The sequence below is a fragment of the Kitasatospora sp. NPDC023385 genome, assembly GCF_055664045.1.
Map to the genome: position 1 here is coordinate 113,002 of NZ_JBVOOL010000006.1, position 53,620 is coordinate 166,621.

Consider the following 53,620-nt stretch of genomic DNA (forward strand, 5'->3'; position numbering starts at 1 on the left):
CGGTCGCCCGGCTGACCCGCACCGCCGAGCGGATCGCCGACACCCGGGACGCGGGGCTGCGGATCGATCTGCCGCCCGGGCGACGGGAGGACGAGCTGACCAGACTGGCCGGCAGCTTCAACACCATGCTGGGCGAACTGGAACAGTCCGTCGCCGCCCAGCGCAGGCTCGTCGCCGACGCCTCACACGAACTGCGCACCCCGCTGACCGCGCTGCGCACCAACGCCGAACTGCTCGCCCGGGCAGACCGGTTGACGGACAGTCAGCGCGAACGGGCGGCGGCCGCACTGCACCGCCAGCTGCGCGAGGTGACCGGGCTGGTCAACGACCTCATCGAGCTGGCCCGCGACGAGGAGCCGCAGCCGCTGCTCGAACAGGTCGCCGTCGGCCGGCTCGTCGGGCACTGCGTGGACACCGCGCGCGACCACTGGCCGGCGATCGCCTTCACCCTGGACGACGACGCCGGCGGGCGCACCGTCCCCGGCGTGCCGGCCAGACTGGCCCGCCTGGTCTCCAACCTGCTGGACAACGCGGCCAAGTTCAGCCCGCCGGGCGCCACGGTCGAAGTGCGGCTCACCGCCGGACTGGAACTGACCGTCCGCGACCACGGCCCCGGCATCGCGGCCGAGGACCTGCCGTACGTCTTCGACCGCTTCTACCGGGCCTCGGCCGCGCGCGCCCTGCCCGGCTCCGGACTCGGGCTCGCCATGGCACGGCAGATCGCCCACGCCCACGGCGCCACCCTCACCGCCGAGGCCGCCCCCGGCGGCGGGGCACTGTTCCGCCTGCGGCTGCCGGCCTGAACGGCCGGTGCTGACGTCGCCGAGGAGGTAGTCAGCCCCTGCGGACGCGCCCCGGGCCCGGAACGGCCGGGCTCCGAGGAACCCGTTGGACGGTTCCACGCCCAACGTGGGATCTTGAAGATCACGCAATGGCCCGGAAGCACGACAACAGCCTGCGCGACCGCGGGCCGTGCGTCGACAGGACGGGCCGTCACGATCCTTCGTCGCCGACCGCGATACCGCGACCATGGACATCACCACAACGTTCCGGCTGACCGAGGCCGACTTCCGAGGAGCGATACGCAACAGCCCGGCCGCTTGGGGCATGTCGGTCTTCGGGGCGTCAGCCTCCGGCCCGGTGCGGGCGTCCATCGAGCGCCACCGCCCCTGACGTGTCCTCGATCGGCACCTCGGGCGCGGGATCGCCCGCGCTGCGAGCGGGTTTGACGGTGTCCGGTGCGCCGCCGACCGGTTCGTTCCCGGGCTGGATCCGGCCCGCATGCTCGCCATCGAAGTGCCGCCGGGGCAGGCTACTTCCGTGACCGCGTCAGCACGGGCGCGGCGCGACCGGAAGGACGAACATGACGAGCACGCGCGGCCGCATCGCCGCCCTGCTGGGCACCGTCGCGGTGGTCGCCGGCACCACCCTGGCCGCCCCCGCAGGCTTCGCCGCCACGGCCGGACCGGCCCGCGTCGGCGGCGGGATCACCGGGCAGGCGCCCTGCCCGGACGCGCCCGAGTTCACCTGCGGGACGCTCACCGTCCCGCTCGACCACAGCGGCGCCACCCCCGGCACCCTCGACCTCGAGGTGGCCGTCACCGGCAACACCACGGCGCCCAAGGGCGACCTGCTGTTCCTCACCGGCGGCCCCGGCCAGCCCGGCGTCCCGACGATGAAGCGGATCGCGAGCAAGCTGGAACCCGTCCTCAAGGACTACCGCCTGGTCATGTACGACCAGCGCGGCACCGGCCGGGGCGCACTGCAATGCCCCGGCCTCCAGGAGGACATGGGCTCCTCCGACCTCGCCGTGCCGCGCAAGCAGTCCATCGCCGACTGCGCCGCCGCCCTCGGCCCGAACGCCCGCTACTACGGCACCGCCGACACCGTCGCCGACATCGACCTGCTGCGCCGCGCCCTCGGCGACCGCCGCCTCACCCTGGACGGCGTCTCCTACGGCACCTTCGTCGCCGAGCGGTACGCGCTCGCCCACCCGGCCCACGTGGCCCGGCTGGTGCTCGACTCGGTGGCGCCGCCGCAGGGTTTCGACCCCCTCGACCTCGCCTCGATGTCCGCCACCGCCCGCGTCCTGCGGGCCGCCTGCCAGGCCACCGGCTGCACCACCGACCCGGCCGCCGACCTCGCCGCCACCGTCCGCAGGTACGGCAACGGGGCCCAGATCCTGAGCGCGCTCACCGGCTACGAGTTCATCGACCCGAACTACGGCGGAGTCCCGGAAATCCTGCACGAGGCCGCCGCCGGGCAGCCCGCGAAGCTCCAGGACTTCTTCGAGCTCGTCCGCCAGGAGGTCGACGCCGCCCCGGCCGAGGAGCTCAGCCAGGGGCTGCACTCCGCCGCCCTGTGCGCCGACTCGCACTTCCCGTGGGGCACCACCGACACCCCCGTCGCGGGCCGCGCGGCGGCCCTGGAACGCACCCGGCAACAGCTGACCGCCGAACAGACCTGGCCGTACGACCCGGCGACCGCGACCGGGCTCGGCAGCCTCCTGGTCTGCCTCGACTGGCCGCGCGAGCCGGTGCCGCCGACGCCGTCGGAGCACCGCAAGCTGCCCAACGTGCCCGTACTGCTGCTCGGCGGCGACCGCGACCTGTCCACGCCGTACGAACTGCTCTACCGGCAGGCCGAGTTGGCGCACAACCCGCAGATCGTCATCGTCCCCGGGGCGGCGCACTCGGTGCAGAACCGGGCAGCCAACCCGGCCGGACGGCAGGCGGTGTACGACTTCCTGCTGAAGTAGCGGGCGCCGAGGACACCCACGCCGTACGCAGCGGCGGCCGGCGTGGGTGGCTCATCGCAGGGCCTGGTGGCGAGCCGGGGCCGATGGCCGGTCAGCCGCTGACATGGGCGGTGCTGTCGAGCCAGTGCCGGACGAGGTCGGTGTCGCCATCGACGCGGACGTTGGCGGCTTCGAGGTCGGTGAGCGGGAGTCGCCGGGTCAAGGTCAGCAGCAGCGATCGCGCCGGGCCGGTCACCGTCACATCGGCCTGCCGGGCCCCGGCCTGCCACCTCACCCCGTCGGGCCGCCGTTCGACGAACCAGGCGCCCGCGTCGTCAGCCCTGTCGGTGGCCAGCCACTGCAGGGTCTGCCCCGCGCCCCGGATCGCGTGCGCGGACTCGGACCGCCGCATCTCCCACGTCGGGGAGGTGAGCATCGCGAGGTGGTTGCCGATGAGCGCGGCGGCGATGTCGGCGTCGACGTCGGCCGGCCGGTCCGCCGCGTTGGCCGCATCGAAGCCGTGGACGACCGCCTCGTTGAGGACGCTGGACATCCAGAATCGCGTCCCCGGCCGCGCGTCCCCCGCGGCGTTGAACACCGGCGCGTCCAGCGCGTCATCGGAGCACGCACGCACGACCCGCTGCGCGGACTCCGACAGCCACGCCTGCCACTCGCCGGGGTCGGCGGGGAGTACGGCCACCTCCGTCGGCAACCGTGTGGGGTCGGTGATGCGCCGGTCGATGATCTCCGCGACCCAGTGCTGGCTCTGGCCCACGTGCTCGACCAGGTCGGTCATGGTCCACCCCGGAGTTGTCGGCACCGCGGCGTCAGGTCCGGCCGCGGCGGCTGATTCCGCCAGGCGCCGGGTGTGTTCGACGATCGCCCGCCGGGCACGTTCCGCGTTCAGCTCGGTCATCTCATCGTCCTTCGGTAGGCGCCGCTCGGGCGGTCACGGGTTGCTGCGAAGTCCTGCTGCGAGGTTCTGCAGCGAAGTCTGTCTTCGCGTTGCATCAGAGAAGACCACGCCCGGGCGTGAAACTCATCGGTCGCCTCCCCCAGAGTTCTCCGCACCGCGCTTGAGCCGGCGCGTGCGGCTTCGCCGGAGTGAGCGACTGGTCGGCACAGCAGGTGATCCGGTGGTCACGTACGGCGCATTCGGGGGCGCATTCGAGGGGTTCTGACGCGTGCTATTTTTGTGAGCAATCGTTCAACTACGGAGGCCGGGATGGGGCGCAGACAGCTCTGGGATCAGGACGAGGTGCTGGCCTCGGCCATGCGGCTCTTCCGGCACCGGGGGTACCTCGGCGCCTCACTGCGGGACATCGAGGAGGCCACCGGGGTGCACCCGGGAAGCCTGTACCGGACCTTCCGCAGCAAGGACGGCCTGTTCCACGCCGCCTTCGACGCCTACAACGAGCGGGTGGTGCAGGACCGGGTCCGGGTCCACCTGCTGGAGCCGGCGGACCCACTGGCCGGCATCCGTTCGTTCTTCACCTCGGCGATCGACACCGGCACCGAGCCCGACCCGGGCTGCCTGCTCACCAACACCGCCGTCGAGTCCTTCGCCCTCCCCCAGGCCGCCGCCGGCGTGCACCACGGCCTGGCAGTGATCGACAGCGGCTTCGCCGACGCGCTGACCCGCACCCGGCACCGCGGCGACACGCCGCCGGACCTCGACGTCGGGGCCACGGCCGCCCACCTGCTCGCGCTCTACCAGGGCCTGCTGGTGCTCGTCCGGGCCGGCCTGCCCCGCGCCACGCTGCACAACGTCACCGACGGCGCCATGGCGTCGATCGGCTCCCTGAGAACCCCACGAAAGCAGGACGACCATGAGTGACACCCAGCGGCTCTGGAACGACTACGCCGCCTGCTGGTCGGCCGAGCCCGCCGACCGGCCCGCCGCCCTCGGCGCGGTCGCGGTGGACCAGGTCGCCTACCGCGACCCCGGCACCGAGGTCGGCAGCCTGACCGAACTCGCCGCCTACATGGCCGGCTTCGCCGGAGCCTTCCCCGGCCACCGGTTCCGCATCGACGAGGTGCTGGAGCACCATGACCGCTCCCTCGCCCGCTGGACCCAGCTCGACGGGAAGGGCGAGACCGCGTCGACCGGCATCAGCACCGCCCGCCACCACGAGGACGGGCGCCTCGCCGACATCACCGGCTTCTTCCTCCCCGCCTGAGGCCGGTCCCAGAAGGCGGGCCAGGGCCCGGGTGGCCGGACGGCACAGTCCGGCCTCCCGTCACAGACCGGACGTGGACACCCTCGTACTGTCTCCGCGGCGACAGCGGCGACAGCGGCGACAGCAGGGGAATGCCAGCAGGGCGTGGAGGCGTGGAAGGGGTACGGGTGTTTTGTCCGTCAGCGTGCGGCATCGCAGTTCATGCTGATCACGGTGTAGGTCTCCCCGTTCCCCGGCGGTCGCGTCCATGAGCGGGTGGTGAACGTGTGCAGCCGCCCGTTCGTGATCGCGTGGCGCGGCAGGTGGACACCGAACTCGCCGGTCACGGCCTCCAGCAGCGAGCGTTCCGCTTCGGTGTCCTCCTCCCTGGGGCCGAAGAACCGGTCCGGGTCCAACGCCCGTGGTATCTGCCCGGTTCGGTGCACCTCTCCGTCCGCGTACGTGAAGGCGTACTGCCCGGCACCGTCCTGCGCGACGGAAAGGTGGAAGAACGGTTCCCCGGCCCAAGTCCTCAGACCGCTCCACACGACCACCGCGCGGGTACCCGCGCTGGCGGCCGCGGCCGGGGAGACGAATCGCTGCGTGTCGAAAGGCGCAGGGTCGCCGTCGAAGGCGAAGCTCCAACGGGCACCGGCCCGACCGACCGCCATGAGGGCCTTGTCGTCGTAGGACGAGAACTCCCTCTGTCCGCAGCGCAACCGGCGGCGTGCTTCGCCGGAGGTCATGGGAATGTCCAGCACCGCCTCGTTCCCGTCCGCGAGGCGTCCGGGCAGGTCCTCCGGCTCCACGCCTTCGACCAGGACGAACCGGTAGGACGTGAGGTTGTCGTGGGCGTCCGGGTCCGCGAGCCACGCCAAGTTGTCCGGGTCGTGGCCGGCCGATCGACCCGGCACCTCACCCGCCTGTCCACCCCTGGGGGTGGACAGCAGCTCGCGGCCCCGTTCCGGGGTCAACAGGGGCCCGAGCAGGGGGTCGGCCACCCACCCCAGAGGCGCCAGGTGGTCGGGGCCCAGCGGCTGCCATACCGGCAGGGCGTCCATCAGCGTCCGCCATGCCCCGTCGGTGTCACCCCACCGCGCCAGCTCACGTGCCCGTTCGACCGCTTCCCCGAACGGTCCGTCCGCCGTGTACCGGTACGTGCCGCTGCGCACCTGCTCCAGCGTCGCGTAGGCCAGCGACACCACGTCGTCACCGGCTCCCCGCAGGTGGAACATCAGCGTGGAGTCGTCCCGGTAGGAGTGCGCCGCATGCTCGGCGACCAGCGCCGGCAGCAGCTCGGCCGCATACCGCAGGTCGGTCACCACGTCCTCGAAGTACACCATGTACGTCTGTCCGAGCAGACGGCGTATCTGGTCACCCAGCCCGGCGGCCCGCGGCCTGCCGTACTCCTTCGCCTCGTCCAGCGCGTGCTCGGCCCGTTCCCACTCACCGCGCAGCGCCTCCAGCCGGGCCCGCTCCACCATGGCGTCCAGCTCCCGCGTCGAGTCGTTGGCGAACTGCGGCCCCCCGTCGGCCCGGCGCGCCCGCAGGCTGTGGAACTCCCGGTGCATGCCGCGCATGAACTCGACGAAGTTCGCGTACCGCTCCGGTGGCGCGGCCCGCCAGCTCGCCCACGTGTAGACGGCCCACTCGCCGTCCTCGTCCACGTCTTCGGGATCCAGTAGGACGTGGGTGATGTCGGACTCGACGTCGAGCTGGAGCCCGCGCCGCCAGAGGTCCGCATCCCGCCGCTCGGCGGGGCCGGCGTCGTCGTCCAGGTACTCCTCGAACATGTCCGCGAGCCCGGACTCATTGTTGTGCCAGCGCGCGTTCGTGGCCCCCGCCAGCAGCCGGATGAACCCGCCGGCGTGCCGCCAACCGTCGCTGACCTTGAGGAACTCCCGGTACGACGGGGGCATCCGTCGACCGAGTCGCTCCTCCATGGCTACGATCCGTTGCTCGGACGCTGGCGGGAACCCCAACCACCGAACCTGCCGGGCAGCTTCATCCTCCGCACTACGTGTCTCGTCATCGGGCAGGGAATCCGACCACTCCCCGCTCCATCTGAGCAGAAACGGCAGCCAGTCGAACGGTGTCGCATTCGTCATGCGCCCGATGCTGCCAGCCGTTACTGACACTGCTCCGTGACGCCGGGGCCAGGTGTGTCCTGGACGTCGCACCGCTGCAGCCAGCGATCGAACGAGCCTGGTGACCGGTCAACTGCCGTCGGCAGAGGAGGTGTTCCCCTCGCCGCCCACCTCGCAGCCCCCCTCAGTCGGCTGCCGCCGTCGCCTGCCACGCGCCCGGGCGCATGCCTGTCGCTTTCCGGAAGAACGCCGAGAAGTTGGACGCGTCGGGGAAGCCGAGCGCGCCGGCGCAGCGGGCGGGGGTGAGGCGGTCGTGGGCGAGGAGGCGTTTGGCTTCCAGGACGGTCCGTTCGACGATGTACGCCTTCGCGGTGCGGCCGGTGGCCTGCTGGACCGCTCGTGAGAGGGTGCGGGGCGCGTATCCCAGTGCCCGGGCGTAGTGGCCGGCGTCGCGGTGTTCCCGGAAGTGCGCTTCGACGCTGGCGCGGAACCGGTGGAAGAGCGGGTTCGTCGACCGCGTTCCGGTGTGCGGCGGCCGGAGGCGGGCGATGAGGGCGGTGAGCAGGATCTCGGGCAGTTGCGTCTCGGTGTCCGCGGGCGGGGCGGAGGTTTCGAGGAGGAGGTGGTGGCGCGCGGTGTCGACGAACGGCCAGTCGGCGTCGGGGATGATCCGGTGCGCGGCCAGGTCGGGGGCCGCGGCGAGTTCCCGGGTGGCGTGGGTGACCGGCGCGGTCGGCACGAACAGCACGAGGTGCCCGGTCAGGTCGGCGATGTCGTCCCACCGGTGCACCGCTCCGGGAGCGACCCACACCGCGGACCGCTCCCGGAGCGGGTGCCGCAGGAAGTCCACCGTGACGGATCCGTGCCCGGCGTCGACGACGGCGAGGACGTGGAAGTCGGCACGCTGTGTCCCGCCGTCGTCGAGCTCGCGGAGGCGGTCGAACGTCATCGTCTCGACAGCGGCGGCACGGCGCCCGGCGGGCTGGTAGGTCATTTGCCGGATCACGGTCATGTGTCCAGTTTCCACCATGGAGTGACCGGTCGTGCCGATGCCCCGTCACCGCCGGAGCGGTTCGATGAAGCACAGGACAACCGCCACGGAACGCCGATCGGAAGAGTCGCGATGAACACGACGCAGCAACTGCCCCTGCCCGCTTACGACCACCGGCCGGGGGCCGGACCGACCCTGGTGTTCCTGCACTACTGGGGTGGTTCGGCCCGCACCTGGGACCTCGTCGTCGACCGCCTCGCGGGCCGCGACGTGCTCACCGTCGACTTCCGGGGGTGGAGCCGCTCGAGCGGCCTGGCCGGCCCCTACACGCTGCGTCAGTTCGCCGACGACACGCTCGCCGTGATCGCCGACGCGGGCGTCACGGACTACCTGCTCGTCGGGCATTCCATGGGGGGCAAGGTCGCGCAGCTCGTCGCGGCGACCCGGCCCGCCGCCCTTCGCGGGCTCGTCCTCGTCGGCTCCGCTCCGGCGAAGCCCCCCGCGCAGATCACTGCCGCGTACCGGCAACGCCTCTCCCACGCCTACGACTCCGACGAGTCCGTCGCCGGCGCACGGGACGGCATCCTCACCGCGACCGACCTGCCCGAGCCGGTCAAGGCGCGGATCGCGGCCGATTCGCGTTCCGGCGCCGACGCCGCCCGCACGGAGTGGCCGCTGCACGGCATCGCGGAGGACGTCTCCGCGGACACCCGGATGATCGGCGTCCCCACCCTCGTCGTCGCCGGGGCGAACGACCGGGTCGAGCCGGTCGACGTGCTCGTCGACAACCTGGCGCCCTACCTGTCCGGAGCCGACTTCACGGTGATCCCGGACACGGGGCACCTGATCCCGCTGGAAGCTCCCGGCGACCTCGTCGAGGCGATCACGGCCTTCGCACCGACGGTTCTGGCCGACGGCCGGATCTGACCGACTGCCGGGCCTGACCGACTGCGCGGCGACCGTCGGCCCAGGAACGCTCGACGCTGTCCCCTGGCCCTCGAGCCGGCCCGGCTACGTGCGGTCGGGGCGCGGCGGGGCGGTGTCGTCCGGGGTCGTCCCGGCTCTGGCGTAGAGGACTTCGCGTCCCTGTTCCGCGGCGCGCAGGAGTCCTTCGCTGACGAAGTCGAGGAAGCGGGCGGCGTTTTCGAGGCGGGTGGCGGCCGGGGTGCCGCGGCCGAGGATGCCGACGCCCTGGCGGGCGGTCTCGATGAACTGGTCGTTGGCGCGGGCGCTGCGGATCATCGACTGGTACCAGAGGTCGTCGTCGACGACGTAGCGCTCGCGCCGGCGTTCGTCGCGTTCCCGGCGGACGAGGTCCAGGCCTTCGAGGTAGGTGATCGCCTTGGAGACGGACGCCGGGCTGACCTGGAGGCGCTGGGCGAGTTCGGCGGCGGTGTGGCTGCCGGTGTCGGTGGTGTAGAGGCAGCCGAGCACCCGGGCCATCATCTTGGGCAGGCCGGAGGTCATGAAGACGGTGGTGAGGGTCTCCTGGTAGTCGCGCAGGGCCTCGGCGTCGCGCCCGTGGGCCTGCGGGGGCGTGTTCGGGTCCTGGGGAGCGGCGGGTGTGCGGCGGCGGGTGCGCTGCTGGGTGGCGCGGTGGGCCAGGTCGGCGCGGTAGCCGGTGGGGCCGCCGTTGCGCATCACCTCGCGCGTGATCGTGGAGGTCGGGCGGTCGAGGCGTCTAGACGACGGTCGAATGCGCCGACGGAGTCCTGCGGATCGACAACCCGGTGAAGAACCAGTACCTCGGCCCTTCCGGGGCCATCGAGGTGACGGTCAAGCTGCCCGCCGGTTCCCGGGTCGAGGCCCGGGCGGCCGGCACCGAACTGCGCGGCGTCGGCCGCCTGGGCGACGTCGCGTTCGACGGCGCGTACCGCCGGATCAAGCTGGACGAGGCCGCCAGCGTCCGCCTCACCGCGGTCGACGGCGACGTCGAGGTCGGCCGGCTCGGCGGGTCCGCGGAGATCAGCACCGCACGGGGCGACATCCGGATCGCCGAAGCCATGGGCGGCACCGTCGTGCTCCGCACCCGGTCCGGCGACATCGCGGTCGGCGCCGCCGCCGGCGTGTCGGCCGCCCTGGACGCCGACACCGGCCACGGCCGGATCAGCAACGCCCTCAAGAACGACGGCACCACCGAACTCGACATCCGCGCCACCACCTCCTACGGCGACATCACCGCCCGCAGCCTCTGACCCGCCACGGCCCTCGGCCGGGCCGGCCGCGGCTCGGCATCGCGCCCCGGCTCGTCTAGGTCAGCGCGCCGAGGGCGTGGACGCCGGTGCGGCTGCTGCGGTAGACGGCCCTGCCGGCGGCTGCCAGCGAGACACGGGTGTACCCGGTGCCGGAGCGGAGGTCCTCCGGGGTGTCCTGCCAGCGCGCGCGGCCGGTGTCGAGGTCGAAGGCGAACAGCCGGTCGTCGTTGGTCCCGACGTACACGCTGCCGTCCGCGACGGTCATCGAACTCATGCCGCGGCCCAGGCCCGGGGTCACGGCGGCCGTCCAGCGCTGCTCGCCGGTCTCCGTGTCCATCCCGACCAGCTGCGCCCCGTTGAGCAGGCAGACCGTCCCGCCCGCGGCCGACAGCGGGCAGCCGGGCACGCCGTGCCGCATCCGCTGCCAGCGCACCCGGCCGGTGGCCGCGTCCAACGAGCAGGCCCAGGAGTTGTTTCCGCTCCCGGCGGCGTACGTGAGCAGGACGGCACCCTGGTGGACGGCGGGAGCACTGTTGACGCCGAGGACGGCGTCCTGCGTCCACCGCTGCTCGCCGCTGCGCGCCTCGAACGCGCGGGCCCCGATCCGCTCGCCCGCGGCGTACACGGTGTCGCCGGCCAGTGCCAGGAAGCCCGAGGTGTCCCACGGCCGGCTCCAGCGCGGTTCGCCGGTGGCCGCGTCGTAGGCGTGCAGCGCGTCTCCGTGGATGGCGAACACGCTGCCGCCGCCGACCACCGGGCCCCGCCCGCGAGGGCGAGTGCTCCCACGCCTCCCGCGGCGCTCAACAGCAGCCGCCTGCGGTTGATCTGGGGCCGGGCCTGCGGGTTCTGTGCCGTTGCATCGGAGTTCACGTCGGAGATGACTCCGTACCCGGACCTTCCGGTTCCCACGGGCGGTTAGCCTCCCGGGCAAGTCCGGGCGGGACGGGGCGGATCCGGACGGGGGGCGGCTCCGGACGGGGGCGGGACGGGGCGGATCCGGGTACGGCCCCGGGATCCCGGCCGGCTCGGGCGTGGACGCCGGGCCTACCCTGATCCATGACAAGGGGAGGGCCAGGCGTGGAACTGACGACGCGTGACAAGCGCTGGGCAGTCGCGGTGCTGCTGCTCGGGGTCGGGGTGTCGGCGTGTTACGCGCTGGGGGGTGATCCCGACTCCGGTTCCGATGAGCCGCTGCCGTACAAGCGGCGGGACGCATCGGTCCTCGGCCGAATCGCGCTCAGCGACCCGTCCACGAAGAACACGGCGGTGGAAGCGGACGACCGCACGATCACGATCGAGGTCGCCTGGAGCGGCTGCGACTACAAGCCCGACCTGGTGACACGGGAGACCGCCGACCGAGTCACCCTGCTGCTGAGACGCCGGGACGCCTCCGGCCCGGGGATCGGATGCGAGGACGGCGGCATCGCCCAGCTCAAGGCCGTGCTGCACCGGCCGCTCGGCACCCGGGTCCTGGCCGACGCCGTCACCGGCAAACCCGTCCCGTACACCCACGCCCCCCAACCGCCGGCCGCAGGCTGACTGCCCGCTCCCGGGCGGGCGTGGACTTCGCCGCCTACCGCGCCCACAGCCGAACGGGCCTTCCCGCCGCCGAGCACCGGAGCAGCCCCGGTTTCCATGCACACGAACCAAACCGGACAGTTACGGCACGACTATCCCCGCAGGACACGACCGCTCCCCCACCGGCCTCGGCACCGCCGGCCGCCGATGCGCCGGCACCTCGGGAGCTCAGACGGGCTGCTTCCGCCGCCTCCCCCGCGGGCCCTGACCGGTCGCCAGGACCGGCCACGGACGGCCGGGGCGGCCGGTCAGTGCAGGGCGCTGACCGCGCGGGCGATGACCAGGAGGGACGTGACGAGTGCGGCGATGCTCTCCACGCTCATGAGGACCTTGGCCCGGGCGGAGAGCGGCATGGTGTCGGTCGGGCTGAACGCGGTGGAATTGGTCACCGACACGTAGAGGTAGTCGATCAGCGTCGGGGCCCAGTCGCAGGAGCGGCTGGACCCGTCGGCGACTTCCTCCACCGCGTCGTGGTTCTCGTCCTGGGAGAAGCGGAAGTCCGCGAGCGGGAGTTCGGTGCGCGGCACCTGGGTGCGGACGACCGGGCCGCCGCGGTCGAGTTCCCAGAACGCGAGACCGAAGACGATGACGTCGGTGGCCCAGACCTGGAAGGCGGCGATCAGCAGCGATCCGCCGTCCTTGACGTCGGTGGCCACCAGCGCGTGGACGAGCAGTCCCAGGGCCAGCAGGTTGCTCACGCCGATCAGGCCGACCAGGGCCAGTGACAGGGCTCGGGACAGCCGGTTCTGGCGGGTCATCCGGTGCGGGTTCACCGCGACCAGCGGAATCAGGAGCAGCACCTCCAGGGCCGGCAGGACGTAGCGCGGGCCGACGAGCAGGGGCTCCGGCAGGGCGAGGTTGAGCAGGATCGCCACCACGGTGGCCGCCATCGCCGGCAGTCGGGCCTCGCCGCGGCGCTCGTGGCGGGGGTGGCGCCGCAGCATCGGCGCCCGGTGGGTGCCCGGTGCCCGGTGCGCGTTCGGGGTCCGATGGGCGTTCGAGACCCGATGGATGTTCGGTGTCCGGTGGGCGTTCGCTGCTCGGCTGTCCGTGCTCATCTCGGCGGGCCTCCTGGGGTCGGTGTGGCTGACCGACGGCTTCCCCCCGCAGGCGGCGTCCACTCCCGGGCCCGGCTTCTGCCCTGTTCCCCCTGCTGCCCCTCCTCCCCCTGCTCCCCCCTGCTTTCCCTGCTCAGCACCGCCCGTCGGCGGTCGGAGGCCTCGTGCTCTCCGTCATCACCGCCAGTTCCGTGAAGTCGAGCGGTGGCAGCCGTGACAGCCTGACGCCGGCGGCGTTCATGGCGGCGGTGTAGCCGGAGTTGCCGAGGAGGGCCGTCATGGCGTCGGCGATCTCGCCGCGCGTTGCCGTGAGTTCGAGGGCGCGGCCGAGGCCACGGCGGGCGAACGCGGCGCAGTTGTCGGGCTGGTCGGCGAGAACGCCCAGGCCCAGGACGGGCGTTGCGCCCTGGACGGCGTCGAGCAGGGACGCCCGGCCGCCGTGCGTCACGAACAGGTCGGCGCGGTGCAGGAGTGCGGGCTGCGGGACGTGCTCGAGAACCGTGATGCGGGGGTCGTCGCTGCGCAGGTCCTCGGCGAGGTCTCCCGCGGACACGATCGCATCGCAGCCGATTGCGGAGAGTGCGGCCATGACCTCCCGGTACACGTTCCCGACGACGCCGCGCAGACCGGACATCGTGGTGGTCAGGGTGCCGAGGCTCACGTAGACGAACGGGCGGGAGGAGGAGGGACGGTCCAGCCACTCGGGGAGGGCGGTCCGGAATGTCGCGACGGTGCGTCGGACGGCGCGCGCCCAGGGCGGCGGCGTCTCGTAGAACCACTGGACCGGCGCGGGGGTGAGCAGCGGGGGCAGGACGGGTGTGTCCTGCCCGTGCTGCTTGTACAGGGGGGTCAACGCGGGCGCGATGTCGGTGTCCCAGAGGTCCAGGAGGACCGGGCCGAGCCCGTTGTCGGCGGCGACCACGGGCAGGTGCAGGATCTTCGCCGCGAGGTGCGCGCCGAGGTCGCTGCACTCGGCGACCACCAGGTCGGGCCGCGCCCGGGTCCACGCGGTGATCAGGTCGCGGGCCTTCGGTTCGGCCTGGTCCGGCCAGAGCCCACCGAAGACGTAGCGGGTGAAGGGCGCGTTCCCGGACTCCTTCCAGATCTCGCTCGCTGCCTGCTGAACGGCGGGATCGCAGGTCCAGTCCGTTCCTGCCCGGTGGAACTCCACTGCTCGCCGCCGGGCTTCGCGGCGGAACATGAGGGGGGCGTGGAGCGTGACGGTGTGGCCCTGCTCAAGGGCGGGGCTGATGACGTAGTCGAGCGCGGACACGTGCGAAGGTATCGGCTCGGCCGTGACTGCTATCCGTAAGGTCATGGGGACTCCAGGGACCGCGGGGGGCGGCGGGCGGCGGGCGGCAGGCGGCCGGTCACCAGGAGACGGCGTCGTCCAGCGACTGCTGCCAGTAGGTGACCTTGAGGGAGTCGTCCACGTGGACGCCCTTCGCGGGCAGCGACGGGTGGGCCCCCGCGCCGACGCTCTCCCCACCGGAGGGGCCGTGGAAGTAGACGGCCAGGGACGCCACGGTGCGGCCGTTCGAGGCGTCGCTGCCGTCCGCGGAGGACAGGTTGACGGAGGCGTAGCCGGACTCGCCGGGCTTGAGCGTGACCACGGCCTGCGGCTTCGAGTCGGCGATGACCGGGGGCACGGACTGGGCCTCGCCGAACTGGACGGCCGGGTAGCCGTAGAGGTAGCAGAGGCCGGCGCCGGTGTTGGTGACGGTGAGCAGCATGTGGTTCACGGGGCGGTTGAGCGGGGCGGCGGTGGTCTTGGTGTTGGAGCCCTGGCAGGCGGTCGGGTTGGCGGCCGCGGGGGCCGCAGGGGCTGCGGGGGTTTTCGGCGCGGGGGTGCCGGTGGCGGCCTTCGAACCGGTGGCCGGGGGCGCGGCGGCCGGGGGCGTGCCGGTGGTGGTGGCGCTGCCTGCGGGCGGGTCGGCGGACGCCGGGGCCGGTGCGGTGGCGGGAAGGGGGGCCGTGGCCGCCGCGGTGGGCGACGAGCCGGCTGCCTTGGCGTCCCCGTTGCCGCTTCCGTTGCTGCTGCCGCTGCATGCGGTCATCGAGAAGGCGGCGAGCGCGACGCTCGCGGCAGCGGTGATCAGCCGGGAGCGGGAGGTGTGGACGGACATGTGGTCGTGCCCCTTTCGGCATTCGCCGGACGGTGGGTCGATCGGATGACCGAAGCTTGCGGAGTGATCCGTCCCAGCCGCCATGCCCGGCGCCCCGATGAGTGGGGTGGAACGGCGAACGGGCCTGTGACCAGCGGGAGTGGGACGAGCCTGGACCGCCGGAACGGGACACCGGGGGAACAGAGGCGACCCGGCGGAACTCCCCGCCGGGCGGCAGCGAGTGGGTCAAGCGGACGGACGGCTGGGCTCCGCTCGCCCCGGTCAGACACCTCTGCGGGACTGCTACTTGCCGGCCGCCGTCATGGAGGCGACCGCTTCGGCCACGGTGGACCGGTAGATGCCCATCTGCGGGTTCAGGACGTGGGCGCCGCTGCCGAGCGGGAAGTTACGGGTGTTCGCGAGGGGCATGCTGCCCTCATCGTCGACCAGCACGTTGAGTTCGTTGATGCCCGCGGTGGTGCCGGTGGTGGCACCGCTGGGGTCGAGGTCGATCACCGCGTAGGCCTTCTGGCCCGCCGCCACCGGGAACCGCAACGTGCCGCTGGCGAGCACCGGCTTGAGGTTGTTGCTCCGGTCGCGGGCCTCCGAGTTGCCCAGGTCGACCCCCGGCGACGAGCTCAGACTGCAGGCGCTCGTACCGGTGTTGTGCACCTCGATCACCCACTGGTTCGGTGCCCCGGCGCGGGCCGTCGCCTGGATCGCGAGGTTCTGGATGTCACACGGGCGGGCGTCGGAGCCGGCGCCGGCGGGCCGGGTGCCGGCCGACGGGTTCGCGCCGGGCGGTGTCTGCGCGGGGCGGGTGGCGGTGTGCGAAGCCCCACCGGCGGTCGGCGCGCTCGCGGCGGGAGCGCCGCTGGCCGGGCCGCCCGCCGGCGGGGGCGTGACGGCCACCGTGGCGGTCGCGGAGGCCGCCGAGCCGCCGGCCGAGTCGGTGTTGTCGGGCCCGCAGGCGGTCAACGCGAGCCCCGCCCCGACGACGAGGACGGCGGAGGCGAGCAGCGGACGACGGTGGCGGACGGACATGGTGGCTCCCCGATGGCGGTTGCGTGCTGTCTGCTTGGACACACCACAGGACGGTCGGCCGGCGGGTTTCGGTGGCACGATCGGCGTCACAATCGTCCGGACATGACAGCGATCAGACTGTGACATTCGATCAGGTGCGACGCGGTTGACATGGCCCGGTTGATCGGCGCAGTTTCCCCGGCAAGTCGACCCGGCGCGCCCTCAAGTGGCGGCGGAGGAGCCCGGCGCCTCGGACCAGCGGCCGAGGCGGAATCTCCCACGACAGCACGGCGGGTTTCCTGGACGATGGCGGCCGGTAGCCGGTCAGGACAGTGTGGTGGTGAACGTGGTGACGATGGCGGGAATGTCGCTGGAAGCGCTGGACGCCGTGCGGTGGGAGGGGCTCGAGACGGCGCACCCGGCGGACCCCGTCGAGGTGATTCCGCGGACGCTGCGTCAACTCGCCCTCGCGGGTGCCGAGGCGACGGAGGAGGACAGCGACCCGCTGTACTCCCTGGTCGCGAGGGACGGGCACGAGACGCCGTCCGCGACGGCGGTCGCGCTGCCGTTCGTGGTCGCGCTGGCCGCCGACCCGGCCATGGGCGCGCGGGTGCCCCTCGTCGAGCTGCTGGTGGCCCTGCGGGCGCCGGACCTGGCAGGCGAGGACTGGGCGGGGGCGCTGCTCGCGGATCCGGAGCCGGCGGTGAGGCGGGCGGCGATACCCCTGGCCGGCGGGGTCCGGCGGCTGCTGGAGCGGTGGCGGGTCGAAACGGACCCGGCGGTACGCCTCCCGCTCCTGCTGGCTCTCGGTGAGACGCTGTCCGGGGAGGTCAGGGAAGCCGGTCCGGCGAAGCCGAGGAAGCCGGGGAGGCCGATGCGGCGCGAGCGGTGCTGGTGGGGGTGCTGGAGGGGGACGACCCGGTGCTGTGGGTCGCGGCCCTGCACGCCTCGGCGGGGCTCGACCGGGATCTCCCGGTCCGCCAACTGGACCGGCTGATCGGGGTGTTCGCCGATCCCGCACTGCGGCCACGGTTCGAGGAGGCCTGGTTCACTCCCGCTGTCGAGGAGCCCTGGACCCGCGAGGACCTGGTCCGGACGACGGCGTGGAAGCTCGCCCACGACCCCGAGGCCGAACTCCGCTTCGCCGTCCGGCTGGTCGAGACGGCGGACCGCACCGGGGATGCCGCGCTGTGCCGGGAGGCGCTGGACGTGGCGTGGCGACTCCTGACCGAACGGCGTTCCGTGGAGGCGGCGCTGCTGCCGCTGGCGGGTGCTCTGCTGACCAGTCCGGACGCCGCCGTGCGGCTTCGAGCCGCGAACATCCTCGCGGTACTGGGCCCGCCGGCGGCCCCGTACGCGGACCGGCTCGCCGACCTGCTCGACGACGACGGGGCCGACGAGGACCTCGACGGAACGGTCGGCGAGCTCGCCCTCTGGGCACTCGCCCGGATCGGCGATCCGCGCGCCCTGCCGGGCCTGATCGGGCAACTCCGTGCGCAGGAGGAGGAGCAGGGCCGCGGCTACTGCACAAGTGATCCGAGGCGGCCGGACGTCGCGGACGTCCTGGTCCCGCTGCGGGACCACGCGGACGTCCTGCTGCCCGCGATGCGGGAGGCGATCCGGCAGGGCGGGGCGCGAGGCGGTGCGACGCGCTCGTTCCTCGGCGTGCTGGAGGCCTGGTGCGAGGACGCGCTGCCGGCCCTGCCCGATGTCCTGCCGCTCCTCGCCGACACCCGGACCTCCGTGCACGTGCTCGGCATCCTGTGGGCCCTGGGGCCGGCCGCCGCCTCGGCCGCGCCGGCCCTGCGCACCTGCGAGGTCCTGGACCACCCGGGCAACCACGCGCTGGTGGCCGGTACCGCCGCGCGCCTCCGGGGGGAGTGCCCGACCCTGCAGTCCGTCGGCGACGCCGTCCTGGCGGCCGAGGAACCCTGGAACGCGCCGATCCGCGCCCTGGCCGACTTCGGCCTCGAAGCGGCCCCTTACGCGGACCGGGTCCGGTTCGCCATGGAGAACAGCACGCACTGGTGGCGCCTGACGGCCGCGGTCACGCTCTGGTCGATCACGGGCCGGGCCGAACCGACCATGCGGGTCCTGGAGGAGTACGTGGTGCCGGTCGCCGACGGCGGCGACGGCTTCCGATTCCTGCAGGAGGCACTCCGGACGTTGATCCGCATGGGCGAGGTCAGCCCTCCGATCCGGGCCGCGCTGCTGACGATCCGCCAGTCCGACCGCCGCCTGTGCACCGACGCGGGGTACCCGATGGTCATCCGTGACGGGGAACTGCGTGCCCTCGTCGAACAGGCCCTGGCCACCCGCCCGCCGGCCCCCGCGAGGTGAACCGCGCTCCGACGCTCCTCAGCGCCGTGGTCCATCCCCTCCGCCGTCTCGCGGAGGTCGTCGCGAACCCGGAAGGTCGCCGAGCGGCCGGGCGTACATGGACGGCTGCCGCACCAACACGGAGCCGAGATGACGGCAGCCCCGGAGTCCCGGGGCTGGTGGTCCGCAGCGATACGTCGGCCGGGTAGGACGGAGATCGAACGACCTCCACGTCGGCCGCTCTTTGTATGATCGCCCCGATGGCGCGTCAGCGTCGTCCCCGGTATGGCAGGGGTGGTTAGCCCTCGATCAGCCGTGGGCGCTGTCGGGGAGCGCACGGGCGGGCAAGGCCTGGCAGTGGTCGCCCTTGCCGCCGTCGACACCTTTGCGAGTGCATCGTTGATGGGGGGAACCAGACGTGAGTACACCTGCGGCAAACGGGCAGTTCAGTCTCAACAGCCAGGCGATGAACGGCGCGGTGGCGGCGTTGAACGGGATGGCGCTGAACGACCCCACCGTCGGTGCCGTCGCCGACGAATCGACCAACGCCGCCGCGACGGCGCACAGCGGCTGGGACACCGCAGGGGCGCTGCGGGCGGCGCTCGCCGAGTGGCACGAGCAGGTGGGCCAGTTGACGGCAAGGCTGAACCAGAACAGCGCGGCGCTGGAGCAGACCACCTTGAACTACCACAGCACCAACTTCGCCGTTGCCGACTCGATGAAGGGGAAGTGAGCGATGCTGGGATACGAGGACGTTCTCAAGGCGAACCCCGGCACGCTCGGTACGGCGGCGGCCAAGTGGCGTGAGATGGCGCAGAGGTTCCACACCATGGAGACCGACTTCGATCAGAAGGTGCTCTCGGTGACCCGTAACGGGCTGTGGACGGGCGGCACCGCCAGCATGGCGAACTTCCAGCTGGTCCTCACCAAGGGGCAGATCACCGCTGCCCAGGTCGAGGCGAACGCCGTGGCATCGCTGCTCGACGACGCGAAGTCGGACTTCGAGGCCGCCCAGAAGCAGGTCCGCGACGCCGCGGACGGCGCCGTCAAGGCCGGTTTCAAGGTCACCGGCGCCGGCGTCGCGGTCCTTGACACCAGCACGATGGACAAGGCCACCCTGGACGCGCTGCACCACGACCGCGAAACCCAGGACGCCTACAACGAGGCCGCAGCCAAGTGGACCAAGGCCATCGAGGCCGGACTGCAGGCGGCCTCGGACGCGGACAAGAGGGCCTCGACGGCGTTGCGCAGCGCGTCGAAAGCGGGCAGCGCGGACAACACCTTCAACGGGCAGGCGGTCGGCGGTGGGGACGCCGCCGACGCGCAGCGCGCGGCCGCGCTCGCCACCCGGATCGACAGCCTCAGCCCGGAGGAGCGGGACCAGTTGGCGAACCTCATGAAGGCGAACGCCGACAGCCCGCAGTTCTCGCAGACGCTGCTGGACAAGCTCGGCCCCGACGGCATGCTGAAGCTTGCGCAGAAGCTCGACGATCCCGGCGACGACGGGGGGAAGAAGTCCTCCTACCCGGGGTTGCGGACGGATCTGACCCGGGCGCTCGCCTCCGCCACGCAGGACCCGACCAGCGACTTCTACAAGAAGTGGCGCGCGGACATGAAGGGCGCCGGAGAGAAGAACTTCGGCTCCAACACCGAACCGGTGTACGGCTACCAGGTCCTCACCACGCTGATGACCAAGGGGAGCGGGAAGTACTCCACGCCGTTCCTCACCGACCTCGCCGACGACATCACCGCCAGCGAGAAGGAGCACCCGGGCCGGTGGAGCTACAAGGCCAACCACACCGGCACAGCTCTCGGCGCCGACCCGCTGGACAACGTCCTGGCCGTGATGGGCCGCCAGCCGGAGGCCGCGACGGCGTATCTGGACCCGGGCGCGGACGGCTCCAACAAGCGCCTGCAGTACCTGCTGAAGGAACGGCACTGGCCGGAGGGTTACCTCACGGGCTACACGACGGTCAAGATGCCGGACCCGCTCGCGCAGAGCGGCCTGGCCTCCGCGATCGAGGCCGCTTCCACCGGCGAGCCGGCCGGCAGCCCCCACGACGGCAAGCACACCGAGGCGCAGGCCCGGGTCATGCACGACACCGTCGTCACCCTGGACGAGGGCCAAGGCGGCGACAAGATCAAGGACACGCTGCGCCGGCCGCTCGCCAACGCCCTCGCTGACTACGTCGGGGACACCCACGAGCTACTCAACGGGCGCAACGACGTCTACGGCGCCCACACCGGGCACGACTCGGTCTGGAAGGACGGTGACACCGCACGGATGGCCGTCGGCCAGGACAGTCTGGTCCGGGTCATGCGCGGGCTCTCGGACGACCCGGCCGCCTACGGCACGCTGCACCAGGCGGAGACTGGCCAGATCGCCCAGGACCTCGCGGCCCTAGGGCCCCATCCCGACCGTGATGCGGTGAAGGATGTGATGGGCAAGGGCGCCGCCGCGCTCGGCGCCTACGACGCCATCCGCGCCGACGCGGCGATGGACATGCGCGACGACAAGAACGCCCAGGCCGACTGGAAGGCCAAGATTCTCTACCACGCCGTCGGCGCCCCCATCACCCCGATCCCCGGAGTCGGCGACGCCGCCCAGCGGCTCGTGGACACCTGGACCTACGAGGTCAGCCTGAACGAGAAGGACCAGAACAACGCCGAGGCCAATGCCAAGATCTCGGACACCTACCTGGACGGCACCAAGGAGATGTCCGACCTGGTCGGCATCTGGGCCCGCGACCGTGGCATGAGCCCGGAGGACCACATGATCAACGGGCTCCAGGACGACGTCCTGAACACCCGCAACCGCAGCAGCGACGTCGCCGGCCGATACCTCGGCCGGGGCAACGCCTGATGGCGGCCGCCCGTACCTCCCGCCGCACCGCCGCCGCCGTCATCGCCCTGGCGGTGGCGGCGGCGGCCGGCCTTGGTCTCTGGTGGGCACTCGGCCGCGACGACCCCGACCGCGACTGCGCCGGCCTGCGCGGCGACGACCGCGTCCGCACGGTGCTCGGCGCCGCCTGGCGGTCCGACCTGGCGTGCACCGACCTCTCCGACGGCCTGCGCCGGGCCACCACGGGCGGCCGGCCCGGCGTCCACACCGTGGACCAGGCCCGCGCCATGCGCGCCGTCGTCCTCGCGCTCGCCGACAGCAAGGACCACCACGTCCACCCGGACGTCCGCCGACCCCTCGCCGAAGCCCTCGCCGACTACGCCACCGACACCCACGCCGTACTGGCCCTGGTCAACGACACCTACAACGCACATGCCGGGTGGCGAAGCGACGCCTGGCAGGACGAGCAGGGTGTCCACTTCTCCGTCGGGCAGCGGGAGTTGGCCCTGGCGTTGCGCGGCCTCTCGGAGGACCCGAGCGCCTACGCCCTGCTGCGCGCCGCCGACCTGCGGCAGGCCGCCGCCGGCTTTGCGGCGGTCAAGCCGGCTCCGTCCGACGACGAGCTCAAGGACGTGGTGGGTCTCGCCGCCATGCCCGCCGGGGCCTACGACGCGATCGCCGACGACGTGGTCCGCAAGCGGGGCGCCGACTCGCGCCAGGCGTGGCAGACCGAGGCGCTGAGCGGCTTCCGGGCCTCGAAGGCCGACCCGGTGCCGGACTACTCCACCGATCCGGTCGGCCACCTGACGGCCGCCTGCCTCGCCAGGGTCGATCCGGGCGACGCGAGCGGCTTCGTCCAGCTCCAGAGCCAGACCGTCGGCCTGCTCAACCGGTGGTCCGAGGCCTCCCACGCGGACCTCGGCCAGGACACGTTGGGCGTACTCGGCGACCGGGCGTTGAACACCGGGTTCACTGGGTCTCAGGAGGCGAAGAAGGCTCTCGCCCCGTAGCTCCCTCCAGCACGGTTCAGCCGTCGGCGGTCAGTCGTGGTCGGCGGCCCGTCGTGCCCGGCGGTCAGTCGTGGTCGGCGGCGAAGGGGCCCTCGTCGACGAAGCGGCGCAGGAGGCGGGCGAAGGCCTGGGCGTCGCCCTGAGGCCAGGTGGCGAGTGAGTCCTCGATGCCGGCGGCGAGCCGCTGTCGGGTGGCGGCGATGACGGCGCGGCCGTCGTCGGTGAGGGTGAGCAGGGTGGCGCGGCCGTCGGCGGGGTCGGGGCGGCGTTGGAGCAGGCCGGCCTGTTCGAGGCGGTCGGCGCGGCGGGTGACGGTGGTGCGGTCCAGTCCGATGTCGCGTCCGAGGTCGGCTGCGCTGCACGGGCCGGTGCGGGCGAGGCCGCTGATGACCGGGTAGGTGAGGTCGTCGACCGCCTCGCCCAGTCCTTGGGTCAGGTGGGTGTAGAGGCGGGCGCGGGTGCTGCGCCGCAGGAGCAGCCCGAGGGTGTCGGCGATGTCGTGTCCTGTCGTGTGCTTCACCCCTCCAGATTAGCGTGCGCGGAACACGCTTTTCCTGTACGGTCAGAAGCGTGCTTCAGGCACGTATATCGATCGATCCGCAGCGGGGCTTCCCGTACGCGCCCGGAGGAAATCCCATGACCCGCACCGACATCCGCGCCGCCCTCACCGACCTGCTCCTCACCCCCGGCCACGACCTGGACGAGGCCGCCGACCGGCACTTCGCCCCCGACTACCGCCAGCGCACCGACGGAAGCTGGGCGGACCGCAACGAATTCCTCGCCCACATCGCCCACCTGCGCACGGTCCTCGCCGACGGCTCCGTCGAGGTCCACGACGAACTCACGGCCGGCGACCGCTACGCCGACCGCCACACCATGACCGTCGTCAAGACCGACGGATCCACCGTCCGCATGGAGGTCTACCTCTTCGCCGAGTACGCCCCCGACGGCCGCTTCCGCCGCATCGAGGAGACCACCCTCATGCTCGAGGGCGCCGACGGCGACCGAGACCTCGGCAGCGCCCGCTGAACCCCCTATCGCCCGACCCGATTCCCTTGCTCCAGAAGGGCGTTGCGTGGCAAGCGGCGCCCCCGGGCTCAGTCCTCCCCGTCGTCGAGCACGGCGAGGCGGGCGGTCACGTCGTCGCTGAAGCGGGCGAGGAGGCGGAGGAGGTCGTCGCGGTCCCGGGAGGGCCAGTCGGCGAGGGTGTCGGCGAACCAGCCGAGCAGGAAGGCGAGATAGCGGTTGACGGCCTCGGTGCCGCCGCCGGTGGGTTCGATCAGGCGGGCCCGGGCGTCGTGCGGGTCGGGGATGCGGCGGACGAGGCCGCGCTTCTCCAGGATCTGGACCTGGCGGGTGATGTGCGGGCCCACGACCTGCATGCGCTCGGCGATCTCGCCGATCCGCAGGGGCTTGTCGGCCGTGCGCAGGGTGACGAGCACGCCGACGGCGGGGCGGTCGCGCCCCAGGCCCGCCTCCTCGGCGGCGCGTTCGACGAGGCGGCCCCGGCTGATGGCGGCGCTGAGCCGGGTGATCCGGGTCAGCGCGGCGAGGAAGTCGGGGCGCGCGTCCTCCGGTTCACGGGCGTCGCGGGACTCGGGAGCCTCGGGAGCCTCGGGGGCGTCGGCGGGCTCGGCGGGCTCGGCGGACATGACATCTCCATTGCATACCTAAGTTAGGTATCTGTATTGTGGGGCCTGGGTCGCTCGCCCACGAGGGCGACGTACGACCTCACTAAAGATACCTGAGGTACGTATCTTCCTAGTCGTCCGGTGCGTACCACCCCCATGCCGGCGGGGATGCCCGCCGGGGGAAGTGAGAGGCCATGAACACCGCGCCCCGCCCCGCCCGTCATGCACCCACCCGTCGCGCACCGGCCCGCCGCGCACCCGTCCGTCGCGTACTGGTCTCCGGAGCGAGCATCGCCGGCCCCGCGCTCGCCTACTGGCTCGACCGGTACGGCTTCGAGGTGACCGTCGTGGAGAAGGCCGCCGCCGTACGCGGGGGCGGCTACGCCGTCGACATCCGCGGCGCCGCCCGCGCCGTCGTGGAGCGCATGGGGCTGCTGCCGCGCCTTCGCGCCGCCCACGTCGACAGCCGGCGCATCACCTTCGTCGGCCCCGACGGGCGGACTGTCGGCTCGCTGCGCCCGGAGCAGCTGACCGGCGGCGAGGCCGGTCGCGACCTGGAGGTCCGGCGCGGTGATCTGGCCGACGCCCTCCAGGAGCCCCTGTGCGACCGGGTGGAGTTCCGCTTCGAGGACTCGATCGCCGCGCTGGACGACGACGGGGACGCCGTCCACGTGGTGTTCGACAGCGGCGTCCGCCGCAGCTTCGACCTCGTGGTCGGCGCCGACGGGCTGCATTCGAACACCCGCCGGTTGGTCCTCGGCCCCGAGGAGCCCTTCCACCGCTACCTCGGGCACGTCTTCGCCGGCTTCACCCTCCCCAACGAGTTCGGCCTCGCCCACGAGGGCGTCATCTGGAACGACGTCGGGCGCAGCGCGGTCCTCTATGCGCACGCAGCGGCCGACCGCGTCCACGGCTTCCTCACCTTCACCCGCGACGTCCCGCCCTTCGAGGCCTTCCGCGATCCGCGGGCCCAGCGCGAGTTGGTCGCCGCCCGCTTCCCGGAGCGGGTCTGGCACGTGCCGCGCCTGGTGGAGGCGATGCGGGACGCCGACGACCTCTTCTTCGATGTCGTCAGCCAGGTCCGGCTGCCGACCTGGTCGCGCGGGCGGGTGGTCCTCGCGGGCGACGCCGCGCACGCCACCTCGTTCCTGTCCGGTCAGGGGTCGAGTGTCGCCCTGGTCGGCGCGTACGTCCTGGCCGGCGAGCTGGCCGCGCACGGGGGCCACACCGCCGCCTTCGCGGCCTACGAGTGCCGGATGCGGCCCTTCGCCGAACGCAACCAGGCGCTGGCCACCGGCGGCGGCACCGTCGTGACACCGACGACGCGGGAACAACTGGAAGCCCGCAACGCCCTGTTGCGCGATCCGGAGTCCGTCGCGCGGGAGCTGGCGACGGCGGGCGCGCAGGCCGGCCGGTCCGCGCACTCGGACCTGCTGCTGCCGGACTACCCCGGGGCGCCGTGACACCCGGCCGGCCGGCGGGCAGCCGGGGACGTTCGGAGGGCGGCCAAGGAGCAGCCAGGGGGACGGTCGGAGGGCAACCGAGGGACGGCCGGGGGACGGTCGCGCCGCGGGCCTGGCCCCGTGCGGCCGGACGGATCCCGTAGGGTCGGCCAATGGCGAAGTACTTCGATGTGCACCCGCAGACCCCCCAGGCCCGCACCATCGGCACCGTGGCCGACAGCCTCCGCTCCGGCGCCCTCATCGCATACCCCACCGACTCCTGTTTCGCCCTGGGCTGCCGCATGGGCAACCACGAGGGCCTGGAACGGATCCGGTCGATCCGGCGTCTCGACGACCGCCACCACTTCACCCTGATGTGCGAGGACTTCGCCCAGCTGGGGCAGTTCGTCCACATCGACAACGCGGTCTTCCGCGCCGTCAAGGCGGCGACGCCGGGCAGCTACACCTTCATCCTCCCCGCCACCAAGGAGGTCCCGCGCCGTCTGATGCACCCGAAGAAGAAGACGGTGGGCGTCAGGATCCCCGACCACGTCGTCACCCGGGCCCTGCTCGCCGAACTCGGCGAGCCCCTCCTCTCCAGCACCCTGCTGCTGCCCGGCGAGGACGAGCCTCTGACCCAGGGGTGGGAGATCAAGGAACGGCTCGACCACGTGCTGGACGCCGTGGTGGATTCCGGCGACTGCGGTACGGAACCGACGACGGTCGTCGACTTCTCCGGCGGCGCGGCGGAGATCGTCCGGCGCGGTGCGGGCGACCCCACGCGCTTCGAGTGACGGCGCCCCGGTCCGGCTGGCCGGCCGCCGGGGGGTGCCGCCGGGCGCCTCCGGATGCTTCCGGGCGCCGCCGGGCGCCCGCCGCGGCAGTGGCGCGGATCACAGCGGGCGTGGCGCGGTCGGCGAAATGCGGAGGCGGTCGGGGTGGTTGGCACGGGCAACCGTTTCCGCCCCGGCGCACACCACCGGTACCCGCGAGGATTCCCATGACCGTCACCGAGCCCGCCGCCACCGCCGAGCCCGCCGCCTCCCGCGCGGCCGAGACCCTGTCCCGGCCCGTCACGATCAACGGGCTGACCGTGCCCAACCGCATCGTGATGGCGCCGATGACCCGCAGCTTCTCCCCCGGCGGCGTGCCCGGCGAGGACGTGCGCTCGTACTACGCCCGCCGCGCCGCCGCGGGCGTCGGCCTGATCGTCACCGAGGGCACGTACGTGGGCCACGAGTCCGCCGGCCAGAGCGACACCATCCCGCGCTTCCACGGCGAGGAGCAGCTGGCCGGGTGGGCCCGCGTCGCCGAGGACGTCCACGCGGCGGGCGGCGCCATCGTGCCGCAGCTCTGGCACATCGGCATGGTGCGCAAGCAGGGTGACCCGCCGTTCGCCGACGCCCCCGCCGTCGGCCCGTCCGGCATCCGGCTGAACGGCACCGAGGGAACGGGGCGGGCGATGACCCGGACCGACCTGGACGCCGTCATCGGCGCGTTCGCCGAGGCCGCCGCGGCCGCCGAGCGGATCGGCTTCGACGGCGTCGAGCTGCACGGCGCCCACGGCTACCTGCTCGACCAGTTCCTGTGGGCGGGCACCAACCGCCGCACCGACGCCTACGGCGGCGACCCGGTCGCCCGGACGAAGTTCACGGCCGAGCTCGTCGCCGCGGTGCGCGGGAGCGTCTCCCCCGAGTTCCCGGTGATCTTCCGCTACTCGCAGTGGAAGTCGGAGAACTACGACGCCCGCCTCGCCGAGACCCCGCAGGAGCTGGAGGCGATCCTCGCCCCGCTCGCCGAGGCCGGCGTCGACGCCTTCCACGCCTCGACCCGCCGCTACTGGATCCCCGAGTTCGACGGCTCGGACCTCAACCTGGCCGGCTGGACCAGGAAGCTCACCGGCCGGCCCGCCATCACCGTCGGCTCCGTCGGCCTCGACGGCGACTTCGTCCGCGCCTTCGCGGGCGAGGGCGCCCCGGTCCAGGGCATCGACGACCTGCTCGACCGGCTGGAGCGCGACGAGTTCGACCTGGTCGCCGTCGGCCGTGCCCTCCTCCAGGACCCGCAGTGGGCCGCCAAGGTCCTCTCCGGCCGCTTCGCCGACCTGCAGCCCTACGACGCCGCCGCACTCCGCACCCTCAGCTGACCACCGCGGCCCGCGGCCCCGGTCGCACGGCTGCCCCGCCACACGGCGGATAATGGCCGGGCCGCGGGCCGGTGGCGCCAGCCGTGGCGACGGTGCCGATCGACGGAGAGAAGAGGCAGAGGACGGATGACCCTGAACGAAGGCCGGCGCGTCCGGCTGGCCGAGGACCTGGCGATCGGTGAGGCCGTCGCCGGGGAGCCCGGGGCCGTCGTCGGGTTCCTCTCGCTGGGAGCCGGAACGGAGGGCACCGTCGAGCGGGTGGACGGGGAACTCCCGGAGAGTCACGAGGTCCGCGAGTACCAGCGGCTCACAGCGCTGTTCGAGGACTACGGGCACACCATGCCGGTGGCGACCCGCGAGCGCCTGGTGGCGGAGATCGCCGCGCTGGAACCGCAGTGGGCCGCGCACCGGGCCCAGGGAAGCCGGGTGACGGTCCGGGTCCGGCTGGACAACGGCTTCGTCCTCGACGGGGCGCACCAGGACATCCTCACCCCCCTGTGACGGGCGACGTCCTGGCGCCGGCGGCGCCAGGACCCAGCCGCAGACGGGGCGAGGCGGGGCGGGGCGGGGCGATTCAGGGGGGCCTGATGGTGGACGGATCGGTGGCTCGGCGGGTACCCCCGCCGGATCCGCAGGTACGGGCCGCGGTGGCGGCCGCCGGTGAGCGGGCACGACAGGTGCTCACCCCGGAGGGCCTGACGGCGTGGCAGGAACGGGACGCCGCAGCCCGGCCCCGTCCGACGCTCGACCGGTTGCGCGACGGCGGCCGGTTCGAGGTGGAGGAGCTGCGCGTACCGCGGGCCGACGGCGACAGCGACGTCACACTCGTCAGCGCGCGGCCCGCCGGGGTCCGCGAGGAGCTGCCGCTGCTGTACTACCTGCACGGCGGCGGGCTGGTGACGGGCAACGCGTGGTCCGTCCTGCCCCGGCTGCTGCGCACGTGGGCGCTGCCCCTGGGGTTGGCGGTCGTGTCCGTCGAGTACCGGCTGGCGCCGCACACCCGCTTCCCCGGGGCCGTCGAGGACTGCTACGCCGGACTCGTCTGGGCCGCCGAGCACGCGGACGTGCTGGGCGTGGACGCGCGGCGCGTGGTCATCGGTGGCAAGAGCGCCGGTGGCGGCCTCGCCGCGGCCCTGGCCCTGCTGGCCCGCGACCGCGGCGCCCCGGCCCCGGCCCCGGCCCCGGTCGGCCAACTGCTGCTGAGCCCGATGCTCGACGACCGCGGCGACACCTTCTCCAGCCACCAGATGGCCGGCCACGACACCTGGGACCGCACCTCCAACGCCACCGCCTGGCAGGCCGCGCTCGGCAGCCGGTACGGCGCCGCCGACCTCTCGCCGTACGCCGCCCCGGCCCGCGCCACCGACCTGTCCCGGCTGCCTGCGGCGTACGTCGACGTGGGGTCCGCCGAGACGCTCCGGGACGAAGCCCTCGCCTACGCCGACGCGATCTGGCAGGCAGGCGGCGAAGCCGAACTGCACGTGTGGCCCGGCGCCTGCCACGGCTTCGACACCCTCGCCCCACACGCGGCCGTCACCCACGACGCCCACGACGCCCGCACCCGCTGGCTACGCCGCATCCTCCACCGCTGAGCCCCGCACAGGCCCCAGGCAGCGACAGCCTCCGGCCAGGCCTGCGGGGCCCGTGGGCGAGCCCCGATCCCGTCGAGGGCTCGGCCGGCATCGAGGGTCGCCTTCGGAAACCGTTCGAGTGCGGTCTTCCGCCGGGCGGGGCGGGGTTGTCGGGGGTGACCGGGAGGATGGCGGGCATGAGTGATCGATCCGCCGCCATCGCCGACTACTGGGACTCCGCCGCTTCGTCCTTCGACGACGAGCCCGATCACGGGCTGAGGGCCGAGCACACGCGGGCTGCCTGGGCCCGGTTGTTGGAGGCGTGGGTGCCCTGCGGCCCGGTCGACGTGCTCGACGTCGGGTGCGGGACGGGCTCGCTGTCCCGGTTGCTCGCGCAGGCCGGACATCGTGTCACCGGGGTGGACCTGGCGCCGAAGATGGTCGAGCGGGCTCGGGGGAAGCTGGCGGCGGCCGGGTTGGCGGCCCGTTTCCTGGTGGGGGACGCAGCCGAGCCGCCGACCGGCGGTGCGGTGTTCGACGTCGTGTTGTCCCGTCACCTGGTGTGGACGCTGCCCGACCCTGAGCGCGCGTTGCGGCAGTGGGTGGGCCGGCTTCGGCCGGGCGGCCGGCTGGTGCTGGTCGAGGGCCGCTGGCGTGAGTCCGGGTGGAGCGGTGTGCCGTACGTGGCCGGGGCGGAGTTGCTTCCGTGGAGCGGCGGCGTCGCCGCGGACGACCTGGCGGCCGTCGTGCGGCCGCTCGTGGCCGATCTGCGGATCGAGGCGCTCGGCGCGGACGCGGACCTGTGGGGCGGGCCGGTGAACGACGAGCGGTACGCCTTGATCGCCCGGGTCTGAGGTCTCGCGGCGGGCCCCGGTGGCGGTGGTCGGGTCGCGATCAGTCGGAGGTGGTCGGGGCGCCGGGGTGGTCGACCCGTTGCGCGACGGTCGCCGTCCACTGGGGGAACTGCGCCACGGGTACCGCGGCCGCGGCAGCGAAGTCGGGGCGGAGCGAAGCGGCGGGCAGGAAGGCGACCTGGCAGCGTCGGCACAGCCACGTTGCCCGCCACACCTCTTGGAGGTGCTGCCACTGGTCGTGGGTCTGCGGCCACGGGTCCGCCGTGTCGCTCCGGCGGCTTCGGTGCTCGAAGTGGACGGCGAGTCCGATGCCCAGGAGGATCGCGGCGAGAAGGAGCGCGCCGTAGTGGTAACCGACCCGGTAGGCGGCGTCGGAGCTGCCGGCGTCGTCGCCGGAGAGCAGCGTGCGCAGGCCGAGGAGGCCGAGGAGGCCGGCCACGACGAAGAGGGTGATCGCGGCCGCGCTCGTGCCCCCGGGCTCGGGGGGCATCGACAGCAGTTCCCGCGTCGGCGGGTCGAGGGGCCGGTCGCTGTCCAGCAGGGCTTTCCGCACGGCGGCGGTTTCGTCCGCCGCGGCGCACGTCGGGCAGGTGACGCTCATCGAGGGGTGACTCCGAGGGTGGTGCACGGTGTAAGCGGAAGGCCCGTAGTACAGCACAGCGGCTGACTGCCCGTACGACCCGCCCCGGCTCTCGGCGGAAGGCCTGGCACCTCGGCACCGCGGCGGACGGCGCTGCGAGCGCATCGCGCCAACGGGAACAGCGATTTCGGGACAGCCGGGAGGCCGGGCCGCTCCCCTACGATGATCCGCAAATCAGAAGGATCACCTGGGGTAAGTCATGCTGTTCCCAAGTGAATTGACGAGATGTCAGCACCGCTGGCCGGTGGCGGTCGCCGCTCCCGCCGCCTCCGTGGCCAGGTGAGCCACCTGGCCGTCCTGGAGGCTCCATCGACGTCTGGTACCTGCAGCCGGTCGCCGACAAGCCCACCTGCCTGTGGTGGGATCCGTTCATCAACGGCCAGCCGAACGGGGTGCCCGAACAGCTGGTGCAGGGCCGGGAGAAAGTCTTCTACGGTTCGGTCTACGACCACGGCGGCCCGGGCGGGGCACCCGGCGCCGCGAAGCAGAGGGGCTACATCGCCGCCTGCAGCCGCCCCGGCAGTACGCACGCGGGCTTCGAGTTCTTCCGCCAGCAGGACCAGGGCGAGGACGTACAGGCACTGCTCGACCACGATCCGCTCACCATGCCGGTGCTCGCCCTCGGCGGCCAGGACAGCATGGCCGGGTCGATCGGCGCGCAGATGACCAACGTGGCCACGGACGTGAGCCAGCGGTGGCGCCACACGCCAACCGCTGACCCGGTCGTCCCGGGCACGCGGGCGGCGCGGGGCCTGGCGCCGCGCCTCCGTGGCAGGACGATCGGCCGACTCGTGGTCGGGCGGCAGGAGGCCGACGCGGTGGTGGCCGGCGGCCTCGCAGTCCGACGGTCGGGACGGTCCGGCGGTCGGAACAGTCCGGCGATCCGGTGATCTGGACGGTCCGGCCGCGAGTTGTGGGGCGCCCCGGGCCGAGGAGGCCGGGGGCGCCCGGGGTCAGAGTTTGAACATTTCGGTGTACGGCTGGGTGATGCGTTCCTGCCGTGAGCCGAAGTCGACGAGTACCGCGATGTCGCTGTCGCCTTCGACAGCGATGGCCCGGCCGAGGCCGAACCTGTCGTGGGTGACCCGGTCGCCGACGGCGAAGTGCTTGCGCGGCGCCTCCACCCGGGCCTTGAAGGGGCTGGTGGGCAGGGGGCGGCGTACTGCTGCAAATTTCGTCATTCCCTCCAGTATGCGCCGGAAGGCGGGAGCGTGGGTCTTTCCGGCGCATACGAGTTCGGGGCGGCCCGGAAACGCCCGGGCGCGCCGTCCCCCGCGCCCCCTCGACGGCGCCGGCGGGGGCGGTGCGCCGTCCTCGCGGGGGCTGCCGCCACGCCGCCGGCGCGCCGCCCCCGCGGAAAAACTTTTCCGGCGATCCACCGGCCCCGGCGGGGCGTGTCGGCATGCCCAACCGGCTTGCGCTCCAAGCGGGTTGGCGGCCCCGCCCGTCCGGGCGCGGCCGCCCGGGAGGGGCCCCCGCGAAACCCGCGGCGAAATAATCCGCCACAACCGGCCGAGGCCTGCTAGAGTCGACGTTAGTTGCAGTAGTGGTTCCCATGAACTTTGTGTGCGCCTGCTGATGTATTGCAGGCGCATTTTTGTTTCCCGGCTCTTCCCCGGGTGGGTGCTCAACGCGGCGACTCGGATTTCGCACTGTGCGTTTTCCGGACAGCCCCTTTGAAGGAGATTTCTTAATGGCTAATGGCACCGTGAAGTGGTTCAACGCGGAAAAGGGCTTCGGCTTCATCGAGCAGGAGGGTGGCGGCCCCGACGTCTTCGCCCACTACTCGAACATCAACGCCAATGGCTTCCGTGAGCTGCTCGAGGGCCAGAAGGTCGAGTTCGACGTCACGCAGGGCCAGAAGGGCCCGCAGGCCGAGAACATTCGCCCGCTGTAGTTCTTCTGCCATGGCACCCGCCTAGCAGCGAGGGGCCCGCACCGCGCACATGCCCGGTGCGGGCCTTTCGGCATGGCGCCACGGCGCATTCCAGGCCGCTCAGGCCTCCTGGCTCCGCCACCGGCGGCCATCCCCACGCGAGACGCTCAGCGTCGCGTCCGGATCGGCGCCCTGCCGTGACATCGCACGGTTCGAGGTTCTTCGCTCCCGCCCCTTCGCGGTGAGCGCCGACCGTAGGTGACGTGCCGCACGGTTCTACCGTCCACGCTCCGACCGTCATATTTCCGGCCCGTTCCCTTGCGGTCTCCCCCGGCGCCCCGCGCCGCGGAGCCTTCCTCGTGACGTGCCGCCCTGAGGAAGGTTTCCCGTATGAACCGCTCCAGTCGTTCTTCGTACCAGAGCGCCGGCTCGCGCTCCGCCGCCGGCTCCCGCTCCGGCAGCTCCTACGGCTCCCGCTCCGGTGGCAGCTCCTTCTACGGCGACCGGCCCGCCGGCGGCCGGCGCTCCTCCGGCCGGAGCTCCCGTCAGGGCTCGTCCGTGCAGGGCGAGTTCGCGATGCCGGTGAGCACCACCCCGGCGCTGCCGGCCGTCGAGGCCTTCGACGAACTCGACATGCCGAAGGCGCTGCTGTCGGTGCTGACCCGCCAGGGCGTCACCACGCCGTTCCCCATCCAGGGCGCGACGCTGCCGAACTCGCTGGCCGGCCGTGACGTCCTCGGACGAGGCCGCACCGGCTCCGGCAAGACCATCGCGTTCGGCCTCGCCCTGCTGGCCCGCACCGCCGGGCAGAAGGCCGAGCCGCGCCGCCCGCTGGCCCTGGTGCTGGTCCCCACCCGCGAGCTCGCGCAGCAGGTCACCACGGCCCTCACCCCCTACGCCCACGCGGTGCGCCTGCGGATGGCGACCGTGGTCGGCGGAATGTCGATCGGACGCCAGGCGCAGGCCCTGAACCGCGGCGCGGAGGTCGTGGTGGCCACCCCCGGCCGGCTCAAGGACCTGATCCAGCGCGGCGACTGCCAGCTGGACGGCGTCGGCATCACGGTGCTCGACGAGGCCGACCAGATGGCCGACATGGGCTTCCTGCCGCAGGTCACCGAGCTCCTGGGCCAGGTCGCCGAAGGCGGCCAGACGATGCTGTTCTCCGCCACCCTGGACCGCAACGTCGACCGCCTGGTGCGGACCTTCCTCAAGGACCCGGTCACGCACTCCGTGGACCCGTCCGCGGGAGCCGTCAGCACCATGGAGCACCACGTGCTCCACGTGCAGAACTTCGACAAGAACGCCACCATCGCCCACATCGCCTCCCGCGAGGGCCGGGTGATCATGTTCATCGACACCAAGCACGGCGCGGACCGCCTCGTGGACGACCTGCTCGCCAACGGGGTGAAGGCCGCGGCCCTGCACGGCGGCAAGTCCCAGCCCCAGCGCACCCGCACCCTGGAGCAGTTCCGCACCGGCCAGGTCACGGCCCTGATCGCGACCAACGTCGCCGCCCGGGGCATCCACGTCGACGGGCTCGACCTGGTCGTCAACCTGGACCCGCCGAACGACCACAAGGACTACCTCCACCGCGGCGGGCGCACCGCCCGGGCCGGCGAGTCCGGCACCGTCGTCACCCTGGTGCTGCCCAACCAGCGCCGCGAGATGGCCCGCATGATGACCACCGCCGCCATCACCCCCGTCACCACCCGCGTCAGCGCCGGCGACGAGGACCTGACCCGCATCACCGGCGCCCGGGTGCCCACCGGCATCCCCACCGTGATCGCCGACCCCGTCGTCGAACGCCCCCGCCGCAGCCCGTCCGCGAACCGCGGCCGCCGCGGCCGCCCCGCCGCCACCGCCGGCGACTCCCGGGCCGCCTCGAGCCGCGACAGCCAGGGCTCCCCCGCCCGCCGCCGGGCGCCCAGGCGCGCCCCCGTCGCCGCGTAGCACCGCCTGCCCCGGGCCGGACTGCCCCGGGCGGCGAGGTCGACGGCGTCGACCTCGCCGCCCGGGGCCTGCCCATGAGCGCAGGGCCCGCTACAGGATGACCAGCAGCTTGGTGCCCGGCACCAACTTCCGGTTGACGGACGTCGACTGGACGAACACGGTGTACGACGGGTTGTCACCCGGCTTCACCGCGACCTCCGACCCCGGCAGGCCGAGGAGTTGGCGGGCCGCCGGGCCCGAGAACACCCGGCCCGTCATCCGGCCGGTGGCCGGGTCCTTCTCCGCCACCGCCAACTGCTTGGTGCCCTGGACCTTCTCGCGCTTGGACAGCTCGTAGAAGGCGCAGCCGGTCTTGTACGGGTGCCCGGCGCTGGTGACGAAGTCGCGGATCGGCGTCTGCTCGTCGACCGGGATCAGGATGTACTTGCCGGCGTCCAGGGCGTCGAGGTTGGCCTTCACCTCGGCGGTGTTGAGGTCCTGGCCCATGGCGAACAGGTTCCTGGTGCCGCGCACGCCCTGCTCGCGGCCGCGCAGGAAGCTGGTGGCCGCCGCCTTGACGGTGCCGATGGCCTCCTCGACGCCCTTGCTGGAGTCCGCGTCCCAGATCGCGATGTTGCCCGCCGGGAAGCCGTACTCCTGAGCGGTGCGCTTGGCCAGGGAGTTGGGGACCAGGATCGCCGACGTCCAGTGGTCGGGGAGGTCGTCCATGGCGCTCTGGATGCGGTTCATCCAGGTGCGCAGGACGGCGGTGCCCCGGTCGTTCATGCGGGTGTGCATCCGGCCGGTCTCGCAGTAGCCGGAGGCGTTCTCCTCTCCGTCGGTGACGACGACCTGCAGGAAGGAGTGCTCCCCGTACCCCTCCCAGATGTTCTTCAGGTCGTCGACGGACTTCACGGCCGCCTCGATCAGCGCCGTCGCGCCGTTGTCGACCTTGTAGAGGCCGCGCAGGGACGGCAGGTGCTTGACGTCCATGTCCCAGACCAGGTTCTGCACCTCGTGGTCGAAGGCGTAGAGGCTGATGCGGGTCTCGTGGCCGAGCCGGTCGGACTCCTCCTGAAGGCCCTTCACGAACTCGTCCACCACCCGGACGAGCTGCGCCTCGTGCTGGCGCATCGAGCCGGACTTGTCGACCACGAGCGAGACGTGGTTGACCTTGTGCTTGATCCTGGCCACAGACATGCTTCCGCCCTTTTCGCACGCTCTTGCGGCGCCTTTCGGCGCCCCCTCCGACGTTGTTTCCACACTAGGAGGGGGCTCTGACACCCCGTGGGGTCGAGACGGCCCCGCGCCGGGCACAGCAGGCAGCGGGTGCGCAGCGGGAGGTGGGGCTGGGAGGTGGGGCCGGGAGCGCTTCGGCCGCCCTAGAATCGGATCGAGGTTCCGCTTGAAAGCGGAACGCCGATCCGTTTTGTCGATGTCCGGCGGAAGGGGAGCGCGGTGCCCGCCGCAGGCCAGTCCAGGGAGCCGTCCGCCCGCAGTCAGCGGGCCGACGCGGTCCGCAACCGGCAGGCGCTGCTCGACGCCGCCGCCGAAGTGTTCGTGACCGCCGGCGTCGACGCGCCGATCCGCCGGATCGCGGCCCGGGCGGGCGTCGGGCTCGGGACGATCTACCGCCACTTCCCCACCCGCGCGGACCTCGTCGTCGCCGTCTACCGCCACCAGGTCGAGGCCTGCGCCGAAGCCGGCCCGAGCCTGTTGGCCGACGCCGCCTCCCCGCTCGCGGCGCTCCGCCAGTGGGTCGACCTCTTCGTCGACTTCCTGGTCACCAAGCACGGACTCGCCAACGCACTGCAATCCGACAGCGGCGGCTTCGACGCGCTCCACGCCTACTTCCTCGACCGCCTGGTGCCGGTGTGCACGCAACTCCTCGACGCCGCCGCCGACGCCGGGGAAATCAGGCCCGGTACGCACGCCTACGAACTGATGCGCGGCATCGGCAACCTCTGCGCCGGACACGACGGCGATCCCCGCTACGACCCGCGCCGGCTGATCGAACTGCTCCTCCGAGGCCTGGGCCGACCGCAGTCGCCCTGATGCTCGGGGTCACCTCGTGGCTCCGCAGCTTCGTGGCTCCGTGGCTTCCCGGGGTGGGCCCTGCGGTGACAGAGCGTGCAGCGGGGGCGTGGAGGCGCCGGAATGCGCGGGTTGTGCCACGGGCGTTGTCCATGGATTTCGGTGAATGCCCGCGCGACAGCGTCCCGTGGGTCGATCATGTTCGGGTGCCGATCACCCCGAACCCGCCCCCGCCCGCCGGCCCCTCGTCCTGGGACGAACGGCTGGAAACCCGAATCGGGGTGTGCGCGGCCCAGTTGTCCTGGTGGGGCCACGACTTCACCGACGGGGCCTGGCCCGACACCGAGGACCTGGCCGTCCTGCTCGCCCGCACCGTGCGCGAGGCCGCCGAGATCCCCTCGATGCGGTCCGCCCACCACGCGCTGACCACCGCCCTCGGCTCGGTGCACGCCGCCGAACGATGGATGCGCCCGTACTGCGCCGCCTCCCCGGCCATGGCCTGCCGGCACCTGCACCAGGCCACGGAGCACCTGGAGGCCGCCCGCCGGCACCTCGCCGACGCCGCACCGCCCGGCCGCCCCTCCCTCCCCCCGCAGCGCGGGGACGGGCAGGGCGCCGGAAGCCCCGCAGGGGCGTAGCGCGCGCGACGGCGGACGGGCGCGGACGGGCGCGGACGGGCGCCGAACGGCGGCGGTGCGGTGCCGCGCCGGGGCGCCGGTCGGTGTCACATGTTCGTCTGCTTCAGCCGGCCGAGGCGTTCGCGGCCCTGGGCTGCCCAGTTCTCGACGCCGTCGGGGTGCAGCTGGTTGGCCCACCGGCCGAGGGTCGTGCGCTGCACGGCGGCCGGAACGGCCTCCGCGACCGGCGGCTGGAGCTGCTCCGGGGCGCCCGTCCCGGCCGGCTACGTCATCACCATGTACAACTCGAGCGGCTGCAGCAACCACGGCTCGTGGTACCAGCAGCCCGCCCAGGACCGCCTGTGGACCTGCTCCGGCTCGCCGATCGTCTCCGGCTACGTGCTGACGGGCTACGACCCGCAGGGCTGCAGCGGCGTCGGCGCCTGGTTCCACCAGCTGGTCCGCAACGGCATCTGGACCTGCCCCTACTCTCCGATCCCGGCTGGGTACCGCAGCACCACCTACGACGCCCGCGGCTGCAACGGCCTCGGCGCCTGGCTCACCATCAAGGCCTGAGCACCGGGCCCGGGCACCGGGCCCGGGCACCGGGCGGGCGTGACGCGGGTGACCTTTGGCGGTCATCGCCTCACGCAACGTGAAAGGATCACCGTCGGCAACACATCACATCATCAAGGGGAGACATGGCAGAGCGACAGAACGGCACGGTCAAGTGGTTCAACGACGAGAAGGGGTACGGGTTCATCACCCCGGAGTCCGGCCCTGACCTGTTCGTTCACTTCCGCTCGATCGAGGGCAGCGGCTTCAAGTCCCTGGTGGAAGGGCAGAAGGTCACCTTTGAGGCCGTCCAGGGCCAGAAGGGCATGCAGGCCGACAAGGTGCACGTCGAGGAGTAGGCCCCCGGTCCCGGACGCGCCCCGAAGCACGCAAGGGCTCCGGGCGCGTCCGGTGCGGGCGGTACGTTCACGGACGGTACGTCCACGGGCGGTACGTCCGGCGCGTCCGGGAGGGGCGGGTACGTCCGGGCGGTTCGGCCGGGCGGCGGCGGTCTCCGGACGGCCGATCGGCACCGCCGGTTCGCGTTCCCGGCCCGCACGGCCCCGGCACTCGGAAGGCCCCCCGTGCGTCTGCTCCGCCCGACTGATCCCGGGAGATCCTCGTCCGATCCGCATTCCCGCAGGTCGGCGCGGTGTGTCTGACGGGCAGTGAGGTCCGGTCGGGCGGTGGCAGCGCTTGCGAGGGGTGGCAGCGCATGGCTGTCTGAAGTCGTGCGGGGCCGACCGGCGCCGCCGCTTCACCCCCTGACCTCCGTGGAGGATCTTTCCATGCGTGCTCTCAAGCGTGTCCTGGCCGTCAGTGCTCTCACCGCCCCTCTCGTGATCGGCTGCGCCGGTCTGGCTTCCGCCCACGAAGGCATGAGCGCGGACTTCGGCAAGGGCGCGTTCATCGCGAACCAGAACGGCGCCGGTGTCGCGGCCGTCGAATCCTCCGTCTCCCCCGACGGGATCTCGCACGCCGACTTCTGGATCTGGGCCGACGACAACGGCGTCTCCGGCTCGTTCTCGGGCTCGGGCGCCAGCTGGAGCAACAGCTGACGAAGTCCCTGCCAACGGGGCGCGTGACACCGGTCACGCCCTGCCGGACCAGGCCCTGGGCGGGCGCTCTGATGCACCTTCGGAGCGCCCGCCCGGGGCCTTTTTGCGGCGGTCGGGGCTGCGCGGCGGTCGGGGGCGGGCTCCGCCGGGGGCGCAGCGGGGGCTCGGCCGGGCCGGGTCTTCGTGGTGTTCTCCGTGGGCGATACGGGAGCGGCCCGTGCTCCGGCGGGGGGAGGATGTGATCACGGCGATCGGGCCCGGCCCGGGCCCATCGGTCGGCCGTGACTCACGACACCAGGGGTGACCATGACCAGCGACGAGAGCAGCAAGCACGCCGGGTTCTCCGCCGAGGAGCGGGCCGCTATGAAGGACCACGCGCAGGAGCTGAAGAAGGCCGCGCGCAGGACCTCCCAGGCCGAGAAGGAGGCCGAGGCGAGGCAGGACGTGCTCGCGAAGATCGCCGAGATGCGCGACAGCGACCGGGCCATGGCCGAACGCGTGCACGCCGTCGTCACCGCGGCCGCCCCCACCCTCGCGCCCAAGCTCTGGTACGGGATGCCCGCGTACGCGCTGGACGGCAAGGTCGTCTGCTTCTTCCAGAGCGCCGAGAAGTTCAAGTCCCGCTACGCCATGCTCGGCTTCAGCGACCAGGCCCGGCTGGACGACGGCTCGATGTGGCCGACCTACTTCGCCCTGGCCGAGGTCTCCGCGCAGGTCGAGGAGCGCATCGCGGACCTGGTGAAGCGCGCCGTGGCCTGAGGCCCGTCGGCGCCCTGCCGTCCAACCAGGCCTGAATCCGGTCGAGTTGGGCGGCGGCGAGCGGATTGCCGTCGGTCCCGGTGCGGGCCCCGGGCGGCTCCGGGCCGCATCCGCGACGTCACCCCGGTGCGGAGCGGCGGCGGCCCTCCGAGGCGCGGCGGCCGGCTTCGGGTTACGGTCGGAAGGCCGACCGGGCCCTTGGGCGCCGCGTTCCGGTGCCCGGCCCCGCCCGTCCGCCGTCCGTTGCGGAACCGGGCGGCCGGGGCACCCGCTCGGCATCCCAGGCGCTGATGCCGCCACCGACGAGGGGAACAGGCCATGCCCACGCCCGACGACGAGAAGCAGCCGGACGAACGTACGCGGGAGCGGTCCGCCGAGGAACGTTCGATCACGGCCCCCACCCCGGCCGACGTCCGGGCCAAGGCCGAGACCAGGGCCAGGAACGGGATGAAGGACGGGCCCAAGGGCGGGGCCAAGGCCCGGGCCGGGGCGGACGACGACGAGGAGCCGGAGGCGCCGGCGGCGGACACCGCGGCACCGTAGGCGGCGCTGCTAAGGGCTGCCCCGGGCTCAGGGCCCGGCTCCGGGCCGGTGCGGGTGCCACTCCGCCAGCAGGATCGTGGCGTCGTCGCGCAGCTGGTGGTCCTGGTGCGTGACCAGGGCGTGGATCAGGTGGCGCAGGGCCTCGGGGGCGGGTTCCCCGCCGGCCATGTGCTGGACGAGGGTGTCGGTCAGGCGGCGCTCCCCGAAGAGTTCGCCGGAGGCCGAGCGGGCCTCGGTGACCCCGTCGGTGTAGACCAGCACCCGGTCCCCGGGCTGCAGCCTGGCGTGGTGGACGGCCTGCGGCCCGTGCTCGTGGAAGCCGAGCCCGAGCGGCAGTTCGGCGCGTCGGCGCAGGGCCCCCGGGACGACGCGGCGGTCCCGGATGAGCAGCGGCGGCGGGTGGCCGCAGTTGACCCAGGACAGCTCGCCGGTGGCCGTGTCGAGGTCGGCGACCACCGCGGTCAGCAGCCGGTCCGGGATCCACCGGGCCAGTGTGCGGTCGATGGTCCGGGCGATGTCGGCCAGGCCGCCGCCGGCCCGCCGGGTGGAGCGGCAGGCGGCCAGGGCGACCGAGCTGGTGCCCCCGGAGGCTAGGTCGTGGCCCATCGCGTCGAACACGGACACGTGCAGGCGCCCGCCCGCCATGGCGTGGTCGAAGGCGTCCCCGCCCACGTCGTAGGCCGGCTCCATGACCGCGCTGGAGGTGATGTCGCGGGTACCGATGGTGCGCGGCGGCAGGAACGCCCACAGCAGCTCGGCCTGCAGGCTCATCGGCTCCGTGCGTCCGACTCCGACGATGACGTCGCTGTACGCGCCCTTGGACACCACCAGCAGGGCGACCAGGGCCGCCAGGGCCTCGCAGTTCTCGACGGTGCGGCCGTCCCGTGCGCCGCCTTCGATCCTCAGGACGCCGATCCGCTCGACCCCGTCGACCAGCGGGAACCAGGCGACGGCGGGCGATCCGGAGGAGAGCTGGGTCTGCTGCAGCCGGTAGGCGCGGCCGCCGAGCGTCCCCTCGATGTCCACCCGGCGGTCGAGGGCCCGGCCTTCGTTCTCGTCCCCGTCCCCGAAGCCGGGCAGTGGTACGAGGTGGCGCTGCTGGACGTCGACCAGGAAGACCCTCGCGCCGTCGGCGCCCAGCCCGCGGGCCGACTCCCGCACCAGGCCGGGCAGCTCCGCCGGCCCGCTCGCCCGGGACCGGGCCAGCAGCCGGGCCAGCACGCCGCCCGGCCCCCCGTCCGGCAGCGCGCCCGGCACCGCGTCGTCGCAGCTCACCGTCTCGCACCTCCCGTCGGGTCGGCGCCTACCCAGTGCCGGCCCGATGCTGCGCGCCCCGGCCGAGGGACCGGGGCGTTCTCGGGTGTCAGACCTTCAAGCCGTGGCGGTTGACGTACCAGAAGTGGAAGCCGAACAGCCCGCCCAGCACCGCCAGCCACTGCAGCGTGTTCACCAGCGGCACCAGGTCCACCGGCAGGGTCGAGGCCAGGACCACCCGGATCACGGCGTCCACGGCGAAGCCGAGGCCCCAGACCGCGGTGAGCGTCCGCAGGTGGCGGCGGAAGACCGCGTCGTGGTCCCAACGCCCCACCCACTCCTCGGCGCCCGCCTCGCCGATCTTGGCGGCGACGATCGAACGCGCGGCGGTCAGCATGAACGGGCGCCGCGTCGCCAGGGTGCCCAGCACCCAGAGCCCCAGCACGCCGAACACCCAGCTGTCGCGCACCAGCAGCACCCGCGGGCTGCCGCTGACCGCCGACATCAGCGCGCCGACGACGATCATCAGCAGGGTGAAGGCCGGCAGCACCTCGACCCGGCGGCTGCGCACCATGCCGAGCACCAGCCACGGCACCAGCAGCACACTGCTGACCAGGAGCGCGGCCCACTGGCTGAGCCCCACGCCGTGCAGCACGTAGAACCCGCCGAGCGGCAGCGCCAGTTCGAAGACCAGTGACCTGGCCAGCGCCCGCTTGGCGGCTCGGGCCTTCCGACCCGTCTGCTGCGCGGTTTCCTGCTCGGTGTGCTGCGCGGTGTGCTGCGCGGTGTGCTGTGCGGCCGGCTTGTTCACGGTCTCCCCCATCACGCCCGTCCCTCCCATGACTGCCTCTCCCCTGTCCTGTGTGGCCCGCTGATCCGGGTGGCGCGCTACGGTGCGGCGCGGGTGGCCCGGTCGAAGGTGTCCGCCAGTTCGCGGCCGGCCTCGGTGACGTCGAAGGTCGGATCCCCGACCCAGCGCATCACCACGGCGTCGATCGCCCCGCGCAGCGCGACGAGCATCAGCCGGGGGTCGAACTCCCGGAACTCGCCCGCTTCCTGCGCCGCGCGCACCACCTGTTCCTGGATCTCCATCGCCGTCCGCACGGAGTCCTGGTAGCCCACGTTGGCCGGGTCGTCCCCGCCGAGGTTGGGCAGCACCTCGATCAGCGCCTTCAGGTGCTGGGGCCAGACCGCGAGCAGTTCGACGTTGGACTCGACGAACGCCCGCAGCCGGGCGCGCGCGCCCTCGGCGGCGCCGATCCGGGGCGCCATGAACGCGGTGGTCACCCGGGTCACTTCGGCGACGACCTCGTGCATCAGGTCGTCCTTGCCGGCGAAGTGGTACGAGATCATCCCGGTGCTGCTCAGCCCGGCCTGCTTCGCGATCCGACTGAACGAGGCCTTCGCGTAGCCCAGTTCGGCGACCACTTCGATGGCGGCCTGCACGATCTGCGCCCGGCGCCCCGACTCGGTGAACGTCCGGCCCACCCCCACCCCTCCTCCTTGCCTTCGCAAGCAGGTTCTTGCTTGCCTGAGCAAAACTGTAGAGCAGTTTGCTCGGCCGAGCAATAACTTGCCCAGGTGAGCAAACGTAGGCGCGGTTCGGGGCTACGGGAGTGCGAGGGCTTACGGCAGTGGAGGGGCCGCGCTGGGCGGCGGCGCATGTGCCGGGGCGGGCGGGGTAGGCGGCGGTCGCGGCGGGCCCCGGTCCGGTACCCCCTCCCCCAGGCCGGGCCCGCCGCCGCAACGGAACGGAGGACACCATGACCACGCAACCGCTCCCGGCCGCGGCCCCCGTCGACGGCCCTTCCCTGCTCGCCGTCGGTGTGCCCGCCCTGATCATCGCCGTGCTGCTCATCGGCGCGTTCGCCTGGGGCAGCCACCGCATCACACGCCGCCGGCCCCCGCGAACGGCCCAGGGCGCCGCCGGGGCACGCGCCGACTCCTGGCGCACCCCTGACGGCGAGGGCCCGCGCGGCCGCGGGCAGGCACCCCCCGGCCGCTGAACCGGCGGGCCGTACGCGGCCCGTGTCGCCGCTCTCGGCGGAGCGGCGGTCCTGCGCGTTCCTCCGATCACGGGATGCCGCCGGGATGTCGCCGGGAGCAGCCGGGCAGCAACGGGCAGCAACGGGCCGGGCGGTCGCGGGATTCCGCGGCCGCCCGGCCGGCGGGGCAGCTAGGAAATCCGGTACCAGGCGGTCCAACTGCCGCTCGCGGCGCGGCTGCGGCCCCACAGGTGGCCGTCCGTGCCCTTCGCGCCGATCTCGAAGTTGCCGCCGCCCATGTCGGTGGCGACGATGTCGACCCCGCCGATCATGTAGCCGCCCAGGGACGTCCAGGCGCTCTTCTTGCCGGACGTGTCGGTCCAGCGCGTCCACACGGCGTGGTCGGTGCCGATGACGAACACCTCTCGGCGGCCGTCCCGGAAGGCGTACTCCGTCATGCCGGGCTGGCCGAACTCGCCGCCGCACAGGTACTCGCCGCCCCAGACGGTGCTGGTGCAGTGCATCGGCTCCGCGGACGCGCTGGCGGGCGCCGCGGTCAGCGCGACACCGGCGAGAACGGCGGCGGCCAACACCGTCTTGATCTTCTTCATGGGTACTCCCCACTCGGTACGGACCGAGGCCGACCCCTTCACCGGGCGGCCCCCTCAGTTGAGGTGACGGCCGCTCGGATCCGGCGGGTTCAACCCGGCGCCGGCCGCGCTTCGGCCGCTCCGGGGCGCCCCGGAGAGCTTCGGACCGCTCACGCCGCACGAGGGCCCGAGGTTCGCACGGGTGGTGATCACCACCGGTCCGGGCGCGGGACAATGGGCGGGTGACCGGCAGTCAGCTCCCCCGAGGCATCACCGCCCTGATTCCCAGCGCCCCCGCCCCCGCCACGCCGGGCGAGCGGGCGGCGTCGCAGCTCCTCCATCTGCGCACCGCGGAGGTGCCCCTCCCGTTGCTGGCCGCGGCCGTGGAGCTGATCGCCCCGCAGGTGGAGAGCGAGGACCCGGTGACCCGCGCGGTGGCCGCCGACGTCCGGTCCCGCCTGCTCGCCGTGCTCGACGGCGCCGTCCCGCGCGCCGCCGCCTCCCGTCCGGGCCCGGCCTGAGCCTGTGTCGCCTCGGCGCGCGGACTCGGCGCGCCGGGGTCAGCCGCGCCGCAGCGGCCCGACGAGTTCGTCGACCAGCCACTTCGCCACGCCCGGCGGGTAGGGACTCCGCAGGCTGAGCACGAGGTGGGTGAAGCCGGCGGCGATCAGCTCGGCGAGGGCGGCCCGGTCCCCGGCCGGGTCGTCGTAGGAGACGATGTACTGGACGGAGCGCGTGATCGTCCGCGGGTCGCGGCCGATCTCGGCGCAGTGGGCGTCCAGGACGCGGCCGCGTTCGACGAGGCGGTCGAGGGTGTTGTGGGGCGGGCCGGGGACGTTCCAGATGTCCGCCTGCTCGGCCACCAGGCGCAGCAGGCGCGTGCCCCAGCCGCCGATGAGGACGGGCGGGCCGTGGGGCTGGACGGGCTGGGGGCGGGAGCTGCTGGCACGGGCCGAGCTGGTCCGGCTGGAGGCCGAACGCCGCTTCCTGGCGCCGCTGGCGCCGGCCGAGGCGGAGCTGTTCCTGCGGGCGTTGCGGACGCTCGACGCGGGGCCCGCCGGAACCGACGGCCGGTAGGGCCGCGGGCGCCGTTTTCGTCCGGCCCGACCCCGGCCCGCCCCGGCCCGACCCCGGTCAGCGCCGGTCAGCGCCGGCCGGCGGCCTGGCGGGTGCGGCGGGCGAGGCGGTGCAGGCGCTGGACGGCGACGAAGCGGTGCATCCGGTCGGCCAGCGTCAGGCCGTACTTGAGGCGCAGCTGGGTGCTCAGGCCGGTGAGCCGGTCGGGGCCGATGGCGTGGAGCAGCCGGCTGACGTGCTGCTGGTAGGCCTCGCGGTAGGCGCGGTCGCCGTCCGGGACGGACCAGAAGAACATCGGGATCTCCTCGACCAGGCAGTTGCGGTCGTAGGCGCGCAGGTGCTCGGCGAACGCCGGCTCGGGGCGGGCGAGCAGCCACTCCCGGACCAGCTCCATCGAGCGGACCCGGTCGACCAGGCCGCGCGGGTCGGTCTTCTTCTGGGTGATGGACAGCGCGCCGTCCTCGCGGACCCGCCAGTGGTAGACCGGGTCGGCGAGCACGTCGACCCGCTCGGCGAGGAAGTGGTGGGGCACGCTGACGGGGGCGTCCTCGTACAGGATGCCCTCGGGGTAGAGGATGCCCGCGGCGTCGAAGAAGGAGCGCCGGTAGACCTTGTTCCAGGCGGTCCGGTCGGTGACCAGGGCGGGGAGTTCGCTGACGTGGGTGCGCAGCCGGGTCTCGCGGAACGGGCGGCGGTGGGCGTGCGAGGGGGTGAGGCCGGTGGTGCGCAGGCGCATCGCGTTGCCGGTGGCGAAGTCGGAGCCGGTCTCGTCCAGCGTGCGGATCATCAGTTCGTACGCGTGCGGGGGCAGGGTGTCGTCGCTGTCGACGAAGGCCAGGTACTCGGTGCCGGGGGTGAGGTGGCGCCAGCCGGTGTTGCGGGCGGCGCCCAGGCCCTTGTTCTCCTGCCGGACCAGGCGGAAGCGCGGGTCCTGGTCGGTGTAGGCCTGGGCGATGGCGGGGCCGTCGTCGGTCGAGCCGTCGTCGACCAGGACGCATTCGAAGTCGTCGAAGGTCTGGGCCCGGATCGAGTCCAGGCACTCCCGGAGGTAGCGCTCGACGTTGTAGATCGGGACGACGACGGACAGGCGCGGGGCCATCGGGCGGCCTTTCGCTCAGGAGCGGACGGGCCGGCCGGGCCGGGCGGGCACGCACCGCCGACGGCCGATCACCGGCAGTGGCCCGAATGTAGGGACCGCACAAGGCTAGGGGACGGACGGGTGGTGTCTTCGAACTTTCCGGCTGGTGGAACGGACATGTCCGGTGCCGCCCCGGCGCCGAACGGGCGCCGCCCCGACGGCGGCGGCCCGGACGGCGCCTTTCCTATAGTGAGGGCCATGACCGACCCCCGCCCCACCTCGGCCTTCCACGCGGCCAACACCGACCCCGCGGTCACCGAGCGGCTGACCGCTGCCCTGGACGTCCAGGCCGCCAACCCCGGTGTGCGGCGGCTGCGCGCATGGGCGCACGCCCACCTCGCCGCGCGCCCCGGCGAGCGGGCGCTGGACGTCGGCTCCGGCACCGGCTCGGAGACCCAGGTGCTCGCGGCGGCCGTCACCCCGGACGGCACCGCGACCGGCCTCGAACCCAACGCCGGGCTGCGTGCCGTCGCCGAGCGGCGCGCCGCCGAGGCCGGCAGCCCGGCCCGCTTCCTGGACGGCGACGCGCTCGCGCTGCCGCTGCCCGACGCCGACGCCGACGTGGTCTGGTGCGAGCGCGTCCTGCAGCACCTGGCCGAGCCGGCCCGGGCCGTCGCCGAGATCGCCCGGGTGCTGCGTCCGGGCGGACGGGTCGCCCTGCTCGACACCGACTGGGCCACCTTCGTCCTCCACCCGGCCGCCCCGGAGATCCGCCCCGCGCTGGCCGCCGTCACCCAGGCCACCGCCGCCACCCCGGACGCCGGGCGCCGCCTGGCGGGCTGGCTGGCCGAGGCGGGCCTGGCCGTCGACGAGCTCGGCGCCGACGTCCTCCTGCACGACCCCCGCACCGTCAGCGGGCCGATCGTGCGCGGACTCGGCGCGGCGGCCCTGCAGCGGAACCTGATCACCGAGGAGCAGCGCGACCGGCTCCACGCCGACCTCGAAGCCGCCGCCGGGCAGGGCGCCTTCCACCTGTCGGTGACGATGTTCGCCGTCATCGCCCACCGGCCCCGCTGACGCCCCGCTGCCCGCCGCGCGCTGCGCCGCCATGCCTGCCGCGCGCACACCGGACAGGTGGCCGATTCACCCGGATGGAGTAGTTTTGTCGTGCTCCGCCCGCCGTACTCTCGCTTCCAGCAGACCATCGAAGGACCGTGCGTGCGGGCCACCAGGCGATGAGGTGATGGACATGCAGCAACCGTTGAGCGGAGACATGCCGGAATCGGCGTCCGAAGTCCAGCGACAGCTCTACACCGGATCGGAGCGCCCCTTCGACCCGGAGGACCTCGTGATGGCGTCGGGCCGCGACGTCACGCCCAGCCGTCTCACCTGGGCGAGGCAGCAGATCGAGCAGAAGGGCGCCGCAGCCCTGGAGCGCTACCTCCCCTGACCTGAGCCCCACCCCGCCCGGAGGCCCCGGCCCACCAGCCGGGCCCCGGGCGGGCGCCGGACGGACCCTGGCAGGCCTCGGGCGGTACATCCGTGCCCCGGTCGATTGTCAGTGCCAGTGGCGATGATGACGCCCATGAACGACGCCGCTCTGCTCACCCCCGGCGACTACGCCGACGCCGTCACCGCCGCCGTCCGGGCCTGCGCCGCCTACTACACCGACGGAGCCACCCCGCTCGGCGACGACGAGTACGACGCCCTGCTGCGCGCCATCGCGGCCTACGAGGAGGCACACCCGGGCGAGGCGCGGGCGGACTCCCCCACCGGGAAGGTCGCCGGCGGCGCGGTCGGGGGCGACGTGCCGCACAGCGTGCCGATGCTGTCGCTGGACAACGTCTTCTCGGCCGAGGAGCTCGCGGACTGGGCGGCCGGGCTGGAGCGGCGCCTGGGGCGCCCGGTGGCCGCCTGGTGCGTGGAGCCCAAGCTGGACGGCCTGGCGGTGGCCGCCCGCTACCGCGCCGGGCGCCTGCAGCAGCTGATCACCCGCGGCGACGGCCTCGCCGGCGAGGACATCAGCCACGCCGCGGACGCCGTCCTGGGCCTGCCCGCCGCGCTCGCCGAGCCCGTCGACGTCGAGCTGCGCGGTGAAGTCCTGCTCACCCGCGAGCAGTTCGAGCACGCCAACGAGGTGCGCACCGCCCACGGCGCCGTCCCCTTCGCCAATGCGCGCAACGGCGCCGCCGGCACCCTGCGCGCCAAGGACCGCCCGTACCGCGTCGAGCTGACTTTCTTCGGCTACGACGCCGTGGGGCTCGACGACGACCTCCCGCACAGCGCCCTCCTGGAGCGCCTGGCCGCCCTCGGGGCCAACACCGCCGCCACCACGGCCGCCCACCCGCTGGGCTGCGCCACGCTGGAGGAGGCGCAGCAGCGCATCGAGGAGATCGCCGCGCTGCGCAGCGCCCTGCCGTTCGGCATCGACGGCGTGGTGGTCAAGGCCGACTCCGCCGCCGACCAGCACGACGCCGGGTCGGGCTCGCGCGCGCCGCGCTGGGCCGTCGCCCGCAAGCTCGCCGCCGAGCACAAGGTCACCCGCCTGCTCGACGTCGAGTGGAACGTCGGGCGCACCGGCATCATCGCCCCGCGCGCGGTCCTCGAACCCGTCGTCATCGACGGCGTCACCGTCACCTACGCCACCCTGCACAACCCCGCCGACATCACCCGGCGCGGCCTCATGCTCGGCGACCAGGTGTTCGTCTACCGCGCGGGCGACGTCATCCCGCGCGTCGAGGCCCCGCTCGTCGACGAGCGCACCGGCGACGAACGGCCCATCGTCTTCCCCGGGTCGTGCCCCCGCTGCGGCGACGCCATCGACACCACCGAGCAGCGCTGGCGCTGCGCCCGGGGGCGAGACTGCCAGGCCGTCGCCTCGGTGATCTACGCGGCGGGCCGCGACCAGCTCGACATCGAGGGCCTGGGCGGCACCCGCGCCGTCCAGCTGGTCGAAGCCGGGCTGGTCACCGACCTCGCCGACCTCTTCGACCTCACCCGGGAGCAGCTCCTGGGGCTGGAGCGCATGGGCGACACCAGCACCGACAACCTGCTGGCCGCGATCGGGACCGCCCGCAGCCGCCCGCTCAGCCGGGTCTTCTGCGCGCTCGGCGTGCGCGGCACCGGGCGCACCATGTCCCGCCGCATCGCCGCCCACTTCGGCTCGATGGCCGTGATCCGGGCCGCCGACGCCGACACGCTGGCGGCGGTGGCCGGCATCGGCGCGGAGAAGGCCCGCGTCATCGTCGCCGAACTCGCCGACCTCTCACCGCTCCTGGACCGGCTCGCGGCCCGCGGCGTGGGCACCGCCGTCACCGCGCCCCAGGCCCCCGTCGCGGCGGCCGCCCGGCCCGACGGCGACGCGCCCCAGGCGCCGGCGGGCCCGGCCGGGGCCGCGGCCGGGCCGCTCGCGGGCGAGGCCGTCGTCGTCACCGGCAGCATGACCGGCCCGCTGGCCGCGCTCTCCCGCAACGAGATGAACGAGCTGATCGAGCGCGCCGGCGGCAAGGCGTCCTCGTCCGTCTCCAAGCGCACCACCCTGCTCGTCGCCGGCGAGAAGGCCGGCTCCAAGCGGGCCAAGGCCGAGGAGTTGGGCGTGCGGATCGTCACCCCCGACGACTTCGCCGTCCTCGTCGCCGACCACCTGCCCGGGGCCTGACCCGTCCGACGCCTGAGGCGCCACCACGCCGGTGCCGCTGACCTCCCCCCGCCCGGGGTGGGGGCCCAGCGGCTTGCCGACCTACTACACCTGCACCGACGACAACGGCCCGCACTGCCTCGACGGCAAGATCGCCAGCCTGCTCCCCCGGCACTGAGGGCCCCCGCGACGGGCCCGACGGGTGACGCTCGCGCGGGTCGGCGGGCGGCGGACCGGTGTACGGATGCCCCGTGCCGATACTGCGGGCATGACCCCCTCCCACAGACCGTCCCTGCTGTGCGTCGCCGCCGCCACCGCGCTCCTCGCCCTCACCACCCCGGTCACGGCCGCCGCCGCCGACGTCGGCGCGGCGGGCGACGGCGGCCACCGCCGTCCCTGCGTCGGTTCCCCGCCCCCCGACGGCGGCCCGGCGCTCGACGTGCTGCGGATCGCCGAGCAGGCCAAGACGGAGCTGGACCTCAAGTCCGTGATCCTGCGGGTCACCGTCGACGGCCGCGAGCTGGTCACGTCCGCGCTCGGCGAGTCGATGACCGGCGTCCCGGCGGAGCCCTCGATGCACTTCCGCAACGGCAACATCGCGATCAGCTACCTGGGCACGGCGCTGCTGCGCCTGGTCGACGAGGGCAAGGTCAACCTCGACGACCCCGTCGGGCGCTGGCTGCCCGACCTCCCGCACGACTACGGGCAGCGGATGACCCTGCGGATGCTCGGCGCCTCCACCACCGGCCTCGTCGACTACGTCACCAGCCCCGGATTCGGCGAGGCCGTCCATGCGGACCCGTTCCGCCAGTGGACCCCCGAGGAACTGGTGGGCATCTCCACCCGCCAGGACCTGTGGTACGAGCCGGGCACCAACTGGAGCTACTCGCACGCCAACTTCGTCCTGCTCGGCGCCGCCCTGGAGAAGATCACCGGAACCCGGCTCGACGTCCTGCTCCAGCAGCAGGTCACGGACCCGCTCGGACTGCGGGAGACCCGCAACAGCTTCACCCCCGACATCCCCACGCCCGTCCTGCACGCCTTCACCTCCGAACGCGGGACGTACGAGGAATCCACCTTCTGGAACCCCTCGTGGACCACCGCCCCCGGCGCGGTGGAGACCACCGACATCTGCGACCTGGCCCGCTCGGCCGTCGGCATCGGCTCGGGCGAACTCCTCTCCCCCGCCTCCTACCGGGAACTGCTGGACCCGGGGACGGTGGGCCTCGGCAAGCCGACCGCCACGTGCCCCGCGACGGTCTGCATCGCCCAGACCGAGGCCACCCACTACGGCATGGGCGTGCTCGTCCTGGACGGCTGGATCTCCCAACACCCCCTGTTCTTCGGCTACTCCGCCTCCCAGGACTACCTCCCCTGCGAACACCTGGCGATCGCCGTCTCGACCACCGAGGGGCCCAACGCCCCCGGCGGCCACAGCGCCCACACCATCGCCCAGCGCATCGCCGCCGCCCTCGCCCCGGACCACCCCATCCCCGACTTCGGCTGATCCGCCGCCCCGCTTGTACGCCAGCACGTCACCACGCCAGTACGCCAGTACGCCAGTACGTCACCGAGTTCACCGAAGACGCCGTCCGGAGGCCCCACCGTGTCCCTGCGTTCCCGCCGTTCACCGTCGCCCCGCCGCCCCGGGCGCGCGGCCACCACCCTGCTCACCGCCGGGCTGCTCACCACCGCCCTGCTCACCACCGCGGTGGCGCCCGCCGGGCCCGCCGTGGCGGCACCGCACGACGACGGAGACCTCGCGCTGCGGGCCCGGCTGCAGGAGCTGGTCGAGCGTCCGGACGGGCCGCCCGGGGCCATCGCGGTGCTGCGCGAGGGCGACCGGGTGCGGGTGTTCCGGGCCGGGGTGGCCGAGGTCGGCACCGGCCGCCCGCCCCGGCTCGACGACCACATGCGCCTGGCCAGCGCGGCGAAGGCGTTCAGCGGCGCGGTCGCGCTGCGCCTGGTCGACTGCGGGCTGCTCGGGCTGGACGACACGATCGCCCGCCGGCTGCCCTCGCTGCCGGCCGCCTGGGGCGCGGTGACGCTGCGCCAACTGCTCAACCACACCGGCGGCCTGCCGGACTACAGCACGGCACCGGAGTTCGTCGACCTGATCCGCGCCGATCCGCACCACGTGTTCGACTCCCGGCACCTGCTGGACTTCGTCGCCGACCGGGGCCTGGAGTTCACCCCCGGCTCCCGCTACCGGTACTCCAACTCGGACAACATCGCGGTCGCCCTGATGGCCGAGGCGGCGACCGGGCAGCGCTACGAGGACCTGCTGGCCTCCCAGGTCTACCGGCCGCTGGGGCTCACCCGCACCAGCCTGCCCTCCGGCTTCGAGCTGCCCGAACCGTACCTGCACGGCTACGCCGTCCAGCCGCCCGAGCCGCCCGAGGACGTCAGCACCCGGTACGGCGCCTCGGGCGCCTGGGCGTCGGGCGGCCTGGTCTCCACCCCCGGGGACTTCAGCGCGTTCATGGCCGGGTACGCGGGCGGCCCGCTGATCAGCGACGCGACCCGCAGCCGGCAGCGGGTCTTCGTGCCCGGCGCCTCCGAGCCGGCCGGCCCCGGGGCCAACCGCGCCGGGCTGGCGATCTTCGAGTACACCACCCGCTGCGGCGTGGTGTACGGGCACACGGGCAACACCGCCGGCTACACGCAGTTGGGCGCGGGCACCCCGGACGGGCGCCGCAGCCTCACCGTCTCGGTCACCGAGCAGGTCAACCAGGCGGGCAACCCCGACCTGTTGGAGCACCTGCGCGCCGTCGAGGAGGACTTCGTCTGCGCGCTGCTGGCCGATGAGGACGCCGGGCGCGCCGGATCGTGATCGGTCCGCGGGTGCCGGAACGCCGCAGGGGCGGAAGTCGAAAACGACTTCCGCCCCTGCGAGTTGGAGCGCCGGGCCCGAATCGAACGAACCCCTCCCACTGAAAGTGGGCGTGCTACCGCTGCACCACCGACGCCTGCTCCGGCGGGCCTTGACCGCTTTCGCGTTCTCGTCCTGCCGACAGGAAGAACGTACCAGTCCATGATCGGAAAGCGGAAATCGGCGGCCGGACCGCTCCCGGGTGCCCCGTGATCAGCCGCCCGTGGTCAGCGCCCGGGACCGGTCAACCGGTCGCGGGCGGCGGCCCGTCGCCGTCCTCCCTGGCCCAGGCGCCGACGCCGAGGCGCCCGGTGGTGCCGAGGTCGAGCTCCGGGGTGACCGTCACGGGGGCCGCGTCGGGGGTGGCGCGGACCCGGACGTAGGGGACGTTCACCGGGGCGCCGGCCTCGGTGGTGTTGCGCCACACCAGGGTGGTGCGGGCACCCTCGCCCGGGCGCAGCACGATCGTCTGCGGCGGGTTGTCCGCGCCGGTGCCGGTGGCGATCGCGGCGCCGCCGGACAGCAGCCGCACCCCGTCGACCGGCCGGTGGTCCAGGTCGAGCAGGTTCAGCGTCGGGTAGCCGTCGAGGGTGGTCGTGGCGGTCCCGCAGTTGCGCAGGTGCAGGCCGACCACGCGCAGGCCCATCGCCGCGTCGCCCTGGTCCGCGTACAGCCGCAGGCCGGAGGGCGGGCACGGGCCGCCGGGTTGCGGGGCCTCGGCGCTGGGCACGCTGCAAACCTTGGCGATCTTCACCTGCGGCGCGGCGCCCGGTCGGGCCGGGCCGGGCCCGGACAGGTCGATCCGCCCCTTGGCGGTGGCGCCGGGGGCGAGCGCGGCGGCGGTCCGCGTCACCTTCGCCGCGGCGCCGCGGCTCGGCGCGGACAGGCTGAAGTCCACCGTGACGTCGGACGGTTCGGTGCCCGGGTTGGTGACCTCGTACTCCGCACAGGCCGGCCCGACGGCGGTGATCCGCACGCCGGCCTGCGCGCGCCCGTCCGGCTCCGGCCCGCCGCCGGGCGCCGGGGCCGGCGACGCCCCGCATGCTCCGGCGCGGCCGGACGGCCCCGTCGGGGCTCCGGCCGATCCGGCCGATCCGGCCGATCCGGCCGCCTGGGAGCCGCAGCCGGTGAGCAGGGCGGCGGCGACCACGGCGAGCGTGACGGCCGCGGCGGGCCGGGCGGACCGCGTGGGCCGGGCAGGCCGACGGGCCGTCAGCCGGCGGGTGGACTGTTCGTACGGGCGCATCGGTCGAGTCGATCACGCTTCGCACCCGAACGGCTGTGAGCCGGGTCACGGCCCGTGCAACAGACCTGCAAGGGTTCGGCCCCGGTCGGTCAGGAGCGGGCGGCGTCGATCTTGCCCTGCAG

59 protein-coding genes, 1 tRNA gene and 2 pseudogenes (2 of these 62 running past the window's edge) are annotated in these 53,620 nt (G+C 73.4%); 39 read left to right on the forward strand and 23 right to left on the reverse strand.

Features of this window, described 5'->3' with window-relative positions:
• From AC0B61_RS11995 to AC0B61_RS12005, 3 genes are all read left to right on the forward strand, one after another.
• Positions 1 to 803, forward strand: the 3' portion of a protein-coding gene (locus AC0B61_RS11995; RefSeq protein ID WP_471740522.1) for a sensor histidine kinase. It extends 574 nt beyond the left edge of the window; only the last 803 of its 1,377 coding nucleotides appear in the window; its start codon lies off the left edge, out of view; its stop codon occupies positions 801 to 803.
• Between the two features lie 226 nt (positions 804 to 1,029).
• Positions 1,030 to 1,173 carry a hypothetical protein gene (locus tag AC0B61_RS12000; protein ID WP_471740523.1) on the forward strand — a complete coding sequence of 48 codons (144 nt, stop codon included), beginning with the start codon at positions 1,030 to 1,032 and terminating at the stop codon, positions 1,171 to 1,173.
• A gap of 190 nt (positions 1,174 to 1,363) precedes the next feature.
• Positions 1,364 to 2,758: an alpha/beta fold hydrolase gene (locus AC0B61_RS12005; RefSeq protein ID WP_471740524.1), complete on the forward strand. Its 1,395-nt coding sequence runs from the start codon at positions 1,364 to 1,366 to the stop codon at positions 2,756 to 2,758.
• A gap of 91 nt (positions 2,759 to 2,849) precedes the next feature.
• Here the strand turns inward: AC0B61_RS12005 and AC0B61_RS12010 are convergent, their stop codons facing one another.
• Positions 2,850 to 3,653, reverse strand: coding sequence for a maleylpyruvate isomerase family mycothiol-dependent enzyme (locus AC0B61_RS12010; protein ID WP_471740525.1), 804 nt, complete (start codon positions 3,651 to 3,653; stop codon positions 2,850 to 2,852).
• Positions 3,654 to 3,962: 309 nt separating this feature from the next.
• Here AC0B61_RS12010 and AC0B61_RS12015 point away from each other — a divergent pair, with 309 nt between their 5' ends.
• Both AC0B61_RS12015 and AC0B61_RS12020 read left to right on the forward strand, forming a co-directional pair.
• Positions 3,963 to 4,574, forward strand: coding sequence for a TetR/AcrR family transcriptional regulator (locus AC0B61_RS12015; RefSeq protein WP_471740526.1), 612 nt, complete (start codon positions 3,963 to 3,965; stop codon positions 4,572 to 4,574).
• Positions 4,567 to 4,917, forward strand: a complete 351-nt coding sequence (locus tag AC0B61_RS12020; RefSeq protein ID WP_471740527.1) for a nuclear transport factor 2 family protein — start codon at positions 4,567 to 4,569, stop codon at positions 4,915 to 4,917. The genes AC0B61_RS12015 and AC0B61_RS12020 overlap by 8 nt, the downstream gene beginning before the upstream one ends.
• A 179-nt stretch (positions 4,918 to 5,096) precedes the next feature.
• On the opposite strand, the gene AC0B61_RS12025 is transcribed toward AC0B61_RS12020, so the two are convergent.
• Both AC0B61_RS12025 and AC0B61_RS12030 read right to left on the reverse strand, forming a co-directional pair.
• The gene (locus AC0B61_RS12025) at positions 5,097 to 7,004 is read right to left on the reverse strand and encodes an SMI1/KNR4 family protein (RefSeq protein WP_471740528.1); all 1,908 of its coding nucleotides are present in this window, start codon (positions 7,002 to 7,004) and stop codon (positions 5,097 to 5,099) included.
• Positions 7,005 to 7,167: 163 nt separating this feature from the next.
• Positions 7,168 to 7,977 (reverse strand): helix-turn-helix domain-containing protein, encoded by an 810-nt coding sequence (locus AC0B61_RS12030; RefSeq protein WP_471740529.1) that lies wholly within the window; start codon positions 7,975 to 7,977, stop codon positions 7,168 to 7,170.
• A gap of 129 nt (positions 7,978 to 8,106) precedes the next feature.
• Between AC0B61_RS12030 and AC0B61_RS12035 the strand changes: the two genes are divergently transcribed.
• On the forward strand, positions 8,107 to 8,901 hold the full coding sequence (locus tag AC0B61_RS12035) for an alpha/beta fold hydrolase (RefSeq protein ID WP_471740530.1): 795 nt from the start codon (positions 8,107 to 8,109) through the stop codon (positions 8,899 to 8,901).
• Positions 8,902 to 8,985: 84 nt separating this feature from the next.
• Here AC0B61_RS12035 and AC0B61_RS12040 read toward each other — a convergent pair.
• Positions 8,986 to 9,660: pseudogene (locus AC0B61_RS12040) on the reverse strand (GbsR/MarR family transcriptional regulator); the annotation flags it as partial.
• Here AC0B61_RS12040 and AC0B61_RS12045 point away from each other — a divergent pair.
• Positions 9,660 to 10,169: pseudogene (locus AC0B61_RS12045) on the forward strand (DUF4097 family beta strand repeat-containing protein); the annotation flags it as partial. The pseudogenes AC0B61_RS12040 and AC0B61_RS12045 sit on opposite strands and share 1 nt — an antisense overlap.
• Positions 10,170 to 10,224: 55 nt before the next feature.
• Here the strand turns inward: AC0B61_RS12045 and AC0B61_RS12050 are convergent.
• Positions 10,225 to 11,232: a PQQ-binding-like beta-propeller repeat protein gene (locus AC0B61_RS12050; RefSeq protein WP_471740531.1), complete on the reverse strand. Its 1,008-nt coding sequence runs from the start codon at positions 11,230 to 11,232 to the stop codon at positions 10,225 to 10,227.
• A 14-nt stretch (positions 11,233 to 11,246) separates the two neighbouring features.
• Between AC0B61_RS12050 and AC0B61_RS12055 the strand changes: the two genes are divergently transcribed.
• On the forward strand, positions 11,247 to 11,708 hold the full coding sequence (locus tag AC0B61_RS12055; protein ID WP_471740532.1) for a hypothetical protein: 462 nt from the start codon (positions 11,247 to 11,249) through the stop codon (positions 11,706 to 11,708).
• Between the two features lie 287 nt (positions 11,709 to 11,995).
• Here the strand turns inward: AC0B61_RS12055 and AC0B61_RS12060 are convergent, their stop codons facing one another.
• The 4 genes from AC0B61_RS12060 to AC0B61_RS12075 form a co-directional block, all read right to left on the reverse strand.
• The gene (locus AC0B61_RS12060) at positions 11,996 to 12,805 is read right to left on the reverse strand and encodes a hypothetical protein (RefSeq protein ID WP_471740533.1); all 810 of its coding nucleotides are present in this window, start codon (positions 12,803 to 12,805) and stop codon (positions 11,996 to 11,998) included.
• Between the two features lie 133 nt (positions 12,806 to 12,938).
• The gene (locus AC0B61_RS12065; RefSeq protein WP_471740534.1) at positions 12,939 to 14,078 is read right to left on the reverse strand and encodes a glycosyltransferase; all 1,140 of its coding nucleotides are present in this window, start codon (positions 14,076 to 14,078) and stop codon (positions 12,939 to 12,941) included.
• A 97-nt stretch (positions 14,079 to 14,175) separates the two neighbouring features.
• Positions 14,176 to 14,931, reverse strand: a complete 756-nt coding sequence (locus tag AC0B61_RS12070; protein ID WP_471740535.1) for a DUF4232 domain-containing protein — start codon at positions 14,929 to 14,931, stop codon at positions 14,176 to 14,178.
• Positions 14,932 to 15,213: 282 nt separating this feature from the next.
• Positions 15,214 to 15,954 carry a DUF4232 domain-containing protein gene (locus AC0B61_RS12075; protein WP_471740536.1) on the reverse strand — a complete coding sequence of 247 codons (741 nt, stop codon included), beginning with the start codon at positions 15,952 to 15,954 and terminating at the stop codon, positions 15,214 to 15,216.
• Positions 15,955 to 16,273: 319 nt separating this feature from the next.
• On the opposite strand from AC0B61_RS12075, the gene AC0B61_RS12080 reads away from it, so the two are divergent.
• From AC0B61_RS12080 to AC0B61_RS12100, 5 genes are all read left to right on the forward strand, one after another.
• The gene (locus AC0B61_RS12080; protein ID WP_471740537.1) at positions 16,274 to 16,930 is read left to right on the forward strand and encodes a hypothetical protein; all 657 of its coding nucleotides are present in this window, start codon (positions 16,274 to 16,276) and stop codon (positions 16,928 to 16,930) included.
• Positions 16,834 to 18,273: a HEAT repeat domain-containing protein gene (locus AC0B61_RS12085; RefSeq protein WP_471740538.1), complete on the forward strand. Its 1,440-nt coding sequence runs from the start codon at positions 16,834 to 16,836 to the stop codon at positions 18,271 to 18,273. The genes AC0B61_RS12080 and AC0B61_RS12085 overlap by 97 nt, the downstream gene beginning before the upstream one ends.
• Positions 18,274 to 18,670: 397 nt before the next feature.
• Positions 18,671 to 18,985 (forward strand): hypothetical protein, encoded by a 315-nt coding sequence (locus AC0B61_RS12090; protein ID WP_471740539.1) that lies wholly within the window; start codon positions 18,671 to 18,673, stop codon positions 18,983 to 18,985.
• Between the two features lie 3 nt (positions 18,986 to 18,988).
• Positions 18,989 to 21,115, forward strand: coding sequence for a DUF6571 family protein (locus AC0B61_RS12095; RefSeq protein ID WP_471740540.1), 2,127 nt, complete (start codon positions 18,989 to 18,991; stop codon positions 21,113 to 21,115).
• The gene (locus AC0B61_RS12100; protein WP_471740541.1) at positions 21,115 to 22,104 is read left to right on the forward strand and encodes a hypothetical protein; all 990 of its coding nucleotides are present in this window, start codon (positions 21,115 to 21,117) and stop codon (positions 22,102 to 22,104) included. Before AC0B61_RS12095 ends, AC0B61_RS12100 begins: the two co-directional genes overlap by 1 nt.
• 64 nt (positions 22,105 to 22,168) lie before the next feature.
• Here the strand turns inward: AC0B61_RS12100 and AC0B61_RS12105 are convergent, their stop codons facing one another.
• A complete protein-coding gene (locus AC0B61_RS12105) occupies positions 22,169 to 22,624 on the reverse strand; it encodes a MarR family winged helix-turn-helix transcriptional regulator (protein ID WP_471740542.1) in 456 nt (151 codons plus the stop codon).
• A 116-nt stretch (positions 22,625 to 22,740) separates the two neighbouring features.
• Between AC0B61_RS12105 and AC0B61_RS12110 the strand changes: the two genes are divergently transcribed.
• Positions 22,741 to 23,133, forward strand: coding sequence for a nuclear transport factor 2 family protein (locus AC0B61_RS12110; protein ID WP_471740543.1), 393 nt, complete (start codon positions 22,741 to 22,743; stop codon positions 23,131 to 23,133).
• Between the two features lie 68 nt (positions 23,134 to 23,201).
• Here AC0B61_RS12110 and AC0B61_RS12115 read toward each other — a convergent pair whose 3' ends face one another.
• On the reverse strand, positions 23,202 to 23,756 hold the full coding sequence (locus tag AC0B61_RS12115) for a MarR family winged helix-turn-helix transcriptional regulator (RefSeq protein ID WP_471740544.1): 555 nt from the start codon (positions 23,754 to 23,756) through the stop codon (positions 23,202 to 23,204).
• 173 nt (positions 23,757 to 23,929) lie between these two features.
• Here AC0B61_RS12115 and AC0B61_RS12120 point away from each other — a divergent pair, with 173 nt between their 5' ends.
• The 6 genes from AC0B61_RS12120 (at position 23,930) to AC0B61_RS12145 (ending at position 29,748) form a co-directional block, all read left to right on the forward strand.
• Complete coding sequence (locus AC0B61_RS12120) at positions 23,930 to 25,198, forward strand: FAD-dependent monooxygenase (protein WP_471740545.1); 1,269 nt, start codon at positions 23,930 to 23,932, stop codon at positions 25,196 to 25,198.
• A gap of 152 nt (positions 25,199 to 25,350) precedes the next feature.
• Positions 25,351 to 25,971, forward strand: a complete 621-nt coding sequence (locus AC0B61_RS12125) for an L-threonylcarbamoyladenylate synthase (RefSeq protein ID WP_471740546.1) — start codon at positions 25,351 to 25,353, stop codon at positions 25,969 to 25,971.
• Positions 25,972 to 26,177: 206 nt separating this feature from the next.
• Entirely contained in the window at positions 26,178 to 27,323 is a 1,146-nt protein-coding gene (locus tag AC0B61_RS12130) for an NADH:flavin oxidoreductase (RefSeq protein ID WP_471740547.1), read from the forward strand.
• Between the two features lie 126 nt (positions 27,324 to 27,449).
• Positions 27,450 to 27,824 (forward strand): hypothetical protein, encoded by a 375-nt coding sequence (locus AC0B61_RS12135; RefSeq protein WP_471740548.1) that lies wholly within the window; start codon positions 27,450 to 27,452, stop codon positions 27,822 to 27,824.
• A gap of 86 nt (positions 27,825 to 27,910) precedes the next feature.
• Entirely contained in the window at positions 27,911 to 28,915 is a 1,005-nt protein-coding gene (locus AC0B61_RS12140; RefSeq protein ID WP_471740549.1) for an alpha/beta hydrolase, read from the forward strand.
• Between the two features lie 176 nt (positions 28,916 to 29,091).
• Positions 29,092 to 29,748, forward strand: coding sequence for a class I SAM-dependent methyltransferase (locus tag AC0B61_RS12145; protein ID WP_471740550.1), 657 nt, complete (start codon positions 29,092 to 29,094; stop codon positions 29,746 to 29,748).
• Between the two features lie 40 nt (positions 29,749 to 29,788).
• Here AC0B61_RS12145 and AC0B61_RS12150 read toward each other — a convergent pair whose 3' ends face one another.
• Positions 29,789 to 30,349, reverse strand: coding sequence for a hypothetical protein (locus AC0B61_RS12150; RefSeq protein ID WP_471740551.1), 561 nt, complete (start codon positions 30,347 to 30,349; stop codon positions 29,789 to 29,791).
• A gap of 431 nt (positions 30,350 to 30,780) precedes the next feature.
• Here AC0B61_RS12150 and AC0B61_RS12155 point away from each other — a divergent pair, with 431 nt between their 5' ends.
• On the forward strand, positions 30,781 to 31,278 hold the full coding sequence (locus AC0B61_RS12155) for a hypothetical protein (RefSeq protein WP_471740552.1): 498 nt from the start codon (positions 30,781 to 30,783) through the stop codon (positions 31,276 to 31,278).
• A gap of 63 nt (positions 31,279 to 31,341) precedes the next feature.
• On the opposite strand, the gene AC0B61_RS12160 is transcribed toward AC0B61_RS12155, so the two are convergent.
• Positions 31,342 to 31,569 (reverse strand): hypothetical protein, encoded by a 228-nt coding sequence (locus AC0B61_RS12160; RefSeq protein WP_471740553.1) that lies wholly within the window; start codon positions 31,567 to 31,569, stop codon positions 31,342 to 31,344.
• Between the two features lie 512 nt (positions 31,570 to 32,081).
• Here AC0B61_RS12160 and AC0B61_RS12165 point away from each other — a divergent pair.
• A complete protein-coding gene (locus AC0B61_RS12165) occupies positions 32,082 to 32,285 on the forward strand; it encodes a cold-shock protein (RefSeq protein WP_030918248.1) in 204 nt (67 codons plus the stop codon).
• A gap of 369 nt (positions 32,286 to 32,654) precedes the next feature.
• Entirely contained in the window at positions 32,655 to 34,214 is a 1,560-nt protein-coding gene (locus AC0B61_RS12170; protein ID WP_471740554.1) for a DEAD/DEAH box helicase, read from the forward strand.
• Positions 34,215 to 34,304: 90 nt separating this feature from the next.
• Here AC0B61_RS12170 and AC0B61_RS12175 read toward each other — a convergent pair whose 3' ends face one another.
• Entirely contained in the window at positions 34,305 to 35,393 is a 1,089-nt protein-coding gene (locus tag AC0B61_RS12175; RefSeq protein WP_471740555.1) for a vWA domain-containing protein, read from the reverse strand.
• Between the two features lie 258 nt (positions 35,394 to 35,651).
• Here AC0B61_RS12175 and AC0B61_RS12180 point away from each other — a divergent pair, with 258 nt between their 5' ends.
• The 7 genes from AC0B61_RS12180 to AC0B61_RS12210 all read left to right on the forward strand — a co-directional run bounded on the left by AC0B61_RS12180 (position 35,652) and on the right by AC0B61_RS12210 (position 39,759).
• Complete coding sequence (locus tag AC0B61_RS12180; RefSeq protein WP_471740556.1) at positions 35,652 to 36,248, forward strand: TetR/AcrR family transcriptional regulator; 597 nt, start codon at positions 35,652 to 35,654, stop codon at positions 36,246 to 36,248.
• A gap of 185 nt (positions 36,249 to 36,433) precedes the next feature.
• Positions 36,434 to 36,865, forward strand: a complete 432-nt coding sequence (locus tag AC0B61_RS12185; RefSeq protein ID WP_471740557.1) for a hypothetical protein — start codon at positions 36,434 to 36,436, stop codon at positions 36,863 to 36,865.
• 276 nt (positions 36,866 to 37,141) lie between these two features.
• Positions 37,142 to 37,420, forward strand: coding sequence for a hypothetical protein (locus AC0B61_RS12190; RefSeq protein WP_471740558.1), 279 nt, complete (start codon positions 37,142 to 37,144; stop codon positions 37,418 to 37,420).
• Between the two features lie 125 nt (positions 37,421 to 37,545).
• Positions 37,546 to 37,758 carry a cold-shock protein gene (locus AC0B61_RS12195; protein ID WP_471740559.1) on the forward strand — a complete coding sequence of 71 codons (213 nt, stop codon included), beginning with the start codon at positions 37,546 to 37,548 and terminating at the stop codon, positions 37,756 to 37,758.
• Positions 37,759 to 38,187: 429 nt separating this feature from the next.
• Positions 38,188 to 38,457 carry a hypothetical protein gene (locus tag AC0B61_RS12200; RefSeq protein ID WP_471740560.1) on the forward strand — a complete coding sequence of 90 codons (270 nt, stop codon included), beginning with the start codon at positions 38,188 to 38,190 and terminating at the stop codon, positions 38,455 to 38,457.
• 306 nt (positions 38,458 to 38,763) lie between these two features.
• On the forward strand, positions 38,764 to 39,216 hold the full coding sequence (locus tag AC0B61_RS12205) for an iron chaperone (RefSeq protein ID WP_471740561.1): 453 nt from the start codon (positions 38,764 to 38,766) through the stop codon (positions 39,214 to 39,216).
• Positions 39,217 to 39,534: 318 nt separating this feature from the next.
• Positions 39,535 to 39,759, forward strand: coding sequence for a hypothetical protein (locus tag AC0B61_RS12210; protein WP_471740562.1), 225 nt, complete (start codon positions 39,535 to 39,537; stop codon positions 39,757 to 39,759).
• 27 nt (positions 39,760 to 39,786) lie between these two features.
• Here AC0B61_RS12210 and AC0B61_RS12215 read toward each other — a convergent pair whose 3' ends face one another.
• The 3 genes from AC0B61_RS12215 to AC0B61_RS12225 all read right to left on the reverse strand — a co-directional run bounded on the left by AC0B61_RS12215 (position 39,787) and on the right by AC0B61_RS12225 (position 42,501).
• The gene (locus tag AC0B61_RS12215) at positions 39,787 to 41,034 is read right to left on the reverse strand and encodes a PP2C family protein-serine/threonine phosphatase (RefSeq protein ID WP_471740563.1); all 1,248 of its coding nucleotides are present in this window, start codon (positions 41,032 to 41,034) and stop codon (positions 39,787 to 39,789) included.
• Positions 41,035 to 41,122: 88 nt separating this feature from the next.
• Positions 41,123 to 41,836: a VC0807 family protein gene (locus AC0B61_RS12220; protein WP_471740564.1), complete on the reverse strand. Its 714-nt coding sequence runs from the start codon at positions 41,834 to 41,836 to the stop codon at positions 41,123 to 41,125.
• A gap of 65 nt (positions 41,837 to 41,901) precedes the next feature.
• The gene (locus AC0B61_RS12225) at positions 41,902 to 42,501 is read right to left on the reverse strand and encodes a TetR/AcrR family transcriptional regulator (protein WP_471740565.1); all 600 of its coding nucleotides are present in this window, start codon (positions 42,499 to 42,501) and stop codon (positions 41,902 to 41,904) included.
• A 275-nt stretch (positions 42,502 to 42,776) separates the two neighbouring features.
• Here AC0B61_RS12225 and AC0B61_RS12230 point away from each other — a divergent pair, with 275 nt between their 5' ends.
• Positions 42,777 to 43,019 carry a hypothetical protein gene (locus AC0B61_RS12230; RefSeq protein ID WP_471740566.1) on the forward strand — a complete coding sequence of 81 codons (243 nt, stop codon included), beginning with the start codon at positions 42,777 to 42,779 and terminating at the stop codon, positions 43,017 to 43,019.
• Positions 43,020 to 43,189: 170 nt separating this feature from the next.
• Here the strand turns inward: AC0B61_RS12230 and AC0B61_RS12235 are convergent, their stop codons facing one another.
• Positions 43,190 to 43,609, reverse strand: a complete 420-nt coding sequence (locus tag AC0B61_RS12235) for a DUF8189 domain-containing protein (protein ID WP_471740567.1) — start codon at positions 43,607 to 43,609, stop codon at positions 43,190 to 43,192.
• 221 nt (positions 43,610 to 43,830) lie between these two features.
• Between AC0B61_RS12235 and AC0B61_RS12240 the strand changes: the two genes are divergently transcribed.
• Entirely contained in the window at positions 43,831 to 44,109 is a 279-nt protein-coding gene (locus AC0B61_RS12240) for a hypothetical protein (protein WP_471740568.1), read from the forward strand.
• 39 nt (positions 44,110 to 44,148) lie between these two features.
• On the opposite strand, the gene AC0B61_RS12245 is transcribed toward AC0B61_RS12240, so the two are convergent.
• Entirely contained in the window at positions 44,149 to 44,451 is a 303-nt protein-coding gene (locus tag AC0B61_RS12245; protein WP_471740569.1) for a hypothetical protein, read from the reverse strand.
• 16 nt (positions 44,452 to 44,467) lie between these two features.
• Here AC0B61_RS12245 and AC0B61_RS12250 point away from each other — a divergent pair, with 16 nt between their 5' ends.
• Positions 44,468 to 44,665, forward strand: coding sequence for a hypothetical protein (locus tag AC0B61_RS12250; RefSeq protein ID WP_471740570.1), 198 nt, complete (start codon positions 44,468 to 44,470; stop codon positions 44,663 to 44,665).
• A 67-nt stretch (positions 44,666 to 44,732) separates the two neighbouring features.
• On the opposite strand, the gene AC0B61_RS12255 is transcribed toward AC0B61_RS12250, so the two are convergent.
• The gene (locus AC0B61_RS12255; protein ID WP_471740571.1) at positions 44,733 to 45,764 is read right to left on the reverse strand and encodes a glycosyltransferase family 2 protein; all 1,032 of its coding nucleotides are present in this window, start codon (positions 45,762 to 45,764) and stop codon (positions 44,733 to 44,735) included.
• Positions 45,765 to 46,001: 237 nt separating this feature from the next.
• Between AC0B61_RS12255 and AC0B61_RS12260 the strand changes: the two genes are divergently transcribed.
• From AC0B61_RS12260 to AC0B61_RS12285, 6 genes are all read left to right on the forward strand, one after another.
• A complete protein-coding gene (locus AC0B61_RS12260; RefSeq protein WP_471740572.1) occupies positions 46,002 to 46,820 on the forward strand; it encodes a methyltransferase domain-containing protein in 819 nt (272 codons plus the stop codon).
• A gap of 172 nt (positions 46,821 to 46,992) precedes the next feature.
• Positions 46,993 to 47,193: a hypothetical protein gene (locus AC0B61_RS12265; RefSeq protein ID WP_471740573.1), complete on the forward strand. Its 201-nt coding sequence runs from the start codon at positions 46,993 to 46,995 to the stop codon at positions 47,191 to 47,193.
• Between the two features lie 135 nt (positions 47,194 to 47,328).
• The gene (gene ligA / locus AC0B61_RS12270) at positions 47,329 to 49,401 is read left to right on the forward strand and encodes an NAD-dependent DNA ligase LigA (protein ID WP_471740574.1); all 2,073 of its coding nucleotides are present in this window, start codon (positions 47,329 to 47,331) and stop codon (positions 49,399 to 49,401) included.
• Positions 49,402 to 49,432: 31 nt separating this feature from the next.
• The gene (locus AC0B61_RS12275) at positions 49,433 to 49,558 is read left to right on the forward strand and encodes a hypothetical protein (RefSeq protein ID WP_471740575.1); all 126 of its coding nucleotides are present in this window, start codon (positions 49,433 to 49,435) and stop codon (positions 49,556 to 49,558) included.
• A gap of 90 nt (positions 49,559 to 49,648) precedes the next feature.
• Entirely contained in the window at positions 49,649 to 50,887 is a 1,239-nt protein-coding gene (locus tag AC0B61_RS12280) for a serine hydrolase domain-containing protein (RefSeq protein ID WP_471740576.1), read from the forward strand.
• Between the two features lie 99 nt (positions 50,888 to 50,986).
• Positions 50,987 to 52,213, forward strand: a complete 1,227-nt coding sequence (locus AC0B61_RS12285) for a serine hydrolase domain-containing protein (RefSeq protein ID WP_471740577.1) — start codon at positions 50,987 to 50,989, stop codon at positions 52,211 to 52,213.
• 64 nt (positions 52,214 to 52,277) lie between these two features.
• Here AC0B61_RS12285 and AC0B61_RS12290 read toward each other — a convergent pair.
• From AC0B61_RS12290 to AC0B61_RS12300, 3 genes are all read right to left on the reverse strand, one after another.
• Positions 52,278 to 52,349, reverse strand: a tRNA-Glu gene (locus AC0B61_RS12290).
• Positions 52,350 to 52,496: 147 nt separating this feature from the next.
• Positions 52,497 to 53,498, reverse strand: a complete 1,002-nt coding sequence (locus AC0B61_RS12295) for a DUF4232 domain-containing protein (RefSeq protein ID WP_471740578.1) — start codon at positions 53,496 to 53,498, stop codon at positions 52,497 to 52,499.
• 89 nt (positions 53,499 to 53,587) lie between these two features.
• On the reverse strand, positions 53,588 to 53,620 hold the end of the coding sequence (locus AC0B61_RS12300) for an NADPH-dependent FMN reductase (RefSeq protein WP_471740579.1). 540 nt of this gene lie beyond the right edge of the window; the window shows 33 of its 573 coding nt (coding positions 541–573); the start codon falls outside the window, past its right edge; its stop codon occupies positions 53,588 to 53,590.

What these genes read in the sequence shown, in the direction of transcription:
- AC0B61_RS12260 (WP_471740572.1), top strand. Translation starts at nt 46,002, where the DNA reads ATGACCGACCCCCGCCCCACCTCGGCCTTCCACGCGGCCAACACCGAC.
- AC0B61_RS12280 (WP_471740576.1), top strand. Translation starts at nt 49,649, where the DNA reads ATGACCCCCTCCCACAGACCGTCCCTGCTGTGCGTCGCCGCCGCCACC.
- AC0B61_RS12210 (WP_471740562.1), top strand. Translation starts at nt 39,535, where the DNA reads ATGCCCACGCCCGACGACGAGAAGCAGCCGGACGAACGTACGCGGGAG.
- AC0B61_RS12030 (WP_471740529.1), bottom strand. Translation starts at nt 7,977, where the DNA reads ATGACCTACCAGCCCGCCGGGCGCCGTGCCGCCGCTGTCGAGACGATG.
- AC0B61_RS12020 (WP_471740527.1), top strand. Translation starts at nt 4,567, where the DNA reads ATGAGTGACACCCAGCGGCTCTGGAACGACTACGCCGCCTGCTGGTCG.
- AC0B61_RS12165 (WP_030918248.1), top strand. Translation starts at nt 32,082, where the DNA reads ATGGCTAATGGCACCGTGAAGTGGTTCAACGCGGAAAAGGGCTTCGGC.
- AC0B61_RS12160 (WP_471740553.1), bottom strand. Translation starts at nt 31,569, where the DNA reads ATGACGAAATTTGCAGCAGTACGCCGCCCCCTGCCCACCAGCCCCTTC.
- AC0B61_RS12025 (WP_471740528.1), bottom strand. Translation starts at nt 7,004, where the DNA reads ATGACGAATGCGACACCGTTCGACTGGCTGCCGTTTCTGCTCAGATGG.
- AC0B61_RS12150 (WP_471740551.1), bottom strand. Translation starts at nt 30,349, where the DNA reads ATGAGCGTCACCTGCCCGACGTGCGCCGCGGCGGACGAAACCGCCGCC.
- AC0B61_RS12015 (WP_471740526.1), top strand. Translation starts at nt 3,963, where the DNA reads ATGGGGCGCAGACAGCTCTGGGATCAGGACGAGGTGCTGGCCTCGGCC.
- ligA (WP_471740574.1), top strand. Translation starts at nt 47,329, where the DNA reads ATGAACGACGCCGCTCTGCTCACCCCCGGCGACTACGCCGACGCCGTC.
- AC0B61_RS12095 (WP_471740540.1), top strand. Translation starts at nt 18,989, where the DNA reads ATGCTGGGATACGAGGACGTTCTCAAGGCGAACCCCGGCACGCTCGGT.
- AC0B61_RS12100 (WP_471740541.1), top strand. Translation starts at nt 21,115, where the DNA reads ATGGCGGCCGCCCGTACCTCCCGCCGCACCGCCGCCGCCGTCATCGCC.
- AC0B61_RS12010 (WP_471740525.1), bottom strand. Translation starts at nt 3,653, where the DNA reads ATGACCGAGCTGAACGCGGAACGTGCCCGGCGGGCGATCGTCGAACAC.
- AC0B61_RS12195 (WP_471740559.1), top strand. Translation starts at nt 37,546, where the DNA reads ATGGCAGAGCGACAGAACGGCACGGTCAAGTGGTTCAACGACGAGAAG.
- AC0B61_RS12005 (WP_471740524.1), top strand. Translation starts at nt 1,364, where the DNA reads ATGACGAGCACGCGCGGCCGCATCGCCGCCCTGCTGGGCACCGTCGCG.
- AC0B61_RS12070 (WP_471740535.1), bottom strand. Translation starts at nt 14,931, where the DNA reads ATGTCCGTCCACACCTCCCGCTCCCGGCTGATCACCGCTGCCGCGAGC.
- AC0B61_RS12170 (WP_471740554.1), top strand. Translation starts at nt 32,655, where the DNA reads ATGAACCGCTCCAGTCGTTCTTCGTACCAGAGCGCCGGCTCGCGCTCC.
- AC0B61_RS12060 (WP_471740533.1), bottom strand. Translation starts at nt 12,805, where the DNA reads ATGAGCACGGACAGCCGAGCAGCGAACGCCCACCGGACACCGAACATC.
- AC0B61_RS12230 (WP_471740566.1), top strand. Translation starts at nt 42,777, where the DNA reads ATGACCACGCAACCGCTCCCGGCCGCGGCCCCCGTCGACGGCCCTTCC.
- AC0B61_RS12265 (WP_471740573.1), top strand. Translation starts at nt 46,993, where the DNA reads ATGCAGCAACCGTTGAGCGGAGACATGCCGGAATCGGCGTCCGAAGTC.
- AC0B61_RS12135 (WP_471740548.1), top strand. Translation starts at nt 27,450, where the DNA reads ATGACCCTGAACGAAGGCCGGCGCGTCCGGCTGGCCGAGGACCTGGCG.
- AC0B61_RS12125 (WP_471740546.1), top strand. Translation starts at nt 25,351, where the DNA reads ATGGCGAAGTACTTCGATGTGCACCCGCAGACCCCCCAGGCCCGCACC.
- AC0B61_RS12255 (WP_471740571.1), bottom strand. Translation starts at nt 45,764, where the DNA reads ATGGCCCCGCGCCTGTCCGTCGTCGTCCCGATCTACAACGTCGAGCGC.
- AC0B61_RS12235 (WP_471740567.1), bottom strand. Translation starts at nt 43,609, where the DNA reads ATGAAGAAGATCAAGACGGTGTTGGCCGCCGCCGTTCTCGCCGGTGTC.
- AC0B61_RS12190 (WP_471740558.1), top strand. Translation starts at nt 37,142, where the DNA reads ATGTACAACTCGAGCGGCTGCAGCAACCACGGCTCGTGGTACCAGCAG.
- AC0B61_RS12140 (WP_471740549.1), top strand. Translation starts at nt 27,911, where the DNA reads ATGGTGGACGGATCGGTGGCTCGGCGGGTACCCCCGCCGGATCCGCAG.
- AC0B61_RS12130 (WP_471740547.1), top strand. Translation starts at nt 26,178, where the DNA reads ATGACCGTCACCGAGCCCGCCGCCACCGCCGAGCCCGCCGCCTCCCGC.
- AC0B61_RS12075 (WP_471740536.1), bottom strand. Translation starts at nt 15,954, where the DNA reads ATGTCCGTCCGCCACCGTCGTCCGCTGCTCGCCTCCGCCGTCCTCGTC.
- AC0B61_RS12145 (WP_471740550.1), top strand. Translation starts at nt 29,092, where the DNA reads ATGAGTGATCGATCCGCCGCCATCGCCGACTACTGGGACTCCGCCGCT.
- AC0B61_RS12035 (WP_471740530.1), top strand. Translation starts at nt 8,107, where the DNA reads ATGAACACGACGCAGCAACTGCCCCTGCCCGCTTACGACCACCGGCCG.
- AC0B61_RS12220 (WP_471740564.1), bottom strand. Translation starts at nt 41,836, where the DNA reads ATGGGGGAGACCGTGAACAAGCCGGCCGCACAGCACACCGCGCAGCAC.
- AC0B61_RS12000 (WP_471740523.1), top strand. Translation starts at nt 1,030, where the DNA reads ATGGACATCACCACAACGTTCCGGCTGACCGAGGCCGACTTCCGAGGA.
- AC0B61_RS12200 (WP_471740560.1), top strand. Translation starts at nt 38,188, where the DNA reads ATGCGTGCTCTCAAGCGTGTCCTGGCCGTCAGTGCTCTCACCGCCCCT.
- AC0B61_RS12115 (WP_471740544.1), bottom strand. Translation starts at nt 23,756, where the DNA reads ATGTCCGCCGAGCCCGCCGAGCCCGCCGACGCCCCCGAGGCTCCCGAG.
- AC0B61_RS12205 (WP_471740561.1), top strand. Translation starts at nt 38,764, where the DNA reads ATGACCAGCGACGAGAGCAGCAAGCACGCCGGGTTCTCCGCCGAGGAG.
- AC0B61_RS12295 (WP_471740578.1), bottom strand. Translation starts at nt 53,498, where the DNA reads ATGCGCCCGTACGAACAGTCCACCCGCCGGCTGACGGCCCGTCGGCCT.
- AC0B61_RS12120 (WP_471740545.1), top strand. Translation starts at nt 23,930, where the DNA reads ATGAACACCGCGCCCCGCCCCGCCCGTCATGCACCCACCCGTCGCGCA.
- AC0B61_RS12175 (WP_471740555.1), bottom strand. Translation starts at nt 35,393, where the DNA reads ATGTCTGTGGCCAGGATCAAGCACAAGGTCAACCACGTCTCGCTCGTG.
- AC0B61_RS12110 (WP_471740543.1), top strand. Translation starts at nt 22,741, where the DNA reads ATGACCCGCACCGACATCCGCGCCGCCCTCACCGACCTGCTCCTCACC.